The organism is Methanobrevibacter sp., assembly GCF_015062935.1.
Lineage (GTDB): Archaea > Methanobacteriota > Methanobacteria > Methanobacteriales > Methanobacteriaceae > Methanocatella.
This window is the reverse complement of the sequence record NZ_SUTM01000001.1, coordinates 1-57671: the sequence shown is the minus strand read 5'-3', so window position 1 is coordinate 57671 and position 57671 is coordinate 1. Positions and strand designations below refer to the sequence as shown.

Sequence of the window (57671 nt, the reverse complement as noted above, 5' to 3'; positions counted from 1 at the left end):
GCTTTGAAGTGTGAAGTAATCATTGGTTGTAATGCCCATGTTCAGCACTTCCCTGTCCTTGCTTACCTTCCAATCATCAATATTGTTTCTGATATCGTTTAGAACTTCAACAGCTTTTGGTGCAAGGTTTGCAGATATGCTTTCCTTGTATGGTCTTAAAAGACTCATGAACAATTGCACATCAGCAATATTTGTGAGCACCACCTTTTTACCGTCAACATCATAGACTTTATGATTATAATAGTTCAGGGCAGTTATTGTTTTAAGTAACCCATTGAACTTGTCAAAATCCCTTTTGTAAAAAGAAGAATTCTTTAAAAAGTCTATGACAAAATGAACATACGGATTAATCACTACAGTATTTTCAAATACCTCCTTTAGATGCAATAGCATGTATGGCACCAGTTCAGCTTCCTTTTCGTATTGCTTTAAAATCCTGTAGCTTTTGCCGTGCTTGAATTCCAGTGCACTTTTTCTTCTGTTGAAGATTTTCTGATTGTCCATTCTAGGTGTGATGAAAATGCTTCTGCTCATTTCCTGATCATCAAAATAATGATTAGGTACGGTAGTATATGTCAGGCATGGCTTGCCTTCAAGTTCCAGGTCTTTTACATCCCATCCGCCTTCACCGTCCGGAATGTTTAATGGCTTGTTTAGAAAGCCGTCAGACTGAAGTTCCTTCATGAGGTTTTTGGACTCCTCCATGAATTCATGGTCATTGCTTCCTCCCATATCGCCATAGTTGACAATCATCCCGTCATAGAAATATCTGTCCTTTTTTGCACGGTTGAAGAGTGCAGCCTCGGTAATCTTTTTTTCATTGACAACAAACCTTTTGGGAATCAGTCTTAATGCTGTTTCCTGAATATGTGATTTGCCGCTGCTTGCCTCGCCAAGACATATTACAGAAACAGGATTTTTGAGGATAACTTGTCCTGCATATACGGTAAATGCATACATTATGTTGTTGCGCTCACCTGCAGTAAACCATTCAACAAGACTTCCGATATAAACTAAAGGACAGCTTAGAGATTGCAATTTGGTGATAGCTTCCTTTAATTTATTGGAATCCTTTTCCTGCTCGGCCTGTTTCTTGTCAGCTATTTCCTGCTCGATAACAGATAGCTCATTTTCATAGTGAAGCTGCAGCAATTGCTTAAGTTCTGAAAACTGGTTGTTGACCTGTCTCGGTTTCAACTCGCCGTTAGGATTTATAATCTGTTTGAACTGTCTTGCGACATTGCTTTGGGAAGATAATGTAGCGGGAGATTTATTTAGATATTCTCCGATTTTATTACCATACCTGTTTTTAAATACATATGTGACCTTATCAACATTGTCCCTGTTGATAATGAGAGTTATTGTATCCTTTGTAGGTAATTCAGCTACATTACTCATTCATACACCCGCTTATTTTACCTGAACGTCACGTACGATGAAACTGTAATAGATATAGCTTCCGGACTTTTCTTTGACCTGTATTGTCATTTCACCTAAGTTGTTTACGAATTCCCTGTATTCAGCGAGGTTGACGTTTCTTAAGATATTGGATCTGCCAACACTTCCTGTATTTTCCAATTCTAAGATAGAGGTTATGAAGTCAAAGAGTACACTTCCTTTTCTGATGTTTTTGTGAAGGTCACCATCGTTTTTGAGGTTAACGTTTATTTCAACGTATATTTTTTCATCATCTTTGAAAATGAATAATTTAAAACGGTTGACGGTTTTTTCCTCACCGTCATCATCGAAAGTATAGGATGTTACTGAAGACATTTCAGGCCTGCCAGTTATTAAAGTTCCATCTTCAAAGTCCCTTAGTTCGGCTTTTTCATATCCTTCCGGGATTTCCACGATTTCTTCAAAGTCCAATTCTGTACCTGTAAATATTGTTTGTCTGGTATTTTCAAAACTCATTTTATTTGTCTCCTAAAAAATTATTTAAGAGGAGTTATCCTCTTTTAAAAATTTTGATTGACTTACAATCTTTTCTGCTGACATCTCTTCTGCTGACACTTCACCTGCTCCAATCAGTTCAGCTATTGCACGATTGGTTGCACGTGTCTTTGCAGTTGACATTATTGTGTGGTCAGACACTTTGTCTTTACCTTTTTCAGACCTTGAGCATAATGCATCAGATTCTACGCTGCGACCATTAGGCAATGTTGCACGCACGCAGTAGTATGCTTCTCTGATTCTGCCCATTTTTGTCCTTTCAAGGTCACGGTCAACAATTTCAGTATCAACATTGAATGCTCTTGAGAGCTTCTGCCATGCTGACTTTTTCTTGAAGTGTCTTTTCACTTTAACGTAGTTTCCGTCTTCATCTTTTTCTTTAACAATTATTTCCTGATAGTCACTGTCATTCAATAATCCTTTGCAGAGTTTTTGATAAGCGTCCCACTGTTCAATAGCTACATCAACGTCCGGGACATTATCAACAGCAGTGACTATTTCAGTCTCTTGTGGATTTTCTATCAGTTCTGCTTTTACCATTATTATCACCTTTTTTATAATACTCCGAAGCTTGCGGTTGTGATTCCAAACCATCCGATAGCTATGGCAAATATAATGCTTCCAATCCAAATCATTTTTGGATTTGGCCTCATCGGTTCTTCTTTTGGATATAATCTTGCTGGTTTGGACATTTTAACTCAACTCACGCCTGATGCATATTTCAACAATTAAATCCAAGTTAATTATTGAAGTCCATCCGTTTTTTCTATGGATGGATATTCTGTTATCATTCAGGAAAGCAATGTCATCTGATTTGGTAACTGGAAAGTAGTGATCTTTATTTGCAGATACAAATGCGACAAAGAAACCGTCTCTGAGGTTTTGCTGCATTTCAAGGATTGCATTTTCCATATTTACCCTCTCTTTTGTTTTTCCTGAATCCGACAATGAAAGGTTCCCCTCTTATGAATTTGATAAATCCAATATCACCCTCTGTTGCATATTGGATTAATGACAATAGTTTGGCATGTATTGCTGCCTGGTATGCGTGTTTACCTCCGTCCATCAATACTATGCCGTCATCGTCAATGTAGAGGATTTCCTGTTCCATATCTCCTTTGGCAATTTTGACCTCACCGCTATGGGTTAAGATGCCGTGGAAATTGTCTTCGAATTGATTGATTGAGGTTGCCATTATTTTTCAGCCTCCTATCTTTCAAATTGTGAACAGCTATTTATGTCAATGCCCAATTGGTCAATTCTATCAAAAATATTCCACATTTTTTCCCACATTTCTTTTGGGACCACAACGTGGATTTTACCGTCAATTTCTTGTTCCATCATATTTTAAAGACTCCTGTCATGATATTAAATTTAAATTCTACACTTCTGGTATTTAGTCCAGTTTCATTATCTTGATTCTGTATGACTCGAAGAATTCCCTTTCATTGCGGATGTTTTCTGTTTCCTGAATTTCGGCAATGCATTCTTCAAGTGCCCTGAAGTTATTGAAGATAATTATTTCATTTGGCCGCTGTTTTATTACTTCACACATGATCTTTTGTCTCCTATTTTTCCCGTAATCATGAACGGGTTTAATAATCAACAGTCTGAAAACTTGTTATGGGCCAGAAGTCTTTGAAAATAAAAATAGTATGTTGTAAAATCAATTTTCCATTCTTTACCGAATATTTAGAATAATATAAGTTGGCTCTGGTTTAATATGTATAAATATTTATATATTGCTTAAAATAAACTAGATATTGGGTTAAGTTTTGAAAAGTATTAATTTTTAACTATGTTTTTGTGGACATGTCTAATTATTTTTATTTTTCTTACTGACCCATTACAGGATTATATTAAAAATATTTTATAGTTCGTTATCCAAAATAAAATTATTTTTTTATAATCCTTTTATTATGATCTTTTTTTCTCACTGCTTTTTTGATATTTTACCTCCAGATATTTATTTACAGACATTACCAAGGAAAAGTTGTACGAGTGTGAAGTATTGCCCCCACTTCGTAAAATTGCTTTCAGTCAGTAATGACTATTTTAAGGTCTATAATTTTGTGTATATAAACATTTTGTTTGGCATATTTTTAGAAACTGTTTAAATATAACATTGTAATACTTGACTTTAAGCATAGTGTTTTTGAGAATTTGTATAAACAATTCAATATTAAAATTCGACGGGAAAAGTGAAATGTATAAAATCAAAAATTCGAAAACCCAAAAAATCATGGCCATAAAATTTCATCTCAAATCAAAATAATGAAAATATAAATTCAGATGCAGAACACTATTTAAGTTTTTTTAAAGACTCACCATAGCTATTATTATTTCATAATCATTTAAATATTTCAACAATACAGCTATCCATCTAACATCATGAATAATTACAATAGCAGTGCAGTAATATCTTAAACGATAAAATTCACTCAATTGATAAATCAGACATTAACGACTGCAATTTCCAATTTAAAACTTACTTTTCCATATGCAATTCAAAACAATATTATGGATTCAATAACACCAACGTTAATGTCAATGCAGTCAATTAAACAAAAATAAAAGCATCTCGTTTAATTTATCCCATGTGAAATTATTGAAATAATACTTACCAAATGCTCTCTCATTCACTATAAATACGCTCGTTAAAAAAAATAATAATCACCACTCATGAAAACAGGGAGAAGTAAAAAAATGATTAGGAAAAACGACCGAAATTTATTGCAATGGATTTGTGAAAATGTAGTTGACTTCGAAGATGAGAATGATGAATCCGGATTAACCTGGAACAGCACACATGAAGACGCCTTGAAGTTCATGGGAAGCATTCCTCCAAAAGAAAAAGCTCAAAAGTATGGAATATATTCCTGCAGAATGTATTTTATTGAAATAACTGAATTTGATGACATCAAAGAAGGTTTGGAAAAAGGATTCATATCAAGGCACATGAGTCTTGTAATCTATCGCTGGAACAAATCTGTCGGACGTAAAAACTGGGACATGTCAGATGTTGATCAGGTATTGCATCCTGAAATCGGCAGCATTAGAAGTAATAATTTTATTTACAATAACATAAAACATCTGCTTGACATGGGAGTCATGGAATGCATCAACCCCGAAGTTAAAACCGGCAAAATATTTAGATTAACCGAAAAAGGCGAAAGAATACTTGAATCATCATAGCTTACCTGTTACCAACCAACATTAACACCCGCCATCAGCTATCCAAAACCAACAATCCAGAACCAGTTCATATACTGCAATTTAAAACAAGACATTATTTTCAAAATCACGGCAGTTAATGTAAAAACCAGTTGATTAAAATAAAAGAAAAAAAGTAGCTATTAGTTATATCAACATTAAAATTAAAATAAATGAATGTTTGGTAGGAGCATCTCACAAGTAAGATGCCACCACATTCATCATTCTTATTTTCCAACTTTTGCTTTGAGACCTTCCAGTTCTCTTTTCATTTCTCTAACATCATCCATCTCTTTTCTAATGTCAACAAGTTCGGATTCAAGCTTATTCTTTTCATTCTCCATTTGCATAAATTCAGGAGATTTGATAGACAGCTTTTCAACTTCCTTACTTATAGTTACAGCATGGAGATGCTTGATGTATTCATATTTCAAATCTTCAGGATTTGTCATGAAATAAGACTGATCGGTTTTGTTTTTAGCCTTTCCCTGCAAGTCATTGACATCATCCAGACTCATGCCGTCATTGTAAAGTGCAGATGCATGGAACTTACGGAGCATATGACTTCTCAGCCTGTTGAAATATCCTACTTTGCCAAAACCCAATCCGTCATTGATAGCAACAAACATTTCTGAAAGATATGTTGTATTTATCTTAAAAAGAGGTCTGTCATTAGTTAAAGGATCATTCCTGCTTAACAGATATGAATTTATCGCATTGACAGCTTCAGGACTGCAGTAGGTAGTGTAATGCTTATCAGTTTTTTGTCTTCTGATATTGAATGTAGGAACTACATTTTCTGCATCGCCCAAATCCTCAATTATTTCATAGATATCTTTCTTATCTGTATAGTCGCTTAAGGCCTTAATATACTCTCCGATTGTTAAATTAAGCACTTCTCTTTTAGCACAACCACTGGAAACCATAAAGCAAATGATAGCTGACATTAAAGGACTGGCAACACTTAGTGCTTTCCTTAACAGTTCTTTGTCCGGCAAATCACTGAATCTTATAGGTTCTGAAGTAGTGACATTCTTTTTGTTGACTGGAGGCAATGGGAACAGTTCAATCTCAAAATATTTGTATATTGTTAAAATAGGTCTTAAAAGAGTGTTGACTGTATTCAATGCATAGTTTTCCAACAAGTGTTGTCTGAATGTTAACAATCTTCTTTTTAATTTTCTTTTTTTCCATTTGATGCCTGCATCTTCTTCAGCTTCTGCTTCTTTCAACAGTTCTTCCAAAGACATTGAACAAAAAGTAGTGTATTTGTTTACAGCATCCTTGTATACTTCTCGTGTCCTTTTCGCATGATTTCTCATCATGTGTATTTCATCTAAAAGTTCGTTATCCATACTATCACTTTCTACTAAAATATATAATATATTTTCATAGAGAGCATTTGATAAGTATTATTTACAAGAAGTGTAAGATATTTTCAATACCTCCATATCGATAGGATTCATAATATCCCACACATTTATAGTGTCGGATATTTTCGATTACTGCATGTCAGTCGGATGCATAATATCCCACACTTTTTAAGTGTCGGATATTTTTTGTAACTCCATATCAATTGGGTCCAAAAAATCACCTTTAAGTTAAAATATAACAATTTAATATACATATAATTATCTTAATTAAAGGAAAAATCATATGCGAAAAACTACATTAAAACTTTTAAAAACATTGCTTACAAAAATTGTGACCAGTGGATTAATACTAATCATAGCGTTATTTATTTACGGAATTGTCGGGTCTTATTTTATCATGGGGTTAAATCCCATCGATTCCATTTACTATTCCATAATTACTATGGCAACAGTAGGATATGGAGATTACATTCCAACAACAGGAATCCAAAAAATATTTGCAACAACCTTAGCCCTTGGAGGTGTTGCCCTACTTGCTTATGTATTTAATATAATTTTAACCAATGTTCAGGAAAGAATGAGCGAATACTCAAAAGGAGCGCGAAAAATGAAAAAAATTGAAAACATGGATGATTATTATATTCTTTGCGGTTTTGGAAGAGTTGGAAAAGTGGTTTTTGAAGAACTTTCCAAAAGAAATCAGAACGTCATCATCTATGAAAAAAACGAAGAAATATGTGAAGATATTGAAGAAAATGAATCTGTAGTGGTTCTTAACAAAGATGCAACTCAAAGCGAATTAATATCACAGTTAGCCGGTGAAAAATGCAGAAGTGTTATCATAAGTACTGGAGATGATGTTGCCAACCTATTCATTGTTTTAGCCATAAGGGAAAGCAATCCTGATGCATGGATTGTTTCAAGAGCAAGCAAAGAAGAAAATTATTCAAGACTAAGAAAAGCAGGGGCGGATAAAATCGTATCTCCTGAGCTGATAGGTGGAAAAGATCTCTACCTCGAATCAACAAGACCACATATATTAAAGATAACTATAAGACATGGCGTCGATGAAATATACGATGAATTTAAAATCATCAGCAAACACGGATGCACACTGGAAAATATACAATACCACTTACCGGGAATTGAAACACCATTAACCCGTAAAATAAACACTATGAACATTGAAGACGGCAAACAATTCTGGAATCACCTTGACAAGAATCCCGACCAAAAAGATGCCATTGAAAATTTATATAAAATCGTTTCCAATGTCCATTCACATATAATCTCCGGACCTGACCGTGCAACCTTTCAAAAATTGGTGGATGAGTTAGAAAAAAAATTTGAAATAATTGGAATAAATCTGACAAAAAAAGAAATCGTCAAACTGACAAAGAAAAATATAAAGTAAAATTATCTTACGACAATTTTACTTTTAGCAGTTATGTAATATTTACTGTTGGCCTGAGATATGACAACATCATAATTTCCGACCATCAATTGTTTAGTATTCAAACTAGCCACACCATTTTTATTAGTTTTAACAGTATACCATTTAGTTAAATTTTTATTAGAAACTTTAATCTTAATTTTACTATAAGAAATAACCTTATTGGTATTTTTATTTTTTACAGTAACTTTAAAGTATTTAGTTTGGTTAAACGGATTTGTAACGTTTGGTGCTTTAACTGTTGTTGGAATCTTAACAAGACTATCGATATTTCCAAAGCTATGTGATCCCATATATTTCATGCTAGGAACTTTAGGTATTTTACTGCTACTGAAAAATTTGTCCTTAAATCTTACATTATCCACACGCCATCCGGAAGATACTCCAACATATCTGCCGTTATCGTTTGCGACATAAGCCTTGATTGAAGAAGTGGTTTTGAAGTTTTTATCTGTTGTGGCTTTCCAGTGAAGCGCAACAATTTGTCTTCTGTTAACACCATATTTATCTGTAGCACCTACTTTGATTGCAGCTTTAGCGGGATTTGTACTGTATTTTTTATAGGTACTGTGACGATAGTACTCTTTAAAGTTAGGAGAACAGCTGAATTCACCAGGTTTTAATTTACCAGTTATGATTTTGTTTTTCCATACAACTGCATATTGACCATTTGGAGCCTTGATTGAAAAATGTCCGAAATTAATACTTCTTTTATATCTGTAAATTTTTTTAAGTGAAGACATTTTAATTTTGTTGGATTTAACCATGTCCACAGCCAATTTTTCCATGGAATTGATAAAATCATGTGAATCAAGACCACCATTACCAACTATCCAACCGTTTGCAAATACAATCAAATGAACAAAACCGTTAGCATTAGTATGTTTTATTACTGGTATTCCACCTAATTTATATTCTTTAACAGTGATAGTGGTCATTGCAGTATTGTCTCTTCTAAAACCGGCAACTGATTCAGTTCCACTTACCTGCAGGAAAAATGAACAGCAGTCTTCACCTGCAGAAGATTTCACTTTCATTGTTACTTTATTTTTAGAATCCTTATAAGAGATGTATTTCTTATTTTTAGAATCCTTAATATGTGTGGAAATTTTATAAGTACCAACCTTTAAATTCTTGTTTAAAGTTGCTATACCCTTACTATCAGTTGTTGCATAATAATATGAGTATTTTTTTGTTTTTAAAGAATATACTTTAAATGCAATCCTAATTCCAGATACTACTTTACCAGTTAACTTATTATAAACTTTAACCTTGAAAAATGAATTAGAATTAGAATAAGTGTTAAAATTGTTCATTTTAATAGCTAACGGAGCCTTTTTGATTTTAACAACGGAACTTGATTCACTTGCAGTGAAATTTTCATCGCCTTCGAATTTGACAAGCACATTATAAGTACTTGGCTTTAAGTTCAAAGCTAATGTAATTTTACCTGAACCGTCTGTTATTTTATTGTATATCTTGCCATTTAATGAAACAGAAACCTGTTTATTATTTATTGGAGCTCCATTTGCATCTTTTAGATAGCTTACCAGATTTGTTTTTTCTTTATAATACGAATCAACATTATTTGTTATAATTTGAGTATCTGCTGCTGAAACATTTTCATCTGCGGCGCTTAAATCATCCTCAATGTTGACAGTATCATCGGCAACATTATCAGATAAAATTATCTCATCAGGAGTTGTCTGTGTTGTATTATCCTGAGCAGAAACCATACCCAAACTAATAAATAAAATTAAAAGTATTAACACAATATTAAAACTTTTAAAAGATAATTTCATAGTTACACCAATTTCCCTAAAATTTTTTTTAATTTATATGTCCTGTACAAGCAAATACAAATTTGCATCTATAAATTACACTTTGTTATAAATATTATAAAAAATAGCACTATTTGAAATTCGTTGAAAAAAAAATATTAAGTAATGCAGGACATTACTCTTTGATTATAATTTTACTTTTGGCAGAAATCAGATATTTGTTGTTAGCCGGAGAAACTACAACATCATAACTTCCAACCGCCAATTTCTTTGTATCCCATTTAGCTATACCATTTTTATCAGTTTTAAGAGTAATCCATCTGGTTTTATTTACATTGGAAATCTTAATCTTAATTTTGATATTGGAAACAACATTGTTGGTCTTTTTATTTTTTACAGTGACCTTAAAGTATTTGGTTTTATTGAACTGATGGGAAACATTAGGAGCTTTAACTATTGTCGGAGTTTTAATAAGTTTATCTATGTTTCCAAACTTATGGGTTCCTAAAAATTTCATGTTAGGACTGCTAGGAAGACTATACTTGCTTACAAACTTGTTTTTATAATAGATATGGTCTTTTAAACCGGCAGTGGATCTTCCAACAAGTTTACCATTGTCATTTGAAGCATAAGTCTTTAATACAGAAGTGGTCTTATAATTGGAGTTTGTTGTTGCTTTCCAGTGAAATACCGTGATGTCTCTTCTATTAACTCCAAATGAATCGGTAGCACCTACTTTAACAGCCGCTTTAACAGGATCGGAACTGAACTTTGCATAAGTTCCATGACGATAACAGGACATCAGATTGGGAACGCTTATATATTCTCCGGATTTCAGTTTACCTGTCCAAAATCCGTTTAACCAGACTACTGCATATCTGCCATCAGGCGCTTTAATTGAAAAATGACCCAGGCCCAGACGTCTTTCATAGTTTTGAATCTTTTTTAAGGTGGATTTTTTAATTTTATTTTCTTTTACCATGCTGCCTGCAAGTTTTTCTATAGCTCTGTTAATTCCAGGATTATCGATTCCCCCGGTACCTACCATCCATCCATCCGAAGTGGTAATTGAATGGAAGAAATCGGAATAACCCAATTTATACTGTTTTATTGCAGTTCGTCCATGCCATTTAACATGTTTGATATAAATGTTAAGTGCGTTGGTGGCATCCCTTCTAAATCCTGCCACACTTTCAGCTGAACTTACCTGAAGATAAAAGGAGCAACATCCTGTTTCCGCAGTAGGCTTAACTTTCATGGTTACTTTGTTTTTTGAAACTTTATAAGAGATATACTTCTTATTTTTAGAGTCATGAACGTTTGCAGAAATTTTATAGGTGCCTACCCTAAAATTCTTATTTAAAGTGGCAATTCCTTTTTCATTGGTTGTTGCATAATAATAATAGTATTTTTTAGTTTTTGTGGAATAAACTTTAAATTTAATTTTAATTCCGGACACTGTTTTTCCAGTAATTTTATTGTAAACTTTCACTTTAAAAAACAGATCAGAATCAACATAAGTATTGTAATTACTCATTTTGATAGCTAATGGAGTTTTTTTGATTTTAATGGTTGAGCTTGCCTCACTGGCTGTGAAATTTTCATCACCATTGAATTTTACTGATAATTTATATGTATTAGGTTTCAAATTGCAGGATATTGAAATTTTTCCTGAATTATCTGTAGTCTTATTGAACTGTTTTCCATCAAGAAATACGTTTAGCTGTTTATTTTTGATGGGTGTTCCATTTATATCTTTAAGATAACTTATGATGTTATTATTTTCCTTATAATACGAATCAGAACAATTTATTTTCAATTGAGTGACAGCCTGAGTGGAATTTTCAAAATCATCGTCAAAGACAGTTATTTCATCTTCAAATTCAGGAGATGGAATCAATTCATCCTGAATAGTATCTGTTGCATTTTCCTGAGCTGAAACCATATTCAAGCAAACAATGAAAATTAAAGATATTAAAGCAATATTTAAGAATTTCCTAAAATATGACACATAATCACCAATATACTCAATAATTTAAATTATTATACACACTTAATTGTTTGTACAACATCAATTATAAAAATATATTATTAATTAGTGAACATTAGATAAATGAAATTAAAAAAAGTAAAAAAAAAGTAAAAAAAAGAGAATGTGAATTCTCTCTAGAATAATTCTTGTAAGTGGATTTGGTAAGGTCCTAAGCTTCCGCCGTAGTTACCAGCACCGATTTCAAGAACACCAGGTACCTGGCAAGCAGCTTCAATACCTGCTTTCATAGCAGCTTTGACGGATTCTTCATCTACACCGTCAATAACGATTTCCATGTTACCAAATACATTTTCTGGTAATTCAGTGTCAACTTGATCTTTTAAGGTTACACATTCTTTTTCGTTGGTAGATGCGCTCATGAATGAGTATTTGGAACCTGTTTTGGAACCAGAAGCAACCATACCACCAGAGAACGGAGTAATTACACCAGCAACAGCGTGAATAGCATCAACAGCAGCTTCAGCTGCAACAATAGAAGCCATTTGACTGTCAGCCATAATGAAGAAGTTTCCACCAGCTACTCCATCTTTCCATCCCATTTCATCTTCTACTAAAAAGTCACCAGACATGATAGGAATTACGTGCATTTTTTTACCGTTTACTTCTTTTTCAGTTTCGAATCCGTCACCGAAGAATTTGAGTTGTTTTCCAGTTGGGAATGCTTCTTCACTTTCAAGAGCATTGAATGCTGCTGCAGTAGGAGCGGTTAAAACACATTGACCGATTCTGTCCATAATTTGTCCGCCTAAAGCTTTTTTAGACATGTGGCAAATCATGATTGCATAACCTGGTCTTCCATCTGGAGTTTCAGTTGGAGGAACATATTGGTCGATACCTGCTTCTGCAGGACATCCGATAACTGAAGTAGCAAATCCGGTAGCTTCAGTAGCTGCAATTTTAGCTAAATGTTTAGTAGCAGCAGTAATAATTAATCTAGATACTTTAATTCCGAAACCTTCAGCAAAGGTATCTTGTATTTTTACGCCATTAATTTCCATTTTTTCACCATTAAGTTCGTTGAAAATCAGATTAAAATTATAAATTAATCTAATTCTATAACATTTAAAAGTATATCTTATTATTAAAATAAAGTTTTCTATTTACATCGAATATCGTTTTACGAAAAAATTTAAAAAAAAGAAAGTATGAAATAATTGAAGATTACTCTTCAATGTCTTCCGCTATTGATTCTTCAATCTCTTCTGAAGAAGAACCGAATGATACCTTATCCAAAACAGAAGATCCGAAATAAGGTAAAATAACCAAACCGATAATGGTAGGCATCCAATATGAAATCAATCTTTCTATAACTGTAGCCGCAGCACTTACGGAAGCGGATATTCCTGCAGCGGAATAAAATATAATCATTACACTGTCTATTGCACCAATTCCCCCTGGAAGAAGAGGAATCATACCAACTAAACAAGCAAGGATGAATACTTCACCAATTACTATCAAATTAACGTTAGCGCCGAATGCCAAGAAGACCAAATAAACCCTAAGGATTTCAAAAATCCATATAATAAAAGATAATGCGACTGTAACTACCAATCCCTTTTTATTTGAAATCAATATTTTCATAGTCCCCTGGAATCCGAATATGGCATCATGAATTTGAGATTCCAATTTTTCGGAGTTTTTCTTATAGAACCTTCTTACAAGACCTACAATCCATCCTTCAACACGGCCTCCAAAACTAGGATTAATGCACATGTAAATTAAAATCACCAAAACTGCAACAATAGCTATGACTGCAATGACCATTACCACAAGCAACCATAATGGAAAGTTAAAAAACAATGCCATTGAAGCAATTGTGATTGCGGCCAGAACAACAAAAGGAAAAGTATCCAGAGCCCTATCTGCAACAACAGTTGCAAATGTCTCTTCAAAATGATAATCATCATTATCCTTGGACAAAAGGTATGCCCTTACAGGCTCTCCCCCACCACGTCCGGAAGGAGTTATGTTATTTACAGCAAGACCCACCAATACCATAGGCAGTAACTTTTTAACTCCAACGTTCATGCCTGCAAGATTGTTAAGGATTTTCCACCTTAAAGTGTATAACACATAAGTTACCAATTGAGTAACGACCGCTAAAGCAATAATAGTCACATTTGCAACTTTTAAAGCATTAATAACATTGTCTATCCCTACAAACCATAACATTACGGCCAATATAAGCAGACTTATTCCTAATAAAATAATTGTTTTACAATCCATATTATCAACTATTATTTTAAAATATGTAATTTCATAATACTTATAAATTTATATAGATATTTTAATAATATTAGATATGTATGAGGTATATAACTAAAACAGATTTATTGATAGTGGCAAAAAATTCCGGTTATATTATGATTGGAATCGGAATGATGTGTCTGATACCATTAATATTTGATTTAGTTTATTTTGAATTTGATTTGATTAGTTTTGTTATTCCAGGTGCGATTTCAATATTATTGGGTTATGGTCTTGTGAAATATTTGGAAGACAGAGCCAAAAAAACCATACGGCTTAAACATGGGATGATGATTTCATCATTTGCATGGCTGTGGGCAAGTATTATCGGAGGACTTGTTTTTATGCTTGCGACACACATGCCCCCTATCGATGCCATATTTGAAAGTATGTCAGCATTAACCGGGACCGGAATAACAATGTTTGAAGATGTTGAAATTTTACCTCACAGTATACTATTTTTTAGAGCCTTAGAACAATGGATTGGTGGTTTGGGAGTTGTTGTTATGGTAGTTGGTATCTTAACAAAACCCGGGTCAGTATCATCAAAATTATATCACTCCGAAGCAAGAGATGAGAGAATTAAACCAAGTATTAAAACCACACTGGAAAAGACACTGCAAATTTATGCAATATATACTATTGCAGGAATAATCCTATACCTATTGGCCGGAATGCCTGCTTTTGATTCCATCTGTAACACTTTCAGTATCATTTCAACAGGCGGAATGAGCATTAAAAATGCAAATATGGGATACTATAATGACGATTTGATTTATTTCATTTCAATTGTTTTAATGATTCTTGGTGCAACCAGCTTTTTAGTGCACTACAACGTTATTAAAACAAGAGGAAAATCCCTGATTCAAGATTTACAGTTTAAAATTATAATTACAGTTATTGCGACAGTAACATTCATGCTTTATCTATTGTCAAACATTGTTCCAATAGATTTGCTGTTTACCGTTGTTTCAGCCATAACCACCACAGGAGCCAGTGTTGCATCACCGTTGACCATGGCAAGATGGCCGTCATTTGTAATAATATGTATCATGTGCCTTATGATTACAGGAGGTTCAAACGGATCCACAGTAGGTGCTATAAAACTTGTAAGAATGATTACATTTTTTAAAGGAATTTACAGACACATCCGAGAGATATTGTCCCCTGAAGGAAGGGTTGTGCCTGTGAAGTTACATGGACATAAAATTCCTGAAAAGGCAATATCGCAGGCAGGAAACTACATTACACTTTACATGATGTTCATAATGTTTACATGGGCTTTATTCTGTTTATTCGGATATGATCCATTCAGAAGCCTGTTTGCTGCAATGTCACTGCAGGGTAACAATGGTTTGGAACTTGGAGTTATAAACCACACCCTAAATCCTATATTAAAAGTGGTCAGCATGTTTGACATGTGGACCGGAAGGTTGGAAATATATCCTGTATTGATTACTTTAAGAGCAGGATTTGAAATTTTTAAAAGATAAGTTTATATTTAGATAATACTAAATAATGATTATTAATTGTAGCGAGGTGGTTTAATGTATGGAATTATTATGGGAGGAGGTCGTGTAGGACTTGCTCTTGCCAATATTTTAATTGAATCTGGAGCGGATATTACTTTGATTGAAAACGATGAATCATTATGCAATGATGTTGCATCAGAACTTGATGCTCTTGTTATTCATGGAAATGGTACAAATTCAAAGTTGCTTGAAGAAACCAATATTGAAGATGCAGATTATTTCATAGCAACAACTGGAAATGATGAAGCGAACTTGCTTTCATGCATATTAGTCAGAAAATTTGATGTTCCAAACATTATTGCTCGTGTAAGTAACCCTGACCACGAAGAAGCATTTAAAGAAGTCGGAATTGACAAGGTAATAAGTCCAGAGATAAGCGCAGCAAGAGAACTTGCACAATATGTAATGAATCCGAATGTATCCACATTGACTACACTTGGAGAAGGAGATGCTGAAATTAAAGAAATGACAATTACAAATGACAAAGTTGTCGGAAAACGATTTAAAGACATTTCCCCTACTAAAGACTTTATTATAATTGCCACATATCAAAACGGAAAATTTGTAATTCCACAGCCTGATGACGTTATTTCACGTGGCGAAAAAATTTCAGTCGTGGTTAAAAGAGGAACATTCAAAAAGGTTTCCAAAAAATTAGAAAAATAAAAAAGAAATTATAAATAGGAATAAGACAATTTAATATGGTCTTTTCCATTATTTTCTACTATTGGACCATGTCCGGGGTAGATATTTTTAACATCCAATTTTAATAGCTTTTCAACACTATTTTTCATATCAGCATAATCGCCGCCGATATCCATTCTGCCAACTCCGCCGCCTGCAAAGATAGTGTCTCCGCTTATAAGATTTTCACCGTCCCATAAGCAGATTCCTCCACTTGTATGTCCAGGAGTGTGAATTACTTTAAAATCAGCTATTTCATCACCGTCTTCTAGTTCTATATCAACTCTTGAATTGCCTTCATCACCAAAAGCAGACATTGAAGTTCCCAACGTATCCTTATTTTTAATTGAAACTGCATCCAACCTGTGAACTGCAATTTTTGCATTAGGAAATAGATAGTTTCCCCCAATATGGTCAAAATGACAGTGAGTATTTACAACCAGTTCAATGTCTTCAGGTTCAACACCATTTTCACGAAGTTTAGAGAATAAATAATCCTTATTTTGGCCAGCTCCAGTATCTACCAAAATATTTTTATTAATCAAATAGCAATTTGAATCATAATTAAATCCCAATATAAAAACAATATCTGACATGAAAAATAATATAATTAAGAAAGTAATTAAAAGTTTTGAAAAAAAGTTTAATATGAAAATGGGGTCACAGGGATTTGAACCCCGATCCTGGGATTTCTCTTGCCTCAGTACTCCAATTGATCATCACAACGGATACTGTTCAGTTACGCGTATATTTCTTCAAAGACAACTGGAGTCCCAGATGATGCCAGGTTACACCATAACCCCACATATAACATACAATAATAAATATATTTTAATGATATATAAACATTACCATTTATTCAAATTTCATTTGTTTATCGATACCAGCTATTTCATCTATTTCCAAACCTTTTTCCAACGCATAATCCTTTTCAACCTTATAATTACCGTTTCTGGTTCTAGGAGTATTTTCAGGCTCTAAAAATAACCATTTAGTATATTTAAAACGAACACCAATATATGGCTTTGCACCGAAAATTTTTGAAAAGTCACACAATGCTGAAATTTGCGCCTCTTCAATATATACCTTATCTTTGGTAGTTGTCTTTACTTCAATAGCCAGATAAATCTTACCATTTCCCGCAACAACATCAGGCAATGGATTTTTAGTAGCACCGCCAGAAGCAGGAGCCCTCATAGCGGCAAAATTCCTATCCCATAATTTATGAACCAAATCTCTTTCTTCAGCAGATCCTTTTTTAGCCATATTAACACTCAAAATTTCTATATGAAAATATTATTTAAAATAGTATTTAAAAAATATGCGAGAGCATTTGAAAAGTAATATAAAAATAGTTTTATAAATAAGGCCGGAGCCGAGATTCGAACCCGAGTCCCAGGATCCACAGTCCTGGAGGATGACCACCTACCCTACCCCGGCAGATATAAATAATTAATATAAAAAGTTGTTAAAGTGCGGGAGCAGGGATTCGAACCCTGGAAGACCTGTGTCAACAGGTCCTAAGCCTGTCCCCTTTGGCCTCTCGGGCACCCCCGCTTAAATAAAAAACAAAGGATACGTAGAAACCATGAAAAATCTTAACAAATTTTTATAAATGCTCCGGCCGGGATTCGAACCCGAGTCTTCGGCTCGAAAGGCCGAAATGATTGGCCGGACTACACCACCGGAGCAACGAATACAAATAATTTTAACATGGGCCCAATGGGCTTCGAACCCATGACCTTCCGGTTATGAGCCGGACGCTCTACCTGGCTAAGCTATGGGCCCAAAAGCGCCATCGACAGGGCTCGAACCTGTGACCAATCGGTTAACAGCCGAACGCTCTACCTACTGAGCTACGATGGCATGAGACACCCATCTAACTTAACCAAATAAAACCCATGATTAAAAATCAAAAGACTTTAAACAGTAATAATAAGTTTAGTTTTACTTATATATAAAGCTTTTGGTTTTTTGTAATTTTTAAACAAAATTTACAAAATCTATAAATTAATTTATTACAAACTACTATATAAACTTTAAGAAGTTAATCTGAAAATTTGTTAGGAGAAATAAATTTATAATACTACAGACATATTAAATTTATAAAGTTTTTTAGCATGTATAACCAAACATATAAAGAACTAAATAATCCTTTAAACCATAACACACCATTTGCATTCTAAAAAATCTTCAACTAACAAAATGGAGACAAAGAATGAAATTAACCATCAACCTACTTAAAGAAGAGGCAATTAACTTTTGTAAATATGAAAGTACTATTTCTCATGAAGATTTGTTAGGAATTACTGACGGCAAAGCAATTGGAACCTATATAGAACATAAATTTGAAGAATATCTTAAAAACAAATATGAAGTTACAATAGGATCAAGCGCAAAAGGAGTTGATTTACCTGATCCTCATATAAATACTGATATCAAAGTAACTTCTGTCACAAAACCTCAAAATTCATCACCATTTAAAAATATTGAGCAAAAAATTTATGGTTTAGGATATAACTTACTTATTTTTGTTTATAAAAAGATAGATACATCTAATAACTGTTATCTGGGTTTTAAACATTGCATATTTATTGAAGCAGAAAAGAGCGGAGATTATAATCTAACTAAAATATTACGTAAAATGATTGAACTCGGTGCAAAAGAATCAGACATTGTTGAAATTTTAGACGAACAGGAAGGTCTGGGCGATAAAGAAATTTTAATAAAACTAGCAAGAAAAATCTTATCCACACCTCCTAAACAAGGATATCTAACAATTTCTAATGCATTCCAATGGCGAATAAAATATAATCAAATTTTTAAGTTAAAAAATAGCTTTGGAGGAATTTATACTAATGAAAAATACAATGAAAAAGAATTATCTGAGTATCAAACACCATTATTTTTTACTGATACTGTGTGTGATTATTTAAAAAAATTGGAAATAAACCCCACTATAATTATTGACCCAACTTGTGGAATTGGAAATTTTTTAAAAAGTGCGGCACGTGTTTTTCATTATAAACAAATATATGGAATTGAAATTGATAAAGAAAAATTAAATTTAGTTGATAATTCTATTAAAAATATTAATTTGATTAATGAAGATATTTTTAAATTTAATTTCAACATGATAAATAAAAATGATTCCTATCTAATCCTTGGGAATCTTCCATGGTCAGCAAATGTAAAAATTTCAGAATTAAACTCAAAAAACATCAAAACAGATACTCCATACATTAATATTCCTAAAACAAACAATTTTGATATTTCAAAGGAGATAATCCTAAAAATAATTGATGAATTTAAAAACACGAAAACAACTATTGCATTCATATGTAAAAGAAAAGTGAGTAAAAAAGTTTTTAAAGAAGTAATAAAAAATAATATCTCTTATAATTTTGTTAAACAAATAAATTTCAGTTATTCGAAATATTTTAAACTTGAAGACGAAGCTTGTTTATTTATACTGCAATTTGGAAAAAAACGATTAAAAGATAACATATGTGAAGTTTCAGACTTTTCAGACCCTGAAAAAATATTATATAAATTAAGTTTTGAATCAAGGAATTCTTCTTCAAATATTCAAGATATCATTGATATTGATGGACCATGTGAAATGATATGGCAAGAAGGAATTAAACATGACTGCGCTAAAATTATAGAATTAACTAATGAAAATAACCAATTTAAAAATAACCTTGATGAAACTGTTTTAATTGAGGATAATCTTTTATACCCCTTGTTTAAGAGCAGAAATCTTAAAAAACCAATCGTTAATAAAACTTCAATGTATATAATAATTACTCAACAAAAACTAAAGCAAGACACTAGTTACATTAAAACAAAATTGCCTAAAACCTGGGACTACTTAAATAAAAATAAAGATTTTTTTAACAAACGAAAAAGTAAAATGTACAAAAATACTCCTAATTTCAGCATTTTTGGTATTGGAGATTACTCATTTAAAAAATATAAAGTAGCAATTTCAAATTTTAAAAAAGATCCAAAATTTTCATTAATTTATAGTGAAAAACCAGCAATGTTAGATAATACTTGTTATTATCTATCTTTTGATGATTTTGATGAAGCATACATCTCAATGTTGATTTTAAATAGTCAATTAGTAAAAAACTTCCTTAAAAATATTGCTTTTCTTGATTCTAAACGACCATTCACAAAAAAAATATTAAAACGAATAAATATTAAGAAATGCTTGAAAATTTTATCACTTGAGGATTTGAAGAAGATAGAAAAAGAACTAAACATTGATGAAATAATCACCCCTGAAAAATTCCTGAAATATAAAAATAAGTATTGTAAACCATTATAAATTTTCTATTCAAATTATATAAACTTTAAGAAACTTATATACAAATATGGATTCTAACATATTTGACTTGATAAAAAATGCTAATGACGTTACTTTAAAAAAGCATGGAAATCTAATAACTCTTGAAAGGGCGGTGTTCTTATCCTGGTGGTGTGACAAGGGAGATTGTGCTTTTTGCTACATGTCCACACAAAAAAATAAAATAAAAGATCCGACAAAAGCCAGAAGAAATATCAACAACATTCTTGCAGAAGCTGAAATGTGCAGACGATTAGATTGGAACATTGAATTTTTATCTGGAGGATACAAGTCATTCACCACACAAGAAATTAAACAAATTGCCACAGACATAAAAGACATTACAGGAGATGGCGTTTGGCTAAATACAGGAATTACAGATGAATTAAATGAATATGGTTCAGAAATAAAAGGAATCACAGGCGCAATAGAAGTAGCAAATCCTGAAATTCACGAAAAAGTATGTCCTTCAAAAAAATTAGATGACATAAGCAATATGTTAGATGTCGCAGGAGATTTAGGCTTTAAAAAAGCAATAACAATTATTTTAGGATTAGGAGAAACCTTAGATGATGTTGACTACCTTATAGATTACATCAAAGACCATAATATAGATAGGGTAATATTTTATTCATTGAATCCTCACAAAGAAACCGTTTATGCAAATTCTTCACAGCCTGCATCCCTTTATTATGCGCAGGTTGTTGCCCAAGTAAGATTGGCATTTCCGGACATTGAGATAATCTGCGGAACTTGGATAGACAATCTTGCAAATATAGGAATACTAATTTTAAGCGGTGCAAATGGAATAACCAAATTCCCACTGTTCAAGATGTTTGCAACAAAATATGGTAAAAGAGTTGAAGAAGAAGTTAAATGGGCGGGAAGAGACTTGAAGGGAACATTTACCGATAAAAATATGTTAGGTCCTCAAAAAAGTGAAGTCAATCCCGAACTTGACAAATTCATAAAAAGATATGTTAAAGAATCTTTGAAAAACAAATACTAATTTTTATTATACTCCATATTTTCAAAAATCTTTATAAGTTGCATATTACAAATATTAATATAATATAAAAAATATGCATATGGAGGAATTATTATTAGTGATGATGTCGATATGATGTGTGGACTTGAAATCCACGTACAACTAGAAACCGAATCAAAATTATTCTGTGACTGTCCAACAAATTATCAGGAAGCGCCTATAAACTCAAATATTTGTCCAGTTTGTTTAAACCAACCTGGAGCAAAACCACACCCTACAAATGAAAAAGCATTGGAAAATGCTTTAATGATAGCTTTAATGTTAAACTGTGAAATTGATCAAGGTGTTACCTACTTCATGAGAAAACATTACGATTATCCTGATTTACCATCCGGTTATCAGAGAACTTCAGTTCCTATTGGAATCAACGGTGAATTGAATGGAATTAGAATTAGGGAAATTCACGTTGAAGAAGACCCTGGCCAATTTAAACCTGACAGAGGTACTGTCAACTTCAACCGTTCAGGAATTCCATTGGTTGAAATTGTTACCGAACCGGATATAAAATCCCCAGAAGAAGCAAGAAACTTCTTAAATGAATTAATTCGTGTTTTACAATACAGTGGCGGAGCTCGTGGTGAAGGTACCATGAGAGCTGACGTAAACATTTCCATTAATGGAGGAAACAGAGTAGAAATGAAAAACGTTAACTCCATTAAAGGTGCTTACAGAGCTTTAATCTTTGAACGTAACAGACAAAAAAGAAACTTGGAAAGAGGAGTTGAAACCAAACAGGAAACTCGTGCATATGTCGAAAGTCAAATGATTACAACTGCAATGAGATTAAAAGAAGATGCAGATGATTATAGATTCATTACTGATCCAGATTTACCTCCAATGCAAATTTCTGATGAAACTATACAAAAAGTTTTAGACAGCATGCCTGAAGCTCCTCACAATAAAGTAAAAAGATTTGTTAAAGATTATAACATTGATGAAGAAAGTGCAAAAGTTTTAACTTCCGAATTGGATTTAGCTATTGCATATGAAGAAGTTGTTAAAGAGATTGACCCAATATTCGCAGCTAAATGGATGAGAGATGAACTCAAAAGGGTTTTAACTTATAACAAATTGGATTTCGCAAGCAGTGAAATTAGTGTTGAAAACATTGTTGAATTATTAAGCATGATTCAATCAAAAGAAATAACCGTTAAAGCAGGTCAAAGAATCATCGAACAAATGCCAAACAATGATAAATCACCTAAAGCAATTGCAGAAGAATTAGGATTGCTTGGTGTTGTTAAAGATGATGAAATCCTAGCAGCAGTAAAACAGGCTATTGATGAAAATCCAAAAGCTGTAAACGATTACTTATCAGGTCAAACAGCTTCAATAAACTTCTTAGTAGGACAAGTAATGAGATTAACTCGTGGAAAAGCTGATCCTGGTGAAACTGTAAAACTTTTAAAAGAAAACATCGAATAGGTGATAAAATGGCTGGAAAAAAATCTTTTGTAAAAGATTATATGACTAAAAATGTTATTAGTGTTTCTCCAGACACACCTACAGACCACATTATTGATTTAATGAAAGAAAGTCACCACAACAGTTATCCAGTAGTCAAAAACGGTAAACTTGTGGGAATGGTAACAGCATTCGATATTGTTGCTAAAAAATGGCATGACACAGTGTCCGGAATAATGACCACTAAATTAGTTGTGGCAAATCAGAATTTATCAATTAATGATGCGTCAAGAGTCATGTTCAGAAGAGGAATCTCAAGAATGCCTGTAGTTGACGAAGAAGGAAAACTTGTTGGAATTATTACCAATACTGATATGGTAAGATCCCATATTGAAAGGTCAACTCCAAATAAAGTGGAATACTTCAAAAAGACATTGGAACAGTTATACGGCATCCACACTACCCTGAAACATATGCCTGTTGAAACCAATAAATTAAGACCAACACAGGACAGAGTTTATGCTGATGAACTTGAAGGAAGAGCATATGAATTAGAAAAAGGATTGGCTGAACCTGCAATCGTTGTTAAAACCGGAAACAGATGGATTCTTGTAGACGGACATCACAGGGCAGTGGCATCTGCACAAAGAGGATATGAAACTGTAGACTCTTATGTTATTGATTTAGGACAGGATATCAGATTAGGAATGGAAAAAACAGCTGATAAAGCTGGAATTAAAACATTCGATGATATCGAAATTATTGATGATGACAAACATCCATTAATCGCACTTACAGAAAGCATGCAAGATCAAGAAGGTAAAGATGGTGACTGATATGGCAAGTGAAAAAGTTATAAGAGAAGTTTATGAAGTCTTAGAATCCAGAAGGGACAATCCAATCGATTCATACACTTCCAAAATCATGCAGGACAGCGATAAAAAAGCTGAAGATAAAATTCTTGAAAAAATCGCTGAAGAAGCAGGAGAAGTATTGCTTGCAGCTAAAAATGATGAAAATCTTGTACACGAATCTGTAGATTTAATTTTCCATACTTTACTCATTTTAGTTTACAAAGGAATAGAACTGGACGAAGTCTTTGAAGAATTTGAAAAACGTAGAAAATAGATAATTCAAGGGTTTAAAATGTTTGATACATTCGCTGAGAGAAAATTTTTATTAAAACAGTTAGTTAAAAGGGATTTAACTTCAAAATATAAAGATTCAGTATTGGGAATAGTTTGGAGTTTTCTTAATCCTCTATTGATTATGATTGTATTTACTGCAATTTTCTCCATGCTTTTTGGTCGTCAAATTGAAAACTATCCGGTTTATTATTTGTCAGGTAGGCTTATTTATGATTTTTATAAATCTGCAACAACAGGTGCAATGAAATCCATTAAAGGAAATGCATCCATTCTTAAAAAGATTTACGTTCCAAAATACATGTTTACAGTAAGTAAAGTATGTTACGAATTTATCAATTTTTTAATATCATTTGTAATTTTATTCGGAGTAATGTTTGTTACAGGAGCACAATTCCATATAACTATCTTATTTGCTGTTGTGCCATTAGCTTTACTTGTAATTTTAATATTTGGAATAGGATTAATTTTAGCAGTCTGTAACACTTATTTCACTGATGTCGGGCATTTATATAATGTATTTTCATTGATTTTAATGTACGCATCTGCATTGTTCTATCCAATGGAAATCGTTCCTGTTACAGTCCAGAAAATATTTACATTGAATCCAATATATTCAGCAGTAGTTTCATTCAGAGAATGTGTCGTCTATGGAACCATTCCGAATATGTATACTTTAGCCTATTTAGGCGTCTTTGGAGTAGTGACATTGGCTATTGGAATAATATTATTTAGCATGTACAATAAAAAATTAGCTTTAGAACTATAGGGCGGGTTTATTATGAGCATTTTGTCAAAAATTAAAAATATTTTCAAAAAAGATGAAAATAAAAAGATAGGATCAGAAAAGAAGATTCTTCCACCCGTTGAATGGAAATATGATGATATGATTCTATTTGCACCGTCCAAAACATTAATTTATGGAGAAAAAACAGCTTTTTATATAGATGCAGTAGATAAAGACAGCAACCCTATCATAAACGAAACAATTTCTGTCAATATTGACGATGAAACCAGAAAATACACTACTAGTGAAAAAGGAATCATAAAAATCCCTAACGATTTGGAACCTGGAATCCATGATGTGGAGATTACCTATCCTAATGGAGATTATTCCCAAATCATTTATAGAACTTTGAAAGTTCTAAGAAACCATCCAACACGTAAGGCCAAACAAAAAACTGACAGATTCACCACCATGGAACTTCCAAACATGAGCATGTATGTGAATAATGAAGGTTCATTTTATGCCAGATTACGCGGAAAAGATTTTGTCCCACTAGAAAATGAAAAAATAAAGTTCACCATTGATGATAATGTATATACTGCTACTACAGATCATAAAGGTTATGCAAGAATAAAAATTAAAGGTTTAAAAAAAGGAATATATGATGTTTTAGCAGAGTATGAAGGCAGTTCACAATATGATGAAGTATCCAGAACAAGTGAACTACAGATGTTTGACAGAGAAATTGACCTGGAACTTGTTATTGATGTAGAACACCTCAGCATGGAATTTAAAGTTACTAAAGATAAAATCGATACTTTAAAAGAATTTATTATAAGAACAATTAAACGAAATAAGGAAGAACAGAAAAAGATTAAAGTTCTTGACGACATATCATTTAAAGTTTATAAAGGAGACAAACTTGGAATTTTAGGATTTAACGGTGCTGGAAAAAGTACATTGTTAAAAATAATGTCCGGAATTTATGAGCCTACCTCCGGTTCAATAAAAACTTATGGAAAAATTGCACCATTACTTGAATTAGGTGCCGGTTTCGATAAAAATTATACTGGTAAAAACAACATTTATTTGAATGGAGCTATGTTAAGCCTTGATGAGAATTTCCTTAAGGAAAAATATGATGAAATCGTTGAATTTTCAGAACTTGGAGAATTCATTAATTACCCGATTAAAAATTATTCTTCAGGTATGAGATCCAAATTAGGTTTTTCAATAGCTACACTCATCAATCCAGATATTCTAATCATTGACGAAATATTATCTGTCGGAGACATTAAGTTCAAGAAAAAAAGTGCGGATAAAATTAATTCAATGATGGAAGAAGGAGTAACAGTATTATTAGTTTCACACTCAATTAATCAAATCAGAAAAATATGCGACAAATGTATTTGGCTTGAAAATGGTAAAATCAAAATGGAAGGAGATGCTGAAGAAGTCTGCGATGCATATTTAAAGGGTGCTAAACGAGATATAAAAAAAGCTAAAAAGAAAAAATAGGTTTTAAAATGGATAAACGATGGATATATATCTTAATAATAGCAATCATTGGTTTTGCATGTTTATTTTACATTGTTGATAGTTCAACAACATTGGGAAGTGCTAATGTTCATGTAAACAAGTTTATAGTTACATTGCCTCCCGATTACAATGTGGCTGGCGACGGGAACACTTATATGGATGCAATAAACAAACAGACCAATGAGCATATAGTCATTAAGGATGTGGGTAAAGGAAATTTAATCAGTTCTGAAATTGTTAAAAGAACAGATAATTTTAAAAACAATGAAAACATCACTTCAACCGAATACTCTTCGATTGAAATCAACTGTGAAAATATGACAACTCTCGAATACAAAACAATCAATAATGACAATATTAACAAAATTATTTTCATGACTAAAGATGAACATACTTTTTCATTCGAATGTAAAAATTTCCATGATGAAACTAAGCTGAAAAACGATGTAAGCTTTTTAATGGATACTTTAATGCGTGATATCAAACAAAAACAGGATTAATGATGAAAATATGTCTGAGTTTAAATTTACCATTGTTATTTTAGCTTATAATGTAGAAAAAACTCTTGAGGAATGTATCAAATCCGTTTTAAATCAAACATTTAAACTTAGGAACGCCACTGAAATAATACTGGTTAACGATGGAAGTACTGATAGAACACATGAAATCTGTGAAGACTTTGCATTGAAATATCCTAACATAAGATACATTTCTAAGAATCATGAAGGGAAAGGAACAAGTAAAAATTTAGGAATAATGTATGCTAAAGGTGAGTATATACATTTCCTAGACGGGGAGGACTATCTTTCAAGAAATGCATTATCTGAAGTTTTAGACATGTTTAAAAAATATGACAATATTGATGTGGTAACCATACCCATGAAATATTTAAATAAGGATTTTGAAAACCCCTTTTTTGATGAGAAATACAAGTCAACAAGAGTTATTAATTTATTTGAAACCCCTGAATTAATCCAGATGCGAAGTAATCCCTGTTTTATAAAACGATCATCACTTGAACACGTGAGATTTTCAAAACACATCACCCTTCCTGAAGATTTAACATTCATCAATAAAATACTGCTCAATAATCCTAATTTAGGAATATGCAGTGAAGCCATTTACTTTAATCGAAATTCTAAAGGACATAACGAACTTTTAAATTATATTCCCCATCTAAAAAACTCTAAAAACAGAAAAGTTAATTTTTACTTAGATGAATTAATTGAGGAAAGTAAAAGAAGATTCGGTAAAATTCCACTTTTTATCCAAAAAGTTTTCCTGGAGTACTTCAATGTAGTAATTGCTAATGAAACCATTGATGAAAAATTAACAAAAAATGAAATCAGAATATTAAATGGCAAATTCAAAGAGGATTTGCAGTATATTGATGACGAAAGTATTTTTAGCCAGGGAGTAATGGATGATAAAATTAAGACATTCCTGTTTTACTTGAAGAACAATTATTCCTATCCCGAAGAAGACCAAATTACATTAACAAAACGTTTAAAATTAGACACATTATACGTCGACATATATGAAATTATCAATGATGAATTGCACATCCTTGCTAACATAAATTCAATTTCAAAAGATGAAAAGATTGATGTATATATTAACAATGAAAAGATAGAAGTAAAAACAATAAATTTCCCACAGAGGGAAAGATATTATCTAAACGAAAAATATCTAAACAACCACACAATTGAATTTTACTACAAATTAGACAATGCAAAAAAATATACTCTAAAATTCAAGTCAAACATCAATGATAATTTAAATATTGACTTTTCAAGACCATGTAACTTTTCAAAAGCCGTAGGTTATGCAAAAACAAAAAGATACCTGAGCTATCTGATAGGCAATGAAATTAAAATAGAAAAGAAAACAACAACCAAATGGATTAAAAAAGAAATAAAAACACTTTTTGGCATGTTAAAAAATAGAGTTCCAGGTTTTGAAACCGCAATCCCACTAAGAATAATATATATGATACTCTACCCATTCTTAAGAAACAAACACATTTGGTTTTATATGGATTTTCCGACAATAGCTGACGACAACGGAATGCACCTATTCAAATATTCCATCAAACAGGATGATAAGAACATTAAAAAGTATTTCATCATCGATAAAAATACACCTTACTACAGAAAACTGAAAAAAATCGGCCCTACAATTGCATACCACTCAATGAAACATAGGATACTGGGATTATATGCAGAAAAGATTATTACATCACATCCCGACAATAATTATATCTATGCATTCTGGGGACATTATCCTAACTTCACAGGCATTCTGAAATCAAGCACAATATTTTTACAGCACGGAATAACCCTTAATAACATTTCCAATTGGCTGAACAAATATGATAAAAACCTTGATTTCCTACTTACAGCATCTAAAAAAGAATATGATTCTTTATTTAAATACTATTACAATTATGACGAAGACATTATTCATCTGCTGGGATTTCCAAGGTTTGATAATTTGAAAGATGAAAAGACAAAAACAATCCTGCTGATGCCGTCCTGGAGAAGGTACCTCACAAATGAAAATAAATATACCATCAGTAATTCAAGCTACTTTAAAACCTACAATTCACTAATCAACAACGAAAAATTAATTCAAAAGGCAGAAGAATACGGCTATGAAATAATATTCAGACCTCATCCCCACGTATATCAATTTATAGAACTTTTCGATGAAAATGATTATATTAAAATTGACCTTGAACGTGGAAGTTATCAGGACCTGTTTAAAAAAGGTGCTTTGATGGTTACTGATTACTCCTCCGTAGCTTTTGATTTCGCATATCTTAAAAAACCAGTACTTTATTATCAATATGGTGAAGATTATCATTTCAATTTAGAAGAAAGCTATTTTGACTATGAAACCATGGGTTTCGGTGAAGTATGTGAAACTGAAGATGAGCTAGTGGATTTAATTGTGGATTATATGGAAAATGATTGTGAAATGAAAGAGAAGCATGTGCAAAATGTTGAAGAATACTTCACATTTACCGACAAAAACAATTGCATGAGAGTCCACGATGCAATTAAAAAAGTTCGAGTTAGAGATTGAACTCCATATTGTACATTCCCCTTTCAAAACTGGCTATTTTAACTCTTTTTTTATTAAATACCTTAAAACCTAATGATTCATAAAGTTTCTTTGCACCTTTATTTCTAAAATCAGCATCAAGAATTACCCGTTTGAAATTTTTTGAGCGAGCATACTCAATTACATCCTGAATGACCTTTTTTCCAAGCCCTTTTCCCCTTTGAGATTCGTCAATAGCTATTTCTGCAAGATATAAATCCCTCTTTTCAATATCGCACAAAACAAAATGATCCAACAAGTCCACAAGGTACAATTTCAGAGATTTTAAATGAAATTCATGCTTATCATCATAAAGATAAATGCTCACATAACCAATCAGGTTTCCTTCATCATCCAGAATAACTTTAAAATAATCATTCAAATTCTTTTTAGCTAAATAATTAGAAATAGCTCCGACTGCTTTTTGCGGAGACTTGAAAAACATGTCAAATGTTCTAAAATCAACATCATAAACTAATTTGGCCACATGATTTACATCATGAACCTCAGGATTGAAAGTTTCATAAATCAAATTAATCACTGTTTACAATAGTTAATGCAAAAACGCCCGCACCGAAACCATTATCAATATTCACAACTGCAATTCCAGGAGCACAAGACTGAAGCATGGCATCAAGTGCCACACGCCCTCCTTCGCCAACACCATAACCAACAGAAGTTGGAACAGCAATTACAGGAACATCAACTAGGCCTGCAACAACTGAAGGAAGCGCACCTTCCATTCCTGCACATACAATAAATGCGCGAACACCTTCCTTTATCATGTGTGCTATCTGAGGAAATAGTCTGTGAATTCCCGCAACGCCTATATCATAGGAGGTTATTGCTTCACATCCACCTTCTTCAATTATCACTCTTGCTTCCTCAGCAATATTGATATCTGAAGTGCCTGCGGTAATGATTCCTATTTTTGCAATTTTTTCTTTGACTTTAACCTCTTTTCTTATGACCAATATCTGAGCTCGTTTATTATAATCAAAAATAAATGAATCTTTTCCCAAATCCTCCAAAATTTTTTCATATCTTTCATTTGACAATTTGGTTATGATTAAATCGTCATCATTGTTTTCAAGGAATTTTTTTATTATTAATATAAGGTCATCATAATCCTTACTGGGTGAAAATACTGCCTCCGGAAAACCTGTACGCTCGTTTCTTTTAACGTCAAATTTGGCAATCTCGTCAAATTCCAGAATATTTTCCGCTTTCAAAAGAGTTTGCGCTTCATCAATATTGATTTTTCCTTCGACTAATTTCTCAAGAATTTCTTTCATATATTAATATAGGACAAAATTTTATATAAAATTTAACTTAAATAATATTTATGAAATGCCAAAAGATTTTAACACAGGGAATTGTCCAAGGAGTTGGATTTAGACCTTATGTATACCGACTCGCATCCGACTTGAATCTCAACGGATACGTTAGAAACCTTGGAAATGTTGTTGAAATCATAATTGAAGGTGAATCTACAGACTTATTTATTGAAAGATTGCCTAATGAACTACCACCAATAGCTAAAATAGATTCGATGACCGTTGAAGAAATTGAATTGAAAAATTACACTGACTTTCAAATTATAGAAAGTGGCGATTCTTACTCCGGCGTTAGTGTCATTCCACCGGATATTGCAATATGTGACAGCTGCCTTGAAGAAATCAGAAATCCGAATGACAGACGTTACAAATATCCCTTTAATGCATGTACCGATTGCGGACCCCGATTTACAGTTATCGAAAGCGTGCCATATGACAGAATCAGGACTTCAATGGATGAATTTCCATTATGTGATGACTGTCTTCTGGAATATAGGGAACCATTGAACAGACGTTACCATGGAGAGGCTATTTGCTGTGGAGATTGTGGGCCGCAGATGGCTTTCTATGAAGGCAGGAATAAAATTGACTGCGAAAATCCTATTAAATTAGGTGCTGAGAAACTGGAAAACGGTGAAATCCTAGCAATTAAGGGAATCGGCGGAACACATTTAGTTGTCGATGCATACAATGACTATGCAATTAAAGAATTAAGAAGACGTTTAAACCGTCCAAACCAGGCTTTTGCAGTGATGGCTAAAGATTTGGATGCCGTTGAAAATTATGCTCAACTGTCAGGAAAAGAAATTGCAACAATCACATCCAACAAAAGACCGATTGTTATTTTAAAGAAAAATCAAAATTATCCGTTTCCGGAATCACTGTCTCCCGGACTTCACAATATTGGAGTAATGCTTCCTTATTCACCTATGCATTACCTGCTGTTTGATGAAAGTGACATAGACACCTACGTCATGACCTCTGCAAACACTCCCGGAGAGCCAATGATGATTACCAATGAGGAAATAATCAGCGGAGTTAATGACTATTCACTGGTTCATAACCGTAAAATACTAAACAGATGTGATGATTCAGTAATCAGATTTAGAAATAATGAATTGTCATTCATAAGAAGGTCAAGAGGATATACTCCGGAACCGTATAAGATAAATTATGATGTGAATGATTCCAATGTCCTTGCTTTAGGTCCCGAACTTGATGTAACCTTCTCCATTGCCAAAGACAATATTGTATATCCTTCACAGCATATAGGAAATACAAACAAGCCTAAAACATTGGAATTTTTAAAACAGGCCATAGAAAACATGCAGAGAATTACAAAAATTAATGAATTCGACATAATTGCATGCGACCTGCATCCTCATTTTTTCACAACAAGACTTGCATATGAGCTGGGCGAAAAATTTGATGCTGAAGTTATGCCAATACAGCACCACCATGCCCATTCAATTGCACTGGCAAACGACCATGCCCTTGAGGAAATGATTGTTATTGCAGCGGATGGAGTTGGATACGGAAGTGACGGAACTAGCTGGGGAGGAGAAATTCTCTATACTGACATTAACACTTTCGAAAGATTGGGCCATCTTCAAACACAACTGATGCCCGGCGGAGACATGGCAACCCGATATCCTGCAAGAATGCTTGCAAGCATACTTGGTGAGCCTGATTTAATAAAAGGCTATTCCAAGTATTTCAAATATGGAGATGTTGAAATCAGAAATCTTTTTAAACAGCTTGAAGCCGGAATCAATGTTGGAAAAACCACAAGTACCGGAAGAGTGCTTGATTCAATGGCAGTGGCTTTGGAGATTGCGCATGAAAGAACCTATGAAGGAGAGTGTTCCATGAAACTCGAATCCTGCGCATATTATTCAACTAACGACATTGAAATTCCATACGCTATTGAAAACAACATTTTAAATACTACTGAAATTTTAAGAGAAGTTGTTAAATTATATCAGAATGGAGAAAAAAAGGCAGATGTTGCAAAAGCAGGTCAGAATGCAGTTGCAAATGGTTTGGCTGAGCTTGCAATGAATGCTGCTGATAAAAAAGGATTGAATGATATTGGTGCAACAGGCGGAGTGTTCTACAACGAAGCCATTACAAATGCGGTTAAGGAACATATAACAAAAGAAGGTTATGAATTCATCCAGCACCTCAACACATGTGCAGGGGATGGATCAGTTTCATTGGGACAAAGCATAATTGCAAAAAAACAAGAATGAAATGGTTTAAAAATGATTTAAACCATTCAATAATGACCACTAAATATTAGTTTATCTATTTTTTAAAGTTCTCTCAAGAATATATTCTGCTCTTTCCTTGAGATTGCCGTATAATCTGATTTGATTTTTTAGCTCATCGATTGCTTCAAGCTGACCTGCGTCAATCCTTTTTTCGATATCCAAGAGTTTTGACCATTCGTCACCTGAAGGCAACTGCAAAGTATTCAGCATATCGTCGGAAAAATTTACATCAAAAGTATTTTTATTAATAGTAATGTGAATATTTACCTCATGCTGCAAATCATAATATTTACGCGGACGACCTCTTAAGATTTTCTTATAAGAAGAGTTCAAAATTCCTATATCTTCCATAGCACGCAAGTGTTCTATGATAGCCTTCTGACCAATATCGAGCTCATTAGATATTTCACTAACAAACATCGGCTCTTCCCTTAAGAGATTTATGATATCTCTTCTTGTTTTACAACCCATTACGTCAAGTATATCTTCTTTATCAATATCTCCTAATTGGTCGTTGTAATTTCCTCTAATTTCTATGTGGCCATTAGAAGAATTGACATTTCTATGATGTTTATCATTTTTTTCAATGTCATTTGCGTTTGTCATGATTATAGATTATATTAAACATATTATATAAAACATTATGTTTTTATTACATATTGTAAGAAAAGTTAAAACCCCAATATATGAAGCCTATTTTATTAATGTTAATGTTAAATCTAATATAAAAATTAAATAAGTTTTTTTAATATAAACATATGAAAAATAATGATATAAATTTAATTATAATAAAATCAAATGATTTTAAGCAAAGAAAATATCAAATTTTTGACACTTTGAATATCGAAAGGTTTATATAACTTTTTGTTACTATAATAATGTAAGAGAAAGATAACTTTTTGTTACTTTAATATTTGGTTCGGAAAAACTTGAAGTAATAACTCTAATTTGATGAACCATTTTCCTATATGTCCATAAATTCCCATTAACCAATATTAAAGAACAATTTGATGACTTCTCGCCAAATGAGTTATTACAAAAGTTTTTCTAAAAAACCTAAAAGGTGTACATATGACTGACGAAAATAAAAGTGAAACTGAAGTAACCAAACAAGATCTTCAAGAAAAATATGAGGAGCTTCTCAAAGAGTTAGCTCAAAAAGATGAAGAAGTTGAAAAACTTAAAGAAGACCTTGAAAAACAGGAAAGTGAAACCCAGGAATACATTTCACTATCTCAAAGACTTCAGGCAGATTTTGAAAATTTCAAAAAAATAACCGACAAACAAAATAAAGAAATTATCAAATTTGCCAATGAAAATATTATCAAAGAATTCTTAGACTGTTACGAAGACTTCGGTAGAGCTTTAGAAGTTGAAGATGACAAAAACTTAAGAGAAGGTATAGAACTTACCTACAATAAATTTAAAGACATATTAACAAAAGAAGGCGTTGAAGAAATTCATGCAAAAGGTGAAAAATTCGATTTGAACAAACATGAAGCATTAATGGTACAGGAATCCGATGATGTGGAAAACGGCTACGTCATTGAAGAACTAATGAAAGGCTACATGTATAAGGATAAAGTTCTAAAATACTCAAAAGTTATTGTTTGTAAAAAATAATGTTTATTAATATAATTCATGAAAAAAAAATAGGTGATAATTATGTCTGATACTAAAAAAGAAAAAATTATTGGAATTGATTTAGGTACAAGTAACTCAGCAGCATCAGTGCTTGTAGGGGGAAAACCAACTACAATCCCTTCCGCTGAAGGAGCAAGCCAATACGGTAAATCCTTCCCAAGTTACGTTGCATTTACTGAAGATGGTCAAATGTTAGTTGGAGAACCAGCAAGAAGACAAGCAGTTACCAACCCAGAAAATACAATCAGCGCTATCAAAAGAAGCATGGGTACTGATCACAAAGTAACTGTAAACGGAAAACAATATTCTCCACAAGAAATCTCTGCATTCATCTTACAAAAAATTAAAAAAGATGCTGAAACCTTCTTAGGTGAACCAATCGAAAAAGCTGTAATTACCGTACCAGCATACTTTGACGATAACCAAAGAACCGCAACAAAAGACGCAGGAACCATTGCAGGTCTCGATGTTGTAAGGCTCGTAAACGAACCTACTGCAGCAAGTTTAGCATACGGACTTGACAAAGCAGAAGAAGATGACATGAACATTATGGTATACGATTTAGGTGGAGGTACCTTAGACGTAACCATTATGGAATTCGGTGGAGGAGTATTTGAAGTAAGATCCACCAGCGGAGACACCCAACTTGGTGGTACCGATATGGATAACGTATTAATCAAATACTTAGCTGATGAATTCAAAGCACAAGAAGGTATTGACTTAATGGATAATGATCAAGCAGTACAAAGATTAAGAGAAGCTGCTGAAAAAGCAAAAATTGAATTATCCACTACCACAACCACTGAAGTTAACTTACCATTCATCGCAATGGGCAGTGACGGAACTCCTAAAAACTTAATCATCTCTCTTACCCGAGCAAAATTAGAAGAATTAGTTGACCACATTGTGGAAAAATCTGGAAAACCAATGCAACAAGCATTAGATGATGCTAAAATGACCAGAGCTGAAATTGATAAAATCATCTTAGTTGGTGGACCTACCAGAATGCCAATCGTTCAAAAATACGTAGAAAAATTCATAGGAAAACCAGTTGAACGTGGTATTGACCCAATGGAATGTGTATCCATGGGAGCAGCTATTCAAGGAGGAGTATTAGCTGGTGAAATTAAAGACATCGTTCTTTTAGATGTAACTCCATTATCTTTAGGTATTGAAACCTTAGGAGGAGTATCAACTACATTAATAGAAAGAAACACTACTATTCCTACCAAAAAGAGTCAAGTATTCTCCACAGCAGCAGATAATCAGCCATCTGTAGACATTAACGTATTGCAAGGGGAAAGAAAAATGGCTGCAGACAACACTTCACTCGGACGTTTCCAACTTGTAGGAATCCCACCTGCACCAAGAGGAGTACCACAAATTGAAGTAACCTTCGATATTGACGCTAACGGTATTATAAATGTAACTGCAAAAGATAAAGGAACAGGTAAAGAACAAGCAATTACCATTACTTCCTCAACTAAATTATCTGATGAAGAAATCGAACAAAAAGTTAAAGAAGCAGAAATGAATGCTGAAGCAGATGCAAAAAGACAAGAAGAAATCGAAATCAGAAACAACGCAGACTCATTAATTTACACTTCAGAAAAAACCTTAGACGAACTCAAAGATCAAGTATCTGAAGATGAAAAATCAAAAGTCGAAGGACTTGTAGCTGAATTAAGAGAACTTATAGCTGGCGATGATATTGATGCCATTAAATCAAAGTCTGATGAATTATCAAATGTAATTCAAGAGATTGGTGCAAAAATCTACCAACAAGCACAAGCAGAAGCTCAAGCTCAACAACAAGCAGGAGCTGACCCTAACTCAGGTGCTCAAGACAACAAAGATGATGACACAATTGATGCAGACTATGAAGTAAAAGACTAGATTAAATAATATAGTTTTATTGCATTGTTAGGAAATATATAAAATCAGAATCAAATAAACTAACAATATAGATAAAACTATTATTTTTTCTATTATTTTTTTAAAATTATTTTAAGGTGAATAAATGGCAGACAAGCGAGATTATTATGAAGTTCTTGGAGTAGATAAAACTGCGGATGAAAAGACTATTAAAAAAGCTTATCGTAAATTAGCCAGAAAATACCATCCAGACGTTTGTGATGAACCAGATGCTGAAGATAAGTTTAAAGAAGTAAGTGAAGCTTATGCTGTCTTGTCTGACGAAGAAAAACGTCAAAGATATGATCAATTCGGTCATGCCGGAATGGATGGATTTACTGCTGAAGATTTCTATCAAAACGTGAACTTTGAGGATATTTTCCAAGGATTCGATATTGGAAACATATTTGAAATGTTCGGATTCGGTGGACCAGGTCGCAGCCGTGGAGGAAGAGCAGGTCCTCAAAGAGGTTCAGACATTTACACTGAAGTACCAATTTCTCTAGAAGAAGCATTCAATGGTTGTGACAAAGAAATCAAGATTACCAGAAGTGAATTATGTCCAACATGTAACGGTTCTAAATCCAAACCAGGTTCCGACCCTCAAACCTGTCCTAAATGTGGCGGTACTGGACAAATAAAAGAAGTCAGCAACACATTTTTAGGTCAAATGGTAAATGTAAGACCATGTAGAGAGTGTGGAGGAACTGGAAAGATAATTACAGACCCTTGTGATGATTGTCACGGAAAAGGAAGTAAAAGAAAATCCAAAACAATTAAAATTGAAATTCCAGAAGGTGTTGATGAAGGTAACCACTTAAGAGTTTCAGGTGAAGGAAACTGTGGTGAATCACCAGGACTTGAAGGAGATTTAATTGTTACAATCCACATCAAAGGACATAGAAACTTTACACGTGAAGGCGATCACTTATACTTAGACCAACAAATTAGTTTCCCTCAAGCTGCATTAGGTGATTTGATTAGCATTCCTACTATTGAAGGAAAAGAAGTTGAATTTAAAATACCTTCAGGAACACAAAGTGGTACCGTATTTAAATTAAAAGGTCAGGGAATGAACTCTGTTAGACATTCAGGAAGAGGAAATATGTACGTTACTGTAACTGTGGTTGTTCCTAAAAAATTAAGTTCAAAACAGAAAAAGATACTTACTGAATTTGCCGAAGTCAGCGGTGATGAAATTAAACATGTTGAAAAAGGACTCTTCGATAGAGTTAAAGACGCTATGAAATAAATTAGCAATATGCTAATTTATTCTATTTTTTTAAAAATTTTTTTGAAAAACACCACTCGAAAAACCATCAATATAATTACAATAACGATTAATTAAATTATAATTTAACAAAAATTAATCTGTTTAATTAGATATTATTTCAATAATAATTATACTTATTCTAAAAAAATTAATGTTTGAATAAGTCCATCTACATGTGCAAGGTAAATTTTTAGAATTTAATAAAAAAAGAAAAAAGATAGAGATAAAAATCTCTATTTAATTGTTATTTTTATAGATTTGCTTGAGGCTTCGTATGATTTGTCACCAGCAAATGATATTTTAGTGGTGAATTTGCCTTTTTTGGTTATTTTAAGGCTGAATGTTACTTGACCTTTCGCATTGGTTTTTCCTGTGTAGGTTTTACCATTGATTTTAAGGGATACTTTTTTACCTGCAGCTAAGTATGTTTTTCCATCGATGGATGATCCTTTGATGGTTTTTAAAGTTACTGTGTATTTTTTGGTTTTTGCAGTAGCTTTAAATGTTTTTGCGCTTGCAGATATTGAAGTTGTTTTCTTTTCAATAGTAACTTTGTGTACAGCCATGGTAGCGTTGTAGTCTTTATCACCTAGGAATACTACTACAAAGGTGTATAATCCTGCGTTTTTCAGGTTAATCTGAACATTTGCATAACCGTTTTCATCAGTGGTTCTGTTTAATGTTACACCATTATAACCAATGTAAATAGTTTTGTTTGCAAGAGGATTACCGGCCATATCTAAGAGTTGGAAAGTGAAGTTTCCACCACGTTCTCCTTCATAGAAATCACAAGAATATTGTGTAAAGTCAGCACTATTGAAGGAAGTATTAGTCCTTGAAGGAGCCATATCCTGCAATTTGATGGACAATTCAGTTGGCATGTAAACATCTGTACCAGCATAACTGATTGTTACATCAGCATCAAGAGTAACGTTGAATATGAACCAACCATATTCATCAGTTGTGACATTTGATTCAACACCGTTAGCTATATAAACTACTGTAGCGTTAGCAATAGGATCACCTAATGCATTTACAAGCACACCATCAATATATCCGGAACCTTCAACAGTTAAATTATCAAATCTAGTGTCAAATTGTTCTAAGAAAATGTTTTCAACCTTATATGCAGCAGCATGTGTTTCATCACCAGTATAGATTACTACAATGGAATGTTCACCACCAGTAACATTTTCAATAGTAACAACAGCACTGCCGTTTTCATCTAATGGTGCAATTGTTTCAACACCGTCGACGATGACAGAAACATTACCTGTAGCGCCAGGAATGTCAATAGTTACATTAGCATCCTTACCGATTTCATAATCTCCGATAGTGATATTTGCAGTTGTAGGTTCTTTAACTGGAGCAATATCAGTTAATGTAAGTGAAACAACATCAGATGCTAAATAGTGGCTGTCCTCTTCAAGGAATAAGTCCAATTTACCGTTGCCAATTCCAGTAATTTTGAAAGTACCGTTTTCATCGGTTTTGACAGGTTTGGTTACACCATCAAAGGTATAGGATAACTCATAGAAACTGACTGGAGTTCCATTAATCTCTTTTAATATACCTGAAACTTCACAATTTCCGTTGACTTCAGTAATTGATATAACAACAGCAGTTTTATTTCCTATTTCAGGAATGTTGTTGTAAACTTCTGCATTATCCGCATTAGCAACACCTTCATCACCAATGTATTTCAAACCAATTAAGTTGTTATCATGAACTGAAGCGGAAGTGTTTCCAACATTGACAGGATAATTTCCAGTTGTCATGATACGGTTGTTAGTGACTTCAGAAGTACCGTTTACAATTTTAACACCTACGGATTCAACACCGAAAGCTTCCCAAATAGCTTCATTACCTACATTTGAACCAAATGCTAATATAGATGTGTTATTAATGGTAAGTTTAGTACCTCTGTATGCAATACCAGTAGTGTAGTTACCATCCGCAATGATTTCAGAGTTCAAAATTGTGCTTTCAACATCACCTAAAGACATGCCAAATACATTGTAAGCGACACCAAAGATATAATTGCCGTCATATAAAACAGTAGTGTCTTGACCGTTCATGCCTGAATAAATACCATAAGCAGAGGTTGTTGCATTAACGCGAATATTGTTGTTGTATACACTACCAGTAGCAGGACCTTCAATATCAATACCGTTAGCATAATAATTATCAGACTCAGCAGTAATGTTGTTTGCTTCAACTGTGAAGTTATCTCCGGTAATTATAAGACCGTAAATGTATGTGTGACCTTTAGCATTGATTTCGTTATCAGAAATAATTGCATCATCAGCTTTAACGTCAACAGCATAAATAGTATCATAAGAACCTACAACATCACCATAGGTTAAATCAACCTTATTGAGTGAGAATACAGGATTGACAGTATCTTCAATAACAATACCTTCACTAATTGGGAAAGATACCCAATTACCAGTACCTGCAGGAATTTCAAACCAAGGAACATAGCTGGAAACTAAATCTATAGTAAAGTTATTTGCTATAATAGAAGTATCAGTAACATTGTTTACATAAACAGCATTGTTAACACCAGTACCTTTAGTAGCACCCTGATAATCAATATTATTTAAATTAAGGAATAAGGATGCAGCATCAATAGCAAAGATAGCATAAGCATTTTGATCGTCATTACCAACAACATTTATGAAGTTATCGAATATGTGAGCATCAGTCTCAGCGCCTTCTATGTGAATACCTTTTCCAGGAGTTGCAATAGTGTTGTTTTCAATTACAGCAGTACCATTAATAACTTTAATACCGACAGCTTCAACACCGAAATTCTCCCAAACAGTTAAATTACCTTGTTCTGTTGAACTTAAGACAATGTAGTTACCTGTTGCATTTATGCCAGAACCTCTGTAAGCGATACCAGTGGTGTAATTACCATCCAATATAATGGAGTTATCTTTAACATTGGATTCAACATCACCTAAAGACATACCAAATACATTGTAACCTTTACCGGTAATTGTGTTGTTTTGATATAAAGCAGATACATTCTGACCATTCATACCAGAATAAATAGCATAAGCAGACTCTACACCAGTAACATCAATAGTGTTATCATATACAACACCGGTAGCAGGACCTTCAATATCAATACCATTAGCATAATAATTATCAGACTCAACAGTAATAGTATTAGCGCCTATATTGAAGTTATCACCGGATAAAATAATACCATAAATGTGAGTATGACCTTTAGCATCAATTTTATTGCCTTCAATCAAAGCATAATCAGAATTCTTAAAGCTAACAGCATATATAGTATCATAACTACCTACAACATCACCATAAGTTACAGTTACATTATTTTTCATAAACTGAACAGCTTCACTGGAATCAACAACAATACCTTCAGATACCGGGAAAGATGTCCAGTTACCGGAACCAGCAGGAATTTCAAACCAAGGAACATAACTGGAAACCAAATCCAAAGTAAAAGTATTACCGGTAATTCTAGCATCAGTAGTGTTGTAAACATAAACACCATTATTAACACCAGTACCGTTAGTAGTACCCTGATAGTCAACAGTGTTATTGTTAACAATTAAACTTGCTAATTCATCAGCGTAAAGAGCATAAGCATCTTTATCAGCATTACCAACAACATTAATGAAGTTACCTTCTAAAGTAGCAGAAGTTCCTTTACCAGATAATACAACACCTTTACCATTAGTTGCAATAGTGTTGTTAGCAATAGTAGCATTACCAGCAATTACAAGAATACCTCTAGCTTCAACACCAAATCCTTCTTGGACAGATTCATTACCTTCTTCAGAAGAAGTTAAAATAAATCTGTTGCCATCTACATTTAAAACATCAGTTCTAGCAGCAAGACCTGTAGTATAATTACCTTCAAGATCAACAAAGTTATCTTTAACATTGGATTCAACATCACCTAAAGAGAAACCAAAGATATTGTAAGCTTTACCTGTGATATTGTTATCAGTATAGTTAGCACTAACAGTTTTACCATTCATACCAGAATAAATAGCATAAGCACTGTTTACAGCACTAACATCAATATTATTGTTTTCAACTACACCAGTTGCAGGACCTTCAATATCGATTCCGTTAGCATATAATACACCGGTAGAAGTAATGTTATTACCTCTGATTGTGAAATCATCACCAGATATGATTATACCATAAATATAAGAGAAACCATCAGATATTATCTCATTATTGGTTATTAAAACATCATCGGACTCAGATACATCTACAGTATAAATTGTATCCCAATCACCAGTAACATTTCCATATGTAACATTTATTAAATTTCCATCTAAAATAGCACCATCAGAATTTTTAATAACAATTGCTTCACTCATAGGAGCACTTACCCAATTACCAGAACCTGCAGGCTCTTCAGCCCAGCCAACAGAAGCGGAAACAAGGTTTGCAAATATTTGATTGTTAAAAATTATTGCATTTTTTGAACTGGTTATGCGAACAGCATTATTATTATAATAACCGTTGGTTCTACCACCATATGCAATAAATGAATTTTTAAACATGAAATCATCAGAATACATTACTTCAATAGGAATTGCACCTGCACCGCTTTGGTCATCTGTAAATACAATATTTACATTGTCAATTAAAACATCAGAAGTATGATTTTCTTCACTTCCAGCAACAAAAATGGAATTTACACCTTTATTTTGAATAATTGAGAAATTTCTCAATATAACCTCACTGGAATAAATTTCAAAGTTTGGATCGTTGAAAAATCCGCCGGTTAATGTAATAGGACGCTCAACAGTTAAATTCAAATTATTAAAAGTACCGTTAAATACAATTTCATCTGCAGTTACATTTTTATACAACTGACCAGAATCATCTATATACTGACCAATAGTTTCCGGAGTAACTACAGCTGCGGAACTTTCATTTGCGCTTACATCTTGAACATCTTGTTCAACCGCAAGCGGTTCATCAATAGTTATTTCATCATCAATAGCTATAACATCAGTAGCATTATCTGCAGCAAATGTTGCTCCAACAGATAACATTACGAAGCATAACATGATTAATGAAACAAATAAAGTTTTTGACCTAATTATTTCACCTCATTTATATATAAATTTAGAAATAGTCTAATAAAATTGAAAAAAAATAATGACTATTGAGTAATATTATATTTTAAAATTATTTAAATTTAATTAAAATAACATTGAAAAAATAGTAAAATAAAGGTTAAAAACCCTTATTTTTTAATTGTTAATGTAGTTTTTACTGTACATCCACCATAAGTAGATGATACCGCATATTTACCCACTTTTAAATTTTTAAGTGTTAAAGTAGCAATACCTTTCTTATTGGTTTTTGCAGTGTATTTTTTATTTTTAACCTTAAATGTAACTTTTTTGTTCTTTAAGATTTTGCCTTTATTGTTTAGAACTTTAACTGTGTACTTAATGGTTTTTGCTTTCTTTTTAGAAACACTTTTGGCAATTACTGTAGGCTTGAATGTGATCTTGTTGGATACCTTATGAAGACCGCATGTGGCAGTGATTGTATATGAACCTGCAGCCAATTTAACCTTATAAGATGCATAACCGTTCTTATCAGTTTTAACTGTTTTGGATTTGCCTTTTATTTTGAAGGTCACTGATTTTCCAGCAGCCGCTTTTTTATTTGCATCCAATATTTTAACTTTATATGTTACTGTATTTCCATAGTATACAGTATAAGCCTTGTTTCCAGTAATAGCTAATTTTTCAACCACAGTTAAAACTGAAGTTGTGTTGGCATCATTATAGTTATCCACATCGGCAACACTGGAAACTATATTATAATCTTCAAGATCATATTCTGCAGGAACATCAAACTTGAATGTTGCAACGCCCTCTTTATTAGTGACGGCATGTCCTAAAACATTAAGTCTGCCTACTGAACTAACCCTGTTGAATACAACATCTGCATTAGCTATTGGATTTCCAAATTCATCCAAAACAGTAGCAACAAAGTTTCCAGAACCACCCTGTTCCATTGAAACATCTTTTACAGTAATAACAATGTTTCCATTAATTACTGAAAATTTCAATTCGGAAGTTATGGTTTTATAATTCTCTTTTGAAGTTATTGCTTTAAATGAATACTGTGCAGGAGCATATGTTTCATCGAACTGATATTTGGCCTTGGCAATTCCATTTGAGACTGCTGATTGGGTGAACAATTCACCATCACTATCATAGAATTTTACGATAGCTCCATCCATGCTTTTATCCAATGTTACTGAAAACTCGCCAACACCAAGATATACAACATTAGGAGTGCTGAGTGATAATATTTCAGCTACATATACATAGTTATCTGCAACATCATTATTCTTGGTGCTGCTTATTGCATTATTTCCAATACCTATTTCACTTTCAAGATAGTTATCGGAAATTACATTTGAAGTTGCTATATCGCCAACCAAAATTGAATAACCTGTAGTTGAAGTGATGTTGTTACCGGCAATCTTGTTATCAGTTGAATTAGCCATAAGACAAATACCCGCATTGCCTGTTCCAAGAGAGTCGAGGACTTTGAAGGTTAAACTTTCACCATTACCTTTAGCTTTAATTACATTATCAGTAATTTCATTGTTTTTACCGTTGGAAATCAAAATGCCATAAACTTGCTTACCTTCACCTGCAATAGTATTATTATTAATGACATTATCAGAGGATGAAATTAAATCAATACCATAAACTGCATCTGAATTCAAGTTTACATTATTGTTTTCAATGGTTGACTTTTGAGACATCTCTAAAGTAATACCATAACCTACAGGTGATTTTAAGTCAATAGCATTGTCTTTCAAAATAGTTTCTTCAGATGAGCTTCCTACAATCAATCCAGTAGTACAATACGGACCCTCAAGAGAGATATTATTTCCTACAAATGTGTTGTTGGAAGCACCTTGGCCTGCCGGAGCAGTGTGACCAGTGTTATATCCTAAAACACCCATACCATAAATGTAATTGTCATTAGCCTTTATGTAGACAGTGTTGTTTGAAAATACATTATTGTGAGTGTTGAAGTATGAGTCAATACCAACTACAGAATTTTGAGAGTCATTTGTTGAATATACAGAATCTAATTTAGATGTAGCATTTATGTCATTTCCAGAAATATTATTGTTTGATGAGTATAATAATAAAATTCCATAAGTTTGATAAATTTCTGAAATGACATGTGCTTCACCCATGCTGTATTCAGCGCCGTCAATGCAAAGCTCATTGCCGTCAATGCAATAAGTCTTACCGTCAATAGTCAACTCATTACCATCAATACAATAAGTTTTACCCTCAATAGTCAACTCTTCACCGTCAATACAATAAGTCTTACCTTCAATAGTGAAATTTTGACCTTCACTAAAATAATAAGTCTTACCGTCAATACTCAACTCATTACCATCAATACAATAAGACCTGCCATCAATAGTCAGCTCATTACCATCAATACAATAAGATTTACCGTCAATAAATAACTCATTACCATCAATACAATATTGTTTTCCATCAACAGTTATTTCATTACCGTCAATACATTTTTCAGGTGTAAATGAGTATACTTCACCGGTTCCAATTGTTTTAATAGTATTGTTTGCAAAAGTACAGTCTTCAGAAGCATATGAAAGTAAAGTAAATGTTAAAAAGTCCCCTTCAGAAGTTAATTCATTGTTAATTACTTCAACCTCTGTTGATTCTAAAACATAAACTGCATATGCGGCCTTAGAATCGCTGACAGTGATTTTATTGTTAATGATTCTAACACCATTCGCCTGATTTGTGAAAATACCCCACGCATTTACCCTATTTGCTTTATTATTGATGATTGTTAAATTTTCAATTAATACTCCACCAGATGTTATTTTAAATGTGGAATTGTAAAATATAGGATCATCACCAGTTATCTTAACGCGTTTATTAATATAGATTACCTCATTATCAAATGTTCCCTCAAATACTAATGTATCGCCATCATGTACATTATATGTTAAATCACCATTGGCATTAATGTATTCCCTAATATTGTCCGGTGTGATAATACTTGTATTTCCCTTAAAAATGTATACCGGTTTGGATGTATCTATAATCCCTTCGGGACTCATAATAATTTTTCCATAAACATTATTGGATTTAGGGTCTATATTTGAGGATGATACCACAACGTTGCTAGCATCAATAGCAACTTTATTTCCAGTTTTGATAGTGTTTCCGATAACAGTAACATTTGAAGGCATTTTTTTAGAGTTTTCCTTATCTATTAAAATACCTACACCAGATTCGGAAGTGATGTTATTATTTTCAACTATAAGTCCGAAATATTTACCTTGTTGATAAATACCTGAACCAGACACAGTGAATACAGTGTTATTTCGAATTATGATGTTTGAACCCTCAGCATTTATACCTTTACCAACTTTAGTAACATTAACCCAATTATTTTCAACAACTGACTTGTCAAGAGCAGAGATTCCTCCACCAGTGGAAATGATTTTACCAGTAATTATATTATTTGTTATTGTTGAGAAATAAGCCCCTACAATACCATATTCCCCACCTGTTTCAACACCAGGATTAGTATAATCAGAACCGGCAACGCTAATTATATTACCATCAATAATATTTCCTGCACCTGAAGTGGAAATACCTCTGTAACCCCTAAAGACAGTGTTGGATTTAATAGTATTATTGTTACCCATTATCTGAATATTGTAACTCCATGAAGTAGGCAATATTTCATCATTACATTTAACAGTATTGTTATAAATTATATTGAAATTGGAATTACCACCATTATTCACTACAAGTCCATCAGTACTCTTACCGGAATAACTTGAAAGATATATACCATTGGCATCATCTACTTCAACATAATTATTAGCTATATAATTATAGTGGGACCCGCTTACAATCAATCCAGGAGTGGATCTGGTACCGTGACCATATGTCAGACCATAAGCCTTTAAATTGTTTCCAGTTACATTGTTATAATTTGCGCCATTAATGACTGAAATTGGATATGAGCTAGCCTTGGTAACTTTTATAGTACAATCTTTAATTGTACAGTAACTAACGGAATCTAAAACAACTCCAGATTTTCCATCCATGGCATTATCAATATGCAAATTAGAAACAGTACTGTTAGAAGCCCCATTCCTTAAAATAATCATTGAATTTTTCATATTATTTGAAGAAGATCCGATAATATTTACTGGGATATTGAAAATGAAATTCTTTTTTTGAATAGTGCCGTCTAAAATTATAGTATCGCCAGATTTGACATCAGAAGAAGACAATTGGCCAGTTGCAAAACTAAAATATTGGTTGTAATTACCGTCATTGATTGTAAATGAAGATGAAGAAAGTTCCAAGTCAGATTCATCGATAGCCACAACATCGTCAAGACTATCCGAAGAATAACTGACATCTTCACCAACATATACATGTAATGTATCTTGAATAGCTTCATTGCTTGCCAATTCAGTAATGTTTCCATCATCAGCCGCACTTACTGCAGATATGGAAATGAATAAAAGCAATAAAACTAATATAATATTAATTTTTTTAACCATTATTATACCTCATCATTTTAAATTTAAAAAATTCTTAAAAATTTTTATTAAATCAAACTTTAAAAATTTTCATTATATTATTAGATATGATAAAATATAATATTTAAAAATAACTAAAAAATAAAAAAAGTTGATGATTAAATTAATAATCATCATATTCGTCGTCTTTACTATCTCTTACATACCCAACCAGGAATATTGCAATCAAGATAATTACTGCAATAATTACAAATATAGGCATACTAGATTCTGTTGAACTTGCAGATTTGGATGCTGACTTTTCAGAAAGTTCATATGATTTTGCACCACCTGCACCGTCTCCTCCGGATGAAGCATCCTGTGAATTTTGGGAATCTGCTACAGATTTAGCATCTCCAGTTGCAGATGGGTCATCACCGACTGCGGTTTGACCGCCAGCATTTGATCCGTCAGATTCTGATTGCTGAGAAGTACTGTTTGATAGCTGATTGGCTTTTTGCTGACCATCATCACCATCACCAGTATTTCCGTTATTGTTACCTTCGCTACCTTGTTTGTTGAAATCTTCATCCATTTGGTATAATGGATCTGTGTTTGTTGCTTGAGCAAGGATTTCTGCGAATTTCTGCTTTTGTGCAGGAGTTAGAGAACTTAACTGAATGATTTTTGCATTCCATGCAAGGTTCTTACATGTATGGTGACAACATGCTACACCGTATTCGATTACACTTTGCATATATGCATCGACTAGTTTCTGAACTGTTGATGCGTCACCGTCCCAAAGTCCTTGATCAGCCATATATATTTGCCAACCTGCCATGGACTGTGCTGCAGGAGCTAAAGTAGGGTCATTAGCACCGGCAAGTGCTTCAAGATTACGTTGAGCCAATTGGTCTCCCAGTTCCTTGTTGAGTTTTTCACCGCTTAGTACTAGAGATCCGTACATGTTCTGCATGTTTGATGCAAGAGAGTTCATACCTCCGGCGGTTTTGGATAATATTCCATAATATTTAGGATTTAAGAGTTTGCTACGTATTTCGAAATCAATTTCCTGTTCATAGGTTCTTGAAATGTAATTGTTCTTGTTCCTAATATCAAAGAATGCAGTATCAGGTTTACCTTTACCGGATTTCTCTTTCAATACATTTGCAGCATTGTATAAACCACCGAACCAGTCATAGTAATCATCAGAATCGAACAATCTCCATGAACTGTCGAAGTTTTGAGTAATCACATCAACTTTTTCGAGCAGATATTTGTAATTCTCTTTTTCGTTTTTAACAACGATGTTTCCTTTTGCATCCAATGTCCATGAATAGGATACTTTGCTTAAATATATGTCCATCGCATATTCGTTTACAGATGAAATGTTCCAGTCTGCAGTGTTTGGCAAGAGATTTGACATACCGGTTCCTTCTAATACATTACCTGGAAGACCAAATAATCTATCCAAAGTAGGATTTTCAGCATAATGTTTTATAACATAGTTGTTGGTTTCATCCTCACCGGTAGCATTTACAGCCAGATTAATAGCAGTTAACATCCATGTAATCCAATCCTTGTTGTTTGTAACCATACTTGCAAATACATCTATTCTAGGTCTATTTACAACAGAACCGTCATTTAAAGTTATGTTTAAGTCACTTAATGGAATTTGTTCTACGCCGAGTACTTTTCCGTTGTCCGCCCAAACCGGTTTACAACCTAAAAGATATAGGAATTCAGCAACACCAATACCTTCAGTCCTGGATATCTCTGTACCCCATAAGATTAATGAAGTTAACTCCGGCCATTTACCGTGCTGTTCATAGTAATTAGCCAGAAGCATGTCAACGATTTTAACAGCAGACTCAAAAGCTGCTGGAGATGGCATTCTTGTAGGGTCGGAAGCATAACCGTCGAATCCTGTAGGTATTGAATCACCATAAGATGGATCAGCGAATAAACCTGATTTCACATAACGTCCAGATAATGCAAGCATGATTGCATTCCATTCGTTGTTATTTTTGATATTGGCAATAATGTCCTCACAATAAAGTGTTGAATTATATAATGCAGTGCCTTCCTCAATTCCGAATTTCTTATTTAGGTCTTTGGCAGAACTTCCATTGACTAATGAATTTGAATAATTCATCATGAATGCTTTTATAGCATCCACTTCTTTTGTGTACTTGAAGTTCTTTTGCATGTCCTTAAAGAAGCTCAGTCCCTTCAATTTAGGATATAAAAATTCTACCAGCTGGTCATAAATCTTTGTTTGGGAAGTTACGATAGTAACAACCTCTTCAGCCAATTCATAACCTTCCAGCACTTTACCTAAAGTATGAAGACCATAAGTGTTGAAGTCATCTTCCATGTCATCCAGATAGTGATGCAAATCATCTATATAGTTTTGGAATGTTTCGTTTTTGGATGAAAAGTTTCTAAAACCTAATTCAGGAGCTAATTCTACAATCATCCTTTTATATTCATCCGCATTGGAAGTAACGTTAAGAGACATCTGTTCTTTATAGTAATTGATATAATTTTTTAAAGTAGTATAATTACCATACAACTCAGATGAAACCATTGCAGGAGTCATGTGAGTAATCAATAATGCAGAACTTCTATCACGTGCAACCATCGCCTCACCAGGGTTGGATACAATATAAGGATATACTGTAGGAATTACTGTTAACTCAAATGTCCAATCTCCCGGAAATGCACCAAGGTTTACACCAGGTAACCATTCCAATGTTCCGTGAGTACCCATACTGACAATAGCATTTATTTTAGCAGTTTTTTCCATCCATTTATAGAATGAAACATACTGTTGGTGCGGAGGAATAACTAAACTGTGATAATCCTGGACTTCTTCCCATCCCCTACTAGGTTGGAAAGTGATAAATACATTACCGAACCAAACACCAGGAATTACAATATATTTGTTTTTATAGACCATTGCAGGACCTAAACCGTCACCCCAATAGCCGGTAAGGTTGTAATACAAGGAATCCCTAATGTCTGAAGTTAAATATTCAAAGTCCTTAAGTGATATCAATTGATGATGTGCCATCAAGTCATCCCAATTTTCTTCAACATATTTCTCAAGCAGACCGCTAGCCCATGACCCCTTATTGTTCATATCGAAAATAATTCTAGTCAAATTGTATAATGAAACCAAGTGAGTAAATGACCCATTGATTTGATAATTATTCTCTGAATTGATAAGGAATTGATAGGTGTTGTTATAGTAGTTGGAATACTCTACTGTACCTCCAATGTCATAACCTTGAGCATATAATTGAAGAAGTAAATCATAAGCACTAGTAAATACATCTAAGTATGAAGCACCAATTTCAGCTTTACCCGGCGGATAGTTATAAAGCATAATTGCAACTTTTTTATCTGAATTATTCAAGTCATGTAAATCAGCCCATTTGCAGTTTAACTTAACCATCTTGTCAACACCGTCCTGAATCACATGAGAGTTACCGAAACTGTCAACCCAAGACAATGCAACCTGACCGAATACCCCTTCAAAACTAGGATATGTAACCATATAAGTCCATTCAACCTGTGCACCCAATTCAGAGTTATAACTGTATTCAGATATTTCCACAATACCTTTTAATACATGTAAATCAATATCAGTCAAATCAGGTTCTGCAGTACCGTTAGCATAGTCAAGTGACCAGCTGCATAATGAATTTACAGCAGATATTCCAACTTTTGAGAGATTATTGATTTTATTTAATATTGAAGACATTGGCGGTTGAGTTCCTGTTTTAAATACATTGAAAGCAGGTCTGCCATTAGCCTCATAACCTCTGATTAATGCATCGGACACTTCTTCACCACCATAGTATGAAGCGATAGCTATGAATGGTTTTGTCGGATGGAATTTGTCAATATAATCATTTTCAAACTTCTTAAACAATGCTGTTGGATCCAATGTTTCAGTCAGCCAAACAACATAATTTTCAGTCATCCAATTCAAACTACCGTCTGAACTATGAGTATAACCCGGATTTTCACGAATCCAGCTGTTGATTAATTTTCCTTCAGGAACCAAAGTATACATTCCCAAATCAGGATGATAAAATCCGCATTCAGGTGACATCAATGGAGCGTTATCCTCATCAAGTGTCGGATCTGCATATTTAGATGGATTGATTAAGTAACGAACATAATCTAGATAATTTTTCATATTGCTTTGGAGAATATCTGATTCCGCAATGTCTCTTGCCTGGAAATAAGAACCGATATATGTATTTTCAATAGTATCGTAAGTATTGTTCTCAGGAGAAGCACCGACAACATGCAAACCTGTATTATTCAAGATCTGTTTTGAGAATACACTGAATGTGTAAGCTACATTATATCTTGCATTAGCAGGTGATTCTGCCAGGAGCTCTTTTAGGTATTGTCCTGTAAGAACACTGTATGCGGATTCTGAAAACATATCAATATGCATAAACTGAGCATATTCGACCAGCCATGATCTGGACTTGTCGAAATCGGTTGTACTGATATAAGCTACCCTTCTTGACATGTTCATCAGCACGTCTACCTTTTCATTGTGGGAGTTATAGTCAACAAGCAATAAGATATCCGGAGTGAACATTATGTCCCTAATGGTTACAGTACCACTGTTTTTTGTAAAATCAATGACATCAAGCTTTTGAGTCTCATAAGTGGAATAACTGACTTCCACATAATATTTGGCAGAACCCAAGTTTTTAATTGCAACATTACCCTTTGAATCAGTGGTATGAGTTGAAATCAGCTTATGGTTGGAGTCATATAATTTTACGGTAGCTCCAGCTAAGGTAAATCCGTCTTCATCCCATGTTTTGGAATTTTCATTATACGAATCCCTTACATCAACAATGTTAATGACATTATTGTTTGCGGATAAAACTGAATCATCAGAAACCTGAAGTTGGCTTACATCATCCTGCGACGTTATTCCATCTGAATCAATTGGAGCACTTACTACTTCAGATATGGTTTCATTATCTCCTGCAAAAACACTTCCTACAGAAAACAGAAGCAATATAGAAATCAATAATGCAAATACTATTCGATTATTTAACTTTACCGTATTTTCACCTCCTTTTAGTCTATTAAAATTGAACAATAGTAATAGAATTACTATAAGTTTAAATTTGATTTGAAAACATATAAATATTATTGAATTTCAGCAATATTTATAAAAATTTAAAAAAATACATCCACAAATAATATACATTTAAATACTAAAAACACCAAATAAAATTTGCTATTATAAAGAGGTGATAATATGCGTAAGAGTACAATAGGTATTGTTATTTTATCTATAATATTAGTTGGAATGATTATCCCTATAGGATTTTCAGGCCAAGCGGACTCTGTAGTGGTCACTTATGGTGAAACTACATATGGAAATGCAAATTACAAAAATACTGTTGACACATTTTTCCAAAATCAGGCTAATGCCGATTTGAAAAATGCAAATTCAAAAGTCATAACAGCAAGTGACGTGAATAAAATTGCAAGCACAATAACTGGAAAAACTTACGGATCAAATCAAATATTTTCATCTGCACTGGTTGATTTAAATGATAATGCAAAACTCCAAGTCAGTGTTGATAAAGCAAAAATAACTACAATTACAGGGGACATGTACTTATCTGCATTGAAATCAGCTGGAATTACAAGTGGACATGTTTATGTAACAAGTCCTGTGACAGCAACTGGAGAATCTGCGCTTGCGGGAATTATGAATTCATATGAAGTAGCTACAAATGTAGAAATTCCTGAAAACGTAAAAGAAGCAGCTAACAATGAAATTTACACCCAGGCAGAAGTTGTTCAAAATTCAAATGTTAGCTCTGAAAAAGTATCAAAATTAGTTGATGATGTTAAAGAAACCGTTAAAGAAGACAATGTAACAGATCACCAAACTATTGTAAACATAATCAATAATTACACTGTCGTAAATAACATTAACATTACAAACAGTGACATTGAAAACCTTGCAACTGCTATTCAGCAAGTTCAAAATGCGCAAGGAGATAAAAACAGTTATGAATCACAAGTATCAGACATTCTAAACAATACAAATGGCACTGATACTGTAAAAGGATTATTTGATGGACTATTTGGTTAAATAGTCCCATTATTTCTTTTTTTAAAATAAAAAATTTACCCATTACTTATTTTACTTAAAAACTAAATTATATAATATATAACAATATTGTAAAAATTTGTTGATAGTATGAAGTGGAAAATTGGTAATGTTAAAATAGACAATCAAGTTGTTTTAGCCCCTATGGCAGGAATATGTGACTCCGCATTTAGAAGAATTGTTAAATCCATGGGCTGCGGACTTATTGAAACAGAAATGGTTTCAGATAAAGCAATCATGTATCATGACCGCAAAACCAAAGAAATGCTTTATATGACCGAAGAAGAACGACCAATTTCCCAACAGATTTTTGGATCGGAAGCGAAATCATTTAAAATAGCTTCACAATTCGTTTATGAATACATGAACCCCGATATCATCGACATCAATATGGGATGCCCTGTCAGAAAAGTTGCCATTAAAAGCGGAGCAGGAAGCGCGCTTTTAAAAGATCCCGAAAAAGCTCAAGAGATAATTGAAACTGTTGTTGATTCAGTGCCCATACCAGTTACCGTTAAAATCAGAAGCGGATGGGATAAAAACAGCATCAATGCACTTGAAATAGCAAAAATTGTTGAAGATGCCGGAGCATCAGCCATTACAGTACATCCAAGAACCAAAGAAGACAGATATGACATTCCTGCAGACTGGTCATTAATTAAACAGATTAAGGATGAACTTTCAATACCCGTTATTGGAAATGGTGACATCTGGACATGCTACGATGCCAAAAGGATGCTTGATGAAACCGGCTGTGATGCAATAATGATTGGAAGGGCAATCAGAGGAAATCCCTGGATTGTAAAGCAATGCATTGACTATATCGATAACGGAATTGAACCTGAAAGAGTCAGTGCTCATGAAAAAATAGCCATGGCAAAAAAGCATGCTGATTTGCTGGTTGATTTAAAAGGCGAAGAAATAGCGATTCCCGAAATGAGAAGCCATGCAGCATACTATTTGAAAAACCTTCCGGGAAGCTATGAAATCAAGCCTCGCATTTTTAAAATGAATACCAAAAAGGAATTGTATGATTTGTTGGATGAATATTTGACATCCTATGAAAATCATAGAAAATAATTATTCTCCGATTTTAATTAAAGTTTTACCTTTAGAGCCACCTTTATCAACCTTCTCCAAAGCCTTGTTAACCTCACTTAATTCGAAGATAGTGTCTACAGAAGGTTTAATGTTCTCTTCAAAAATCCTAGAAACTTCATCCAATTGTTTTCCATTTGATTCAACAAATCGGAAATAGTATTTCTGATTTCCTAACTAAACAGAACATATAAATGTTGTAAGTATCAACATATTATCAAGTGATAACATGAATCAGAAAATCATCTTATTTACAATAATCCTGATCGTTTTAGGATTGGGAATCAGTGAAGTAACTGCAATCACTGATGCTGAAACGCAAGCAAACGATATTTTAAACAAAAACAATACCGACAGCAAAGTACTGGTCGTTTATTTTTCAAGAACCGGTGAAAACTACAATGTCGGTAATGTAGAAGTCGGAAACACCGCAATGGTTGCATCATATATCAAGGAATATTTAAAAGCTGACTCTTTTGAGATAGTTCCTGTAGATAAGTACCCTGAAAAATATGATGAATGTACAGATATTGCACAAAAAGAAAAAAACGATAACGCAAGACCAAAGATTCAGGATAAAATCAATAATTTTGATAGCTACGACACAGTATTCATAGGCTATCCGATATGGTGGGGAGACCTTCCAATGATAATGTACACATTCATGGAAGAATATGATTTCAACGGAAAAAATGTAATCCCATTCAACACCCATGAAGGATCAGGGGATGCCGGAACATATCCGTCAATACAGACAAAACTGCCAAATGCAAAAGTCAATACAAAAGGTCTCGCACTAGACGGAAAAACCGCCAGAAGCGACGATGGAAAACAGCAAACAATAGACTGGTTAAAAGGTTTAGGATATTAGTGATTTGATGAAAAAGATAATCATAGACATACTAATGTTTATATTAATGCTGATTGAGTTTTCAAAAGTATATCTTCCCCCACAAATACATGAAATAGTCGGTATGCTTACTTGCATTAGTTATTGTCCATCTAATCTTAAATGGAAAATACATCAAAGCAATTCCAAAAGGAAAATATAACCTAAAAAGAAGTTCATTTTTAATCATTAATGTAGTGTTTATGATTGTCTTTATCCTAACCATGATCTTTGGTTTGCTATCCAGCCAAGAGATATTGACATTTTTGAATATTGGAAGTTTAACAACAGTTTATCTTCACAAAATCCTTGCTTATTTATGTTTAATACTGCTGGGAATCCATCTGGGTATGAATATTAATGGACTGTTTAGAAAAGTTGAAAATAAACTTCCAAAAACCTTAACCTATTTTTTATATATCATTATTGTAATATTTGGAATCTATTCAATGGTACAGGTCGATTTTTTGAACTTCCACCAACTTTTAAGAAGTTGGGGATTCTCGATTTTTTAACATACTCTTTGTTGAGTGGAATGTTAATACTTTCGAGCCGATACCCGCGCACCGCAGGCCATGACAATCCCAAATATGAAATTGTCTTTATTATTTTTTCTAGGATTAATCTTAATCCTTCATTTTTTATATTAATACTTGCATTTAAGTCCCTATCATGATGTTTTCCACATACCGGACAGATCCAATCTTCTTCACCCAATTCCAAATCATAGTATTGGTATCCGCAGTTGCTGCATTTTTGGCTTGAAGGGAAAAATCTTCCCACTTGAATTATTTTACGATTGTTTCGCTCTGATTTGTATTTTAGTTGTCTTATTATCTCGTATAATGATATGCGTTGTAATTTTGGAGCCCAATGCTTATTTTTAAACCATCCTTTTATGTTTAGTGTTTCTAGTACTATTACCTGATTGTTTTTTACTATATGGTGTGTGATTTTGTGATATTGGTCGTTTTTCTTGTTGATTTTCTTGTTCAATGCTTTCCAGTATCTTTTTTGAGCTATACAATAATTTTTGCTTCCCGGTTGTTTTTTGCTCATTTCACGCTGATAATATTTAACGTTTTTCTCTTCTCGTGTTAAATCAAATTCTTCGATTTTTAAACCATTGCTGCAGGTTAATGGTCTTCTAATACCCATATCAATGCCAACGGCTTCAAAACAGTACTTCAAGGGAGTATTTATTGTGTTTATGTTTATTATTCCCATGTATATGCCATTTTCGTGTTTGATTGTTATGTTGTTGATTTTGGATTCCTGTATTTTTTGTTTATGTTCTTTACTGGTTTTGAATTTGATTTTACCGATTGTCGGTATTTGTATCCTGTTTTTTCGTTCATTTAAGTGGATGTTATTGTTGTTGGCTTGTATTCTAAATGAGGTATTGGGATTTTTTTCTGATTTGAACTTGGGAAATCCAGCACCTTCTTTCTTATGTTTATTATATGCTTTTATAAGATCCCGGTAAACCTGCTGTCGGCTGCTGGATTCACTTTTTTCAAGGAACGGATATTCACTTCTTAGTTCTTTGAGAATATTGTTTAATGTTTTCTGAGTGGGTTTCACATTTTCATATTTGATTTTTACAAGCATTTTATTCCAAATAAAACCCCTATTTCCAATATTTTGATTAATTATCTTTTTCTGCTCATCTGTAGGATATAATCTAATCTTGACTGCTTCAGTTACATCTTGTTCTCCCCCATGATAGTTATTTTCATCAATACGACTTGACATGTTTAATATATTAGAAAACAACACCTATATAAAGAAAGTGAGAGAGCATTTGAAAAGTAATCATTTCAAATGAAAATTATTGATTAATTATATTATTTTTCTCGTTGCCGTTCAATATACTGACGGATTGTTTC

At 33.2% G+C, this 57671-nt stretch carries 41 protein-coding genes, 6 tRNA genes and 2 pseudogenes (1 of these 49 running past the window's edge); 20 read left to right on the top strand and 29 right to left on the bottom strand.

All coding sequences use genetic code 11. From position 1 onward, the window contains the following. The 8 genes in view from E7Z81_RS00245 to E7Z81_RS00210 are tightly spaced (at most 52 nt apart) and all read right to left on the bottom strand, a layout consistent with a single transcriptional unit that may run on beyond the window. A protein-coding gene (locus E7Z81_RS00245; protein ID WP_292742720.1) for a hypothetical protein crosses the window boundary here: on the bottom strand, positions 1-1398 show its 5' portion. The gene continues 297 nt to the left of window position 1, outside the view; 1398 of the gene's 1695 nt are visible here — the first part of the coding sequence; its start codon is at positions 1396-1398; its stop codon lies off the left edge, out of view. Between the two features lie 12 nt (positions 1399-1410). Next, positions 1411-1914 carry a hypothetical protein gene (locus E7Z81_RS00240; protein WP_292742718.1) on the bottom strand — a complete coding sequence of 168 codons (504 nt, stop codon included), beginning with the start codon at positions 1912-1914 and terminating at the stop codon, positions 1411-1413. Positions 1915-1938: 24 nt separating this feature from the next. Next, positions 1939-2493: a hypothetical protein gene (locus E7Z81_RS00235; RefSeq protein WP_292742716.1), complete on the bottom strand. Its 555-nt coding sequence runs from the start codon at positions 2491-2493 to the stop codon at positions 1939-1941. Positions 2494-2507: 14 nt separating this feature from the next. Continuing rightward, a complete protein-coding gene (locus tag E7Z81_RS00230; protein ID WP_292742714.1) occupies positions 2508-2645 on the bottom strand; it encodes a hypothetical protein in 138 nt (45 codons plus the stop codon). 1 nt (position 2646) lies between these two features. Continuing rightward, complete coding sequence (locus tag E7Z81_RS00225) at positions 2647-2865, bottom strand: hypothetical protein (protein ID WP_292742712.1); 219 nt, start codon at positions 2863-2865, stop codon at positions 2647-2649. Further along, the gene (locus E7Z81_RS00220) at positions 2846-3148 is read right to left on the bottom strand and encodes a hypothetical protein (RefSeq protein ID WP_292742710.1); all 303 of its coding nucleotides are present in this window, start codon (positions 3146-3148) and stop codon (positions 2846-2848) included. The genes E7Z81_RS00225 and E7Z81_RS00220 overlap by 20 nt, the downstream gene beginning before the upstream one ends. 14 nt (positions 3149-3162) lie before the next feature. Further along, positions 3163-3297, bottom strand: a complete 135-nt coding sequence (locus E7Z81_RS00215) for a hypothetical protein (RefSeq protein WP_292742709.1) — start codon at positions 3295-3297, stop codon at positions 3163-3165. Positions 3298-3349: 52 nt separating this feature from the next. Beyond that, a complete protein-coding gene (locus E7Z81_RS00210; RefSeq protein ID WP_292742707.1) occupies positions 3350-3508 on the bottom strand; it encodes a hypothetical protein in 159 nt (52 codons plus the stop codon). A gap of 1151 nt (positions 3509-4659) precedes the next feature. Between E7Z81_RS00210 and E7Z81_RS00205 the strand changes: the two genes are divergently transcribed. After that, positions 4660-5148, top strand: coding sequence for a hypothetical protein (locus tag E7Z81_RS00205; protein WP_292742704.1), 489 nt, complete (start codon positions 4660-4662; stop codon positions 5146-5148). Positions 5149-5393: 245 nt separating this feature from the next. On the opposite strand, the gene E7Z81_RS00200 is transcribed toward E7Z81_RS00205, so the two are convergent. Next, entirely contained in the window at positions 5394-6521 is a 1128-nt protein-coding gene (locus tag E7Z81_RS00200) for a site-specific integrase (RefSeq protein WP_292742702.1), read from the bottom strand. Positions 6522-6822: 301 nt separating this feature from the next. Here E7Z81_RS00200 and E7Z81_RS00195 point away from each other — a divergent pair, with 301 nt between their 5' ends. Next, on the top strand, positions 6823-7953 hold the full coding sequence (locus tag E7Z81_RS00195; RefSeq protein ID WP_292742700.1) for an NAD-binding protein: 1131 nt from the start codon (positions 6823-6825) through the stop codon (positions 7951-7953). Positions 7954-7955: 2 nt separating this feature from the next. Here the strand turns inward: E7Z81_RS00195 and E7Z81_RS00190 are convergent, their stop codons facing one another. From E7Z81_RS00190 to E7Z81_RS00175, 4 genes are all read right to left on the bottom strand, one after another. Next, a complete protein-coding gene (locus E7Z81_RS00190) occupies positions 7956-9794 on the bottom strand; it encodes a hypothetical protein (protein ID WP_292742698.1) in 1839 nt (612 codons plus the stop codon). Between the two features lie 154 nt (positions 9795-9948). Next, positions 9949-11784 carry a hypothetical protein gene (locus E7Z81_RS00185; RefSeq protein WP_292742696.1) on the bottom strand — a complete coding sequence of 612 codons (1836 nt, stop codon included), beginning with the start codon at positions 11782-11784 and terminating at the stop codon, positions 9949-9951. Between the two features lie 155 nt (positions 11785-11939). After that, positions 11940-12824 (bottom strand): formylmethanofuran--tetrahydromethanopterin N-formyltransferase, encoded by an 885-nt coding sequence (fhcD, locus tag E7Z81_RS00180; protein ID WP_292742694.1) that lies wholly within the window; start codon positions 12822-12824, stop codon positions 11940-11942. A 163-nt stretch (positions 12825-12987) separates the two neighbouring features. Next, positions 12988-14052, bottom strand: a complete 1065-nt coding sequence (locus tag E7Z81_RS00175; RefSeq protein ID WP_292742692.1) for a UPF0104 family protein — start codon at positions 14050-14052, stop codon at positions 12988-12990. Between the two features lie 80 nt (positions 14053-14132). On the opposite strand from E7Z81_RS00175, the gene E7Z81_RS00170 reads away from it, so the two are divergent. Further along, positions 14133-15566 (top strand): TrkH family potassium uptake protein, encoded by a 1434-nt coding sequence (locus E7Z81_RS00170; protein WP_292742690.1) that lies wholly within the window; start codon positions 14133-14135, stop codon positions 15564-15566. 54 nt (positions 15567-15620) lie between these two features. After that, positions 15621-16271, top strand: coding sequence for a TrkA family potassium uptake protein (locus E7Z81_RS00165; protein WP_292742688.1), 651 nt, complete (start codon positions 15621-15623; stop codon positions 16269-16271). 8 nt (positions 16272-16279) lie between these two features. Here E7Z81_RS00165 and E7Z81_RS00160 read toward each other — a convergent pair whose 3' ends face one another. The 8 genes from E7Z81_RS00160 to E7Z81_RS00125 form a co-directional block, all read right to left on the bottom strand. Continuing rightward, a complete protein-coding gene (locus E7Z81_RS00160) occupies positions 16280-16885 on the bottom strand; it encodes an MBL fold metallo-hydrolase (protein ID WP_292742686.1) in 606 nt (201 codons plus the stop codon). Between the two features lie 59 nt (positions 16886-16944). After that, a tRNA-Trp gene (locus tag E7Z81_RS00155) sits at positions 16945-17092 on the bottom strand. Positions 17093-17144: 52 nt separating this feature from the next. Beyond that, on the bottom strand, positions 17145-17555 hold the full coding sequence (gene hjc / locus E7Z81_RS00150; RefSeq protein WP_292742684.1) for a Holliday junction resolvase Hjc: 411 nt from the start codon (positions 17553-17555) through the stop codon (positions 17145-17147). 101 nt (positions 17556-17656) lie between these two features. Then, positions 17657-17729: transfer RNA gene (locus E7Z81_RS00145), tRNA-His, on the bottom strand. A gap of 34 nt (positions 17730-17763) precedes the next feature. Then, a tRNA-Leu gene (locus E7Z81_RS00140) sits at positions 17764-17846 on the bottom strand. Between the two features lie 59 nt (positions 17847-17905). Then, positions 17906-17980, bottom strand: a tRNA-Glu gene (locus tag E7Z81_RS00135). 23 nt (positions 17981-18003) lie between these two features. Continuing rightward, positions 18004-18077: transfer RNA gene (locus tag E7Z81_RS00130), tRNA-Ile, on the bottom strand. Positions 18078-18082: 5 nt separating this feature from the next. Next, positions 18083-18155: transfer RNA gene (locus E7Z81_RS00125), tRNA-Asn, on the bottom strand. Positions 18156-18507: 352 nt separating this feature from the next. Here E7Z81_RS00125 and E7Z81_RS00120 point away from each other — a divergent pair. The 9 genes and pseudogenes from E7Z81_RS00120 to E7Z81_RS00080 all read left to right on the top strand — a co-directional run bounded on the left by E7Z81_RS00120 (position 18508) and on the right by E7Z81_RS00080 (position 29593). After that, positions 18508-20625: a hypothetical protein gene (locus tag E7Z81_RS00120; RefSeq protein WP_292742677.1), complete on the top strand. Its 2118-nt coding sequence runs from the start codon at positions 18508-18510 to the stop codon at positions 20623-20625. Between the two features lie 46 nt (positions 20626-20671). Then, the gene (locus E7Z81_RS00115; RefSeq protein WP_292742674.1) at positions 20672-21652 is read left to right on the top strand and encodes a radical SAM protein; all 981 of its coding nucleotides are present in this window, start codon (positions 20672-20674) and stop codon (positions 21650-21652) included. Positions 21653-21763: 111 nt separating this feature from the next. After that, the gene (gene gatB / locus E7Z81_RS00110; RefSeq protein ID WP_292742672.1) at positions 21764-23116 is read left to right on the top strand and encodes an Asp-tRNA(Asn)/Glu-tRNA(Gln) amidotransferase subunit GatB; all 1353 of its coding nucleotides are present in this window, start codon (positions 21764-21766) and stop codon (positions 23114-23116) included. An 8-nt stretch (positions 23117-23124) separates the two neighbouring features. Next, the gene (locus E7Z81_RS00105) at positions 23125-23931 is read left to right on the top strand and encodes a CBS domain-containing protein (protein WP_292742670.1); all 807 of its coding nucleotides are present in this window, start codon (positions 23125-23127) and stop codon (positions 23929-23931) included. Position 23932: 1 nt separating this feature from the next. Further along, positions 23933-24223 (top strand): phosphoribosyl-ATP diphosphatase, encoded by a 291-nt coding sequence (gene hisE / locus E7Z81_RS00100; protein ID WP_292742667.1) that lies wholly within the window; start codon positions 23933-23935, stop codon positions 24221-24223. An 18-nt stretch (positions 24224-24241) separates the two neighbouring features. Next, positions 24242-25009 carry an ABC transporter permease gene (locus tag E7Z81_RS00095; protein ID WP_292742664.1) on the top strand — a complete coding sequence of 256 codons (768 nt, stop codon included), beginning with the start codon at positions 24242-24244 and terminating at the stop codon, positions 25007-25009. Positions 25010-25720: 711 nt separating this feature from the next. After that, positions 25721-26485, top strand: a pseudogene (locus E7Z81_RS12050) (ABC transporter ATP-binding protein); the annotation flags it as partial. A gap of 8 nt (positions 26486-26493) precedes the next feature. Then, positions 26494-27006 carry a hypothetical protein gene (locus E7Z81_RS00085; RefSeq protein WP_292742660.1) on the top strand — a complete coding sequence of 171 codons (513 nt, stop codon included), beginning with the start codon at positions 26494-26496 and terminating at the stop codon, positions 27004-27006. A gap of 10 nt (positions 27007-27016) precedes the next feature. Beyond that, a complete protein-coding gene (locus E7Z81_RS00080) occupies positions 27017-29593 on the top strand; it encodes a CDP-glycerol glycerophosphotransferase family protein (protein ID WP_292742658.1) in 2577 nt (858 codons plus the stop codon). On the opposite strand, the gene E7Z81_RS00075 is transcribed toward E7Z81_RS00080, so the two are convergent. Further along, positions 29583-30152 (bottom strand): GNAT family N-acetyltransferase, encoded by a 570-nt coding sequence (locus E7Z81_RS00075; RefSeq protein WP_292742656.1) that lies wholly within the window; start codon positions 30150-30152, stop codon positions 29583-29585. The two genes, E7Z81_RS00080 and E7Z81_RS00075, sit on opposite strands and share 11 nt — an antisense overlap. Continuing rightward, positions 30145-30906 (bottom strand): nickel pincer cofactor biosynthesis protein LarB, encoded by a 762-nt coding sequence (larB, locus tag E7Z81_RS00070; protein ID WP_292742654.1) that lies wholly within the window; start codon positions 30904-30906, stop codon positions 30145-30147. The genes E7Z81_RS00075 and larB overlap by 8 nt, the downstream gene beginning before the upstream one ends. Before the next feature lie 50 nt (positions 30907-30956). On the opposite strand from larB, the gene hypF reads away from it, so the two are divergent. Continuing rightward, on the top strand, positions 30957-33200 hold the full coding sequence (gene hypF / locus E7Z81_RS00065) for a carbamoyltransferase HypF (protein ID WP_292742652.1): 2244 nt from the start codon (positions 30957-30959) through the stop codon (positions 33198-33200). Positions 33201-33251: 51 nt separating this feature from the next. On the opposite strand, the gene E7Z81_RS00060 is transcribed toward hypF, so the two are convergent. Then, complete coding sequence (locus E7Z81_RS00060; RefSeq protein ID WP_292742649.1) at positions 33252-33827, bottom strand: ArsR family transcriptional regulator; 576 nt, start codon at positions 33825-33827, stop codon at positions 33252-33254. A 465-nt stretch (positions 33828-34292) separates the two neighbouring features. Here E7Z81_RS00060 and grpE point away from each other — a divergent pair, with 465 nt between their 5' ends. The 3 genes from grpE (at position 34293) to dnaJ (ending at position 38031) form a co-directional block, all read left to right on the top strand. After that, positions 34293-34844, top strand: a complete 552-nt coding sequence (grpE, locus tag E7Z81_RS00055) for a nucleotide exchange factor GrpE (RefSeq protein ID WP_292742647.1) — start codon at positions 34293-34295, stop codon at positions 34842-34844. A gap of 42 nt (positions 34845-34886) precedes the next feature. Next, on the top strand, positions 34887-36761 hold the full coding sequence (gene dnaK / locus E7Z81_RS00050) for a molecular chaperone DnaK (RefSeq protein ID WP_292742645.1): 1875 nt from the start codon (positions 34887-34889) through the stop codon (positions 36759-36761). Positions 36762-36885: 124 nt separating this feature from the next. Then, positions 36886-38031, top strand: a complete 1146-nt coding sequence (dnaJ, locus tag E7Z81_RS00045) for a molecular chaperone DnaJ (RefSeq protein ID WP_292742643.1) — start codon at positions 36886-36888, stop codon at positions 38029-38031. 254 nt (positions 38032-38285) lie between these two features. Here the strand turns inward: dnaJ and E7Z81_RS00040 are convergent, their stop codons facing one another. From E7Z81_RS00040 to E7Z81_RS00030, 3 genes are all read right to left on the bottom strand, one after another. After that, on the bottom strand, positions 38286-43121 hold the full coding sequence (locus E7Z81_RS00040) for an Ig-like domain-containing protein (protein ID WP_292742639.1): 4836 nt from the start codon (positions 43119-43121) through the stop codon (positions 38286-38288). Between the two features lie 179 nt (positions 43122-43300). Further along, complete coding sequence (locus tag E7Z81_RS00035; protein ID WP_292742638.1) at positions 43301-47665, bottom strand: right-handed parallel beta-helix repeat-containing protein; 4365 nt, start codon at positions 47663-47665, stop codon at positions 43301-43303. A gap of 142 nt (positions 47666-47807) precedes the next feature. Then, positions 47808-52694: a cobaltochelatase subunit CobN gene (locus tag E7Z81_RS00030; RefSeq protein ID WP_292742637.1), complete on the bottom strand. Its 4887-nt coding sequence runs from the start codon at positions 52692-52694 to the stop codon at positions 47808-47810. Positions 52695-52928: 234 nt separating this feature from the next. Between E7Z81_RS00030 and E7Z81_RS00025 the strand changes: the two genes are divergently transcribed. Further along, positions 52929-53777 carry a DUF1002 domain-containing protein gene (locus E7Z81_RS00025; RefSeq protein ID WP_292742635.1) on the top strand — a complete coding sequence of 283 codons (849 nt, stop codon included), beginning with the start codon at positions 52929-52931 and terminating at the stop codon, positions 53775-53777. Positions 53778-53885: 108 nt separating this feature from the next. Further along, positions 53886-54875: a tRNA dihydrouridine synthase DusB gene (dusB, locus tag E7Z81_RS00020; protein ID WP_292742633.1), complete on the top strand. Its 990-nt coding sequence runs from the start codon at positions 53886-53888 to the stop codon at positions 54873-54875. Here dusB and E7Z81_RS00015 read toward each other — a convergent pair. Next, a pseudogene (locus E7Z81_RS00015) lies at positions 54876-55052 on the bottom strand (zinc-binding dehydrogenase); the annotation flags it as partial. Positions 55053-55122: 70 nt separating this feature from the next. Here E7Z81_RS00015 and E7Z81_RS00010 point away from each other — a divergent pair. Further along, on the top strand, positions 55123-55764 hold the full coding sequence (locus E7Z81_RS00010; protein WP_292742631.1) for a flavodoxin: 642 nt from the start codon (positions 55123-55125) through the stop codon (positions 55762-55764). Between the two features lie 441 nt (positions 55765-56205). Here the strand turns inward: E7Z81_RS00010 and E7Z81_RS00005 are convergent, their stop codons facing one another. After that, positions 56206-57537 (bottom strand): RNA-guided endonuclease TnpB family protein, encoded by a 1332-nt coding sequence (locus E7Z81_RS00005; RefSeq protein WP_292742629.1) that lies wholly within the window; start codon positions 57535-57537, stop codon positions 56206-56208. Positions 57538-57671 lie beyond the last annotated feature (134 nt).

Excerpts from the sequence above, each read along its gene's own strand:
- E7Z81_RS00220 (WP_292742710.1), bottom strand. The coding sequence starts at position 3,148 with ATGGCAACCTCAATCAATCAATTCGAAGACAATTTCCACGGCATCTTA.
- E7Z81_RS00165 (WP_292742688.1), top strand. The coding sequence starts at position 15,621 with ATGTATGGAATTATTATGGGAGGAGGTCGTGTAGGACTTGCTCTTGCC.
- hypF (WP_292742652.1), top strand. The coding sequence starts at position 30,957 with ATGAAATGCCAAAAGATTTTAACACAGGGAATTGTCCAAGGAGTTGGA.
- E7Z81_RS00010 (WP_292742631.1), top strand. The coding sequence starts at position 55,123 with ATGAATCAGAAAATCATCTTATTTACAATAATCCTGATCGTTTTAGGA.
- E7Z81_RS00080 (WP_292742658.1), top strand. The coding sequence starts at position 27,017 with ATGTCTGAGTTTAAATTTACCATTGTTATTTTAGCTTATAATGTAGAA.
- E7Z81_RS00085 (WP_292742660.1), top strand. The coding sequence starts at position 26,494 with ATGGATAAACGATGGATATATATCTTAATAATAGCAATCATTGGTTTT.
- dnaK (WP_292742645.1), top strand. The coding sequence starts at position 34,887 with ATGTCTGATACTAAAAAAGAAAAAATTATTGGAATTGATTTAGGTACA.
- E7Z81_RS00115 (WP_292742674.1), top strand. The coding sequence starts at position 20,672 with ATGGATTCTAACATATTTGACTTGATAAAAAATGCTAATGACGTTACT.
- E7Z81_RS00170 (WP_292742690.1), top strand. The coding sequence starts at position 14,133 with ATGAGGTATATAACTAAAACAGATTTATTGATAGTGGCAAAAAATTCC.
- E7Z81_RS00105 (WP_292742670.1), top strand. The coding sequence starts at position 23,125 with ATGGCTGGAAAAAAATCTTTTGTAAAAGATTATATGACTAAAAATGTT.
- E7Z81_RS00235 (WP_292742716.1), bottom strand. The coding sequence starts at position 2,493 with ATGGTAAAAGCAGAACTGATAGAAAATCCACAAGAGACTGAAATAGTC.
- E7Z81_RS00200 (WP_292742702.1), bottom strand. The coding sequence starts at position 6,521 with ATGGATAACGAACTTTTAGATGAAATACACATGATGAGAAATCATGCG.
- E7Z81_RS00095 (WP_292742664.1), top strand. The coding sequence starts at position 24,242 with ATGTTTGATACATTCGCTGAGAGAAAATTTTTATTAAAACAGTTAGTT.
- E7Z81_RS00060 (WP_292742649.1), bottom strand. The coding sequence starts at position 33,827 with ATGACAAACGCAAATGACATTGAAAAAAATGATAAACATCATAGAAAT.
- E7Z81_RS00225 (WP_292742712.1), bottom strand. The coding sequence starts at position 2,865 with ATGGAAAATGCAATCCTTGAAATGCAGCAAAACCTCAGAGACGGTTTC.
- E7Z81_RS00240 (WP_292742718.1), bottom strand. The coding sequence starts at position 1,914 with ATGAGTTTTGAAAATACCAGACAAACAATATTTACAGGTACAGAATTG.
- E7Z81_RS00175 (WP_292742692.1), bottom strand. The coding sequence starts at position 14,052 with ATGGATTGTAAAACAATTATTTTATTAGGAATAAGTCTGCTTATATTG.
- dusB (WP_292742633.1), top strand. The coding sequence starts at position 53,886 with ATGAAGTGGAAAATTGGTAATGTTAAAATAGACAATCAAGTTGTTTTA.
- E7Z81_RS00035 (WP_292742638.1), bottom strand. The coding sequence starts at position 47,665 with ATGGTTAAAAAAATTAATATTATATTAGTTTTATTGCTTTTATTCATT.
- dnaJ (WP_292742643.1), top strand. The coding sequence starts at position 36,886 with ATGGCAGACAAGCGAGATTATTATGAAGTTCTTGGAGTAGATAAAACT.
- E7Z81_RS00195 (WP_292742700.1), top strand. The coding sequence starts at position 6,823 with ATGCGAAAAACTACATTAAAACTTTTAAAAACATTGCTTACAAAAATT.
- E7Z81_RS00205 (WP_292742704.1), top strand. The coding sequence starts at position 4,660 with ATGATTAGGAAAAACGACCGAAATTTATTGCAATGGATTTGTGAAAAT.
- E7Z81_RS00040 (WP_292742639.1), bottom strand. The coding sequence starts at position 43,121 with ATGTTATGCTTCGTAATGTTATCTGTTGGAGCAACATTTGCTGCAGAT.
- E7Z81_RS00005 (WP_292742629.1), bottom strand. The coding sequence starts at position 57,537 with ATGTCAAGTCGTATTGATGAAAATAACTATCATGGGGGAGAACAAGAT.
- larB (WP_292742654.1), bottom strand. The coding sequence starts at position 30,906 with ATGAAAGAAATTCTTGAGAAATTAGTCGAAGGAAAAATCAATATTGAT.
- E7Z81_RS00230 (WP_292742714.1), bottom strand. The coding sequence starts at position 2,645 with ATGTCCAAACCAGCAAGATTATATCCAAAAGAAGAACCGATGAGGCCA.
- E7Z81_RS00025 (WP_292742635.1), top strand. The coding sequence starts at position 52,929 with ATGCGTAAGAGTACAATAGGTATTGTTATTTTATCTATAATATTAGTT.
- grpE (WP_292742647.1), top strand. The coding sequence starts at position 34,293 with ATGACTGACGAAAATAAAAGTGAAACTGAAGTAACCAAACAAGATCTT.
- fhcD (WP_292742694.1), bottom strand. The coding sequence starts at position 12,824 with ATGGAAATTAATGGCGTAAAAATACAAGATACCTTTGCTGAAGGTTTC.
- hjc (WP_292742684.1), bottom strand. The coding sequence starts at position 17,555 with ATGGCTAAAAAAGGATCTGCTGAAGAAAGAGATTTGGTTCATAAATTA.
- E7Z81_RS00190 (WP_292742698.1), bottom strand. The coding sequence starts at position 9,794 with ATGAAATTATCTTTTAAAAGTTTTAATATTGTGTTAATACTTTTAATT.
- E7Z81_RS00215 (WP_292742709.1), bottom strand. The coding sequence starts at position 3,297 with ATGATGGAACAAGAAATTGACGGTAAAATCCACGTTGTGGTCCCAAAA.
- hisE (WP_292742667.1), top strand. The coding sequence starts at position 23,933 with ATGGCAAGTGAAAAAGTTATAAGAGAAGTTTATGAAGTCTTAGAATCC.
- gatB (WP_292742672.1), top strand. The coding sequence starts at position 21,764 with ATGATGTGTGGACTTGAAATCCACGTACAACTAGAAACCGAATCAAAA.
- E7Z81_RS00160 (WP_292742686.1), bottom strand. The coding sequence starts at position 16,885 with ATGTCAGATATTGTTTTTATATTGGGATTTAATTATGATTCAAATTGC.
- E7Z81_RS00120 (WP_292742677.1), top strand. The coding sequence starts at position 18,508 with ATGAAATTAACCATCAACCTACTTAAAGAAGAGGCAATTAACTTTTGT.
- E7Z81_RS00210 (WP_292742707.1), bottom strand. The coding sequence starts at position 3,508 with ATGTGTGAAGTAATAAAACAGCGGCCAAATGAAATAATTATCTTCAAT.